Raw genomic sequence first — 55,441 nt, 5'->3', positions numbered from 1 at the left:
GGCGGCGGCCAGGCCGCCGCCTGCGATCACGAATGTCATGGGTCAGGCTCCTGTCGGGTTGGTGCCGAGTTCGACGCAGCAGGCGCCGGGCCGGGGCGCGAGGGTGGCGCACAGGCCGGTGGCGCCGAGGCCGTCGAGGAAACCGGCGAGGAAGGCGTGGTTGATCGCGCAGACCAGGTCGGGGTCCTTGGCGGCCAGTGGGTGGAAGGGGCAGTTGCGCAGCCGGACCAGGGTCGGGGTGACGCGCACGGGCTCGAAGCCGTGGCTTTCGAGCATCTGGCCGGCGCAGGTGAGGGCGCGCTCGGGGCCGAGGCGTCCGGGTCTCGTGCGGTCGTGCTCGGCGGCGCCGAGCTCGTGGCCCCGGGCTCTGGCCACGCGGAGCGCCGCGTCCAGCCCGCTCTCCTGCGGGCGCTGGGCGCGTAGGCCGTCGAGCAGGATGTCGGCGAGCAGGCCGTGCTCCCGGGGCGGGATGCTGATCTGGACGTCGAGGCCGGTGGGCCGGTAGACCTTGGGCGCGCGGCCCACCTGGCGCGGCCCGCCCGGCCGGCCGTAGCCGGCTGAGAGCAGCCCCACGTCGACCAGTTTGTCCAGGTGGAAGGCGGCGAGCTTGCGGGAGATCCCGACGCTCTCGGCGGCCTCGTCGCGGGTCACCGGACCGTCGGAGCGCCGGATGAAGTCGTACATGCGGCGCCGCAGGTCGTCACTGAGCGCCGCGACGGCCGCCCGGGTCGGGTCCTCCATGTTCACCTCATCAGATTAACACCTATCACCATTAGCTAAATAGCTACATCCTGCGCTACTGTCGCTATATAACTAATCTTGGTTGGTTAAATAGGAGGTGGACGCCATCCAGTCCGTCGTGACACACCGACACGCCCCAGCGCCGATCCGCTCCGCCGACGGAATCGACCTGGCCGAGGCCGAACGCGCGGCCGAGCGGTTCCTGTCCGCCCTCGGCATCGAAACCGACGTCGAGGGGCTGCGCGAGACGCCCCGGCGGATGGCCCGCGCCTACGCCGAGATGCTCAGCCCGCGGCCCTTCGAGCTGACCACCTTCCCCAACGACGAGGGCTACGACGAGCTGGTCCTGGTCCGTGACATCCCCCTCCGCTCGGTCTGCGAGCACCACCTGCTGCCTTTCGCGGGTGTCGCCCACGTCGGCTACCTACCCGGCGGGCGCATCGTGGGCCTGTCGAAGCTGGCCCGGATCGTCGAGCACTTCGCCTGCCGCCCCCAGGTGCAGGAGCGTCTCACCAGGCAGGTCGCCGACTGGCTCCAGGCCCGGCTCGATCCCCGGGGGGTCGGCGTGGTCATCGAAGCCGACCACACCTGCATGACCCTGCGCGGTGTCCAGGCCCCCGGATCCCGTACGGTCACCTCTACCCTGCTGGGGACCCTTCGAGACGACGCTCGCTCGCGCGGCGAGTTCTTCGCCCTCACCGGACGCCCGAACCCCTGAAGGACGCATGGAGATCTGGATCAACCCCGACTGTTCGAAGTGCCGGTCCGCGCTGTCGATCCTGGACGCCGAGCAGGCCGACTACACCGTCCGCCGCTACCTCGAAGACCCGCCCGCCGAGCACGAGCTGCGCGACGTGCTGGCCAGGCTGGGGCTCGAACCCTGGGACATCACCCGGCTCGGCGAGCCCGCCGCCGCCGAGCTCGGTTTGGCCGGCTGGTCCCGCACCCCGGCCGACCGTGACCGCTGGATCCGGGCGCTGGCCGCCCATCCGATCCTGATCCAGCGCCCCATCATCACCGCCGCCGACGGGCCGTCCGTCGTGGCGCGGACCGAGCAGGCCGTCCGCTCGGTCCTGTGACCGGCGGCTGCGTGACCAGCGCCGGGTGCTCGCCCGGCGGGCGCACCTCGTCGAGTCGCTCCACGCGGTCTCGCCGTCGCCGTACATCGTCGCCCCGGTGTGACTTGCTACGGAATCGTTGACACTCGTCACCATGATGTGGGACTTTCGGGCGGTGCAGGGTGACGTGAGTCACCGATGTGAGTCACCCCACCGCCTTTGCCGGGCAAGCACGCAGGTCACGGCATTCGCGCTGGGGGCGGTCGGGTGCCCGAGAAGGAGCAGAATCGGATGGACGTCCCCATGCCCAAGTCGTCACGCGCCCGCCGGCGAAGCAGCTCGATGGTCATCGCCGCCCTGCTCACGGGCCTCGCGACCGCCTGCGGCGGCTCCGCCATCTCCGGGGAACAACCCGCGTCCCAGGCGGCCGGCGGCCCGGCCACGATCGGGCTGGTCGTCCCGAAGTCCGGCGTCTACGCCCCGCTCGGAGCCGACATGGAGAACGGCTTCAAGCTCTACCTCGACCAGCACGGCGGCAAGCTCGGCGGCAAGGAGATCGACCTGAAGGTCTCCGACGAGGGCGAGGGCCCGCAGACCGGAGTGCCGGCCGCCACCAAGCTGGTCACCCAGGACAAGGCCGGCGCCGTCGTCGGCATCGTCAACTCCGCGACCGCGCTCGGCCTGCGCGACACCTTCATCGAGTCCAAGGTGCCGCTCATCATCGCCAACGCCGGCGCCGACGACGTCACCACGAGCGGCGGATCGCCGTACATCTGGCGGACCTCGTTCACCAACAACGCCGTCGGCGCCTCGCTCGGCGCCGAGGTGGCCAAGCAGGTCGGCGGCGAGCCGGTCTACCTCATCACCGCCGACTACGCGGCCGGCAAGGAGATGGTGGGCGGCTTCAAGAAGGCGTTCGAGGACGCCGGCGGCAAGGTGGCGGGCGAGGCCTACACGCCGTTCGGCACCACCAAGGACTTCCAGCCGTACCTGAGCAAGATCAAGGGCACCGGGGCGAAGGCGGTCTTCTGCTTCTATGCCGGCGCCGAGGCGGTCGGCTTCGTCAAGCAGTACGACCAGTTCGGGCTCTCCGGCGACCTCCCGCTGTTCGGCACCGGGTTCGTCACCGAGGGCGCCGTGCTCGACGCGCAGGGCGCGGCGGCCGTGGGCACGCAGACCTCCCTGCACTACAGCGACCTCATCGACTCCCCGAAGAACAAGGAGTTCGTCACCGCCTACCAGGCCGCCTTCAAGGAGGCGCCCACGGTCTACGCGGTGCAGGCCTACGACGCGGCGGCGGTGCTCGACGCGGCCCTGGCCAAGGCGGCCACGACCGATGGCGAGGCCATCTCCAAGGCGCTGGCCGAGATCGGCGCCGTCGACAGCCCGCGCGGCACGTGGACCTTCGACGCCGAGCACGACCCCGAGCAGCCCTACTACCTGCGCAAGGTCGAGGAGCGCTCGGGCGCCTACGTGAACGCGCTGGTCAGCGAACTGGCCAAGGGCTAGCTCGATGCAGTACGCCGTCACCGTCCTGAACGGCCTGGCGCTCGGCGCGATCCTCTTCCTGATCGCCGTGGGGCTCTCGCTGGTCTTCGGCATCATGGACGTGCTCAACCTCGCCCACGGCGCGGTCTACCTGGTCGGCGCCTACGTGGCCGTGGCCCTGATCGAGGGCCACGCCTCGGTGGCCGGGTTCGTGGCCGCCGTGCTCGTCGCCGCGCTGGTCGGAGGCTTGGCGGGCGCGGCGCTGGCGGGCATGTCGATCCCGGTACGCGGCCACCTCGACCAGGCCCTGCTGACCCTGGGTACAGCGTTGATCATCACCGAGCTGATCAGCGAGTTCTTCGGCAACGAGGTGCGCTCCGTCGCGCCGCCCCCCGGGCTCGACGCCTCGGTCGGCCTGTTCGGCCAGGCGTACCCGGCCTACCGGCTGGCCCTGGTCGTCGTCGGGGTCGTGGTGGCGGTCGGGCTGCACCTGCTGCTGGAGCGGACCCGGATCGGCGCGACGCTGCGGGCCACCGTGGCCGACCGCCAGATGGTCGAGGCGATGGGCATCCGCACCCGCCGGCTGGTCATCAGCGTCTTCGCCGCCGGAGCCGCGCTGGCCGCCGTCGGCGGCGTCCTCGCCGGCCCGGTCCTCGGCGCCCAGCCGGGACTGGACGACACGGTCCTGCTGCTGGCCCTGGTCGTGGTGGTGATCGGCGGCCTCGGCTCGGTCCGCGGCGCGCTGCTCGGTGCCGTGCTCGTCGGGCAGGTGCAGGCCCTCGGGGTGGCCCTGCTGCCCGACCAGGCGTCCTTCCTGCTGTTCGCCGCGATGGCCGCGGTGCTGCTGCTCCGGCCCGCGGGCCTCCTCCCGGCGCGAGGGCCGGCGCACGCATGAGCCCCGCCGACACGAACGCCGCCGACACGAACGCCGCCGACACGAACGCCGCCGATACGAACCGTGCCGACACGAACGCCGCCGATATGAAGGCTGCCTCCATGAGAACCGTCATGGCCGTCCCATCGGTCGTTCGCGGGCGGGCCGGGCGCCTGCTGGTCCCGCTGGCGGTGGTCGTCGTGCTCGCCGCCCTGCCGCTGGTCCTCGGCGCCTACCCGATCACACTGGCCTCCCGGGTGCTGGCCTTCGCGCTGCTGGTGGTGAGCGTCGACATCCTCACCGGGGTGACCGGCCTGCCCACCCTCGGCCAGGTGGCCTACTTCGGCGCCGGCGCCTACACCGCGGCCCTGGTCGGCATCCACTGGACGAGCAACGCGGCCGTGCAACTCCTGGCCGGCGTGCTCGTCGCCACCGCGCTGGCCCTGGCCACGGGCGCGATCGTGGTGCGGACCAAGGGCATCGTCTTCCTCATGGTGACGCTCGCGGTCGGGGAGCTCACCCACCAGGTCGCGGCCTCCTGGACGGCGGTCGGCGGGACCAACGGCCTGGCCGGGATCCCGCCGATCAGCGTGCTGCCGGGCGGGCCCGCCTTGACCCTGTCCGGATTCGTCTACTGGTGGGTGCTGGCCGTCTTCGTCGTGGTCTTCCTCCTGGTGGCGCGGGCGATGCGGGCGCCGTTCGGCCGCACGCTGCGCGGCATCCGCGACAACGAGCCGCGCCTGCGGGCGCTCGGCCAGCGCACCTACTCCGCCAAGCTCGCCGCGTACGGGCTGGCCGGAGCGGTGGCGGGGGCCGCGGGCACCCTGTGGACCGCCCAGGCCAGGTTCGTCTCGCCCACCGACCTCGGCTTCGACGTCGCCGCGTTCGCTCTGCTCAGCGTGGTCATCGGGGGAGCGGGCAGCCTCTGGGGGCCGTGCCTGGGGGCGGCGCTGGTGATCCTCGTCCGCGACGAGGTCTCCGACTACGTCGACGGGCGCGGCCCGCTGCTCCTCGGCATCGTGTTCGTCGCCGGGGTCTACCTGCTGCCACGCGTCCGGGCCGTACTCGGTCGCTTACGCGCCCGCGAGAAGGGATTCCCATGAGCGACATCCTCCGCCTGGACGCGGTGTCCCTGGCGTACGGGCGGCTGACGGCGGTGGACAAGGTCAGCCTGTCGGTGCCGAAAGGCGCCCGGCACGCCCTGATCGGTCCCAACGGCGCGGGCAAGTCGTCGCTGTTCTCGGTGGTCGCGGGCATCCGGCCTCCCACGTCCGGCCGGATCGAGTTCGACGGCGCGGACGTGACCGAGGTCAGCGAGGCCGGGCGGGCGGCCGGCGGGCTGGTCCGCACCTACCAGCACTCCAGCCTGTTCCTCGGCTGCACCGTGCTCGACAACGTGCGCCTGGCCGCCGAGCGCGTCCACGGCCGGCCGCTGCGCCCGTTCCGGCGCAGGCGACGCGACGCGGAAGTCACCGAACGGGCCCACGCCCACCTCGCCTCCGCCGGGCTTCCGGGCCGGCACGGCCACCTCGCGGGCTCGCTGTCGCACGGGGAACGTCGCCAGCTGGAGGTGGCCATGGTGCTGGCCTGCGAGCCGTCACTGGTCCTGTTCGACGAGCCGACCGCGGGCATGTCGGCCGCCGAGACCGACCGCTTCGCCGAGCTGGTCGAACGGCTGCCCGAAGAGCTGTCGATGGTGATCGTGGAGCACGACCTCGACGTCGTCTTCCGGCTGGCCCGGCAGGTCACCGTCCTGGCGGCCGGGAGCGTCATCGCCTCGGGCACCCCCGACGAGGTCCGCGCGGACGAGCACGTGCAGCGGGCCTACCTCGGCGCCGACTCGACCGACGAGTTGTTCACGGAGGCGTCATGACGGCCCTGCTCGAAGTCCGGGACCTGGTCGCGGGCTATGACGGCGGTCGCGTCCTCGACGGGGTCGGCCTGACGGTCGCCCCGGGCGAGGCCGTCACCCTGCTCGGCCGCAACGGCGTCGGCAAGACCACCCTGATCCATGCCGTCGCCGGATTCGTCCGCCCGAGCCAGGGCTCGGTCCGCGTGGGCGGGCGTGAGGTGAGCCGGCAGGCGCCCAACGTGGTGGCCCGGTCGGGCGTCGCGATCGTCCCGCAGGGCCGGCGGGTGTTCGCGACGCTCACCGTCGAGGAGCACCTCGCGATCGCCGCGCGCGGCCGCTCCTGGACCCGTGAGCGCGTGTACGAGACCATGCCGCGCCTCGCCGAACGGCGCGACCACCTGGCCTCGCACCTGTCGGGCGGCGAGCAGCAGATGCTGGCCATCGGCCGGGCCCTGCTGAGCGACCCGCGGCTGCTCCTGCTCGACGAGCCGTCCGACGGCCTGGCTCCCGTCATCGTGGACCGGGTCCAGGAGCTCCTGCTCGACCTGGTGGCCGGGGGCATGGCCGTCCTGCTGGTCGAGCAGAACCTCCGGATGGCCTTCGCCGTGGCCTCCCGGGTGCTGGTCATGTCGAAGGGCCGCGTCGTGCACGAGGGCTCGGTGACGGACTTTCGGGCCGACGCCGGCCGCGCCCGCGACCTCCTGGGGGTAGCCGGGTAGCCGGGTAGCCGATCGCGGGCTCTCAACGGTGGGCTCGTCAACGGCGCTCGTCAACGGCGCTCGTCAAGGGCGCTCGTCAGCCGCGTGCGGACAGCTCGGTCCAGTGCTCCTGTGACGGCGGGTGCCAGGCCTGGTGCAGGTCGTTGAAGACGTTGGCGGCGCGGACGCCGATCCAGTCGGGCGGCAGCAGCTCCTGGGGCAGCTGCGGGTCGAGCATGGGGAAGCGCCGCCAGGCGTGCACCAGGCGGATCTGCGTGAACAGCACCGGGTCGCCAGGGCTGGGCCGCAGCCCGGCGAACTCCTGGACGAAGGCGGTGTAGGCGGTGGCGAGGTCGCCGAGGTGCCAGGCCTGCTCCACCATGGCGCGTTCGGAGCCGACGCCGGCGTAGGGGCCGCTGAAGGAGAAGGCCGTGATGTCGAGGCCGAGGCTCTCGACCACCTGCTTGGCCTCGGCCTCGCGGGAGGCGTGGGGGCTCACCCACACGCCGGGGATCGGGCTGGCGAAGCCTGCCCAGGTGAGCCTCGTGCGCAGTTGGTGGCGCAGGTCGCGCTTGCTCTCCGGCACGGTGGCGAGGAGCACCAGCCAGCGGCCGTCCCAGGAGTCGCGGTCGCGGCCGAAGGTGTAGATGCGCTCGGCGCCCTCGGACAGCAGCTCACGGCCGTGGCCGGTCAGCGCCCAGCGCACCCGGCGCCCGCGCCGCTCGGCGACGATCCAGCCGTCGGCGGCCATGCGGGCCAGCGCCTGGCGGGTGGACTTCTCCTCCACGTCGAGGCCGCCCAGGACGTGCAGCAGGGTCGAGGTCCATACGGGCTCGGCCTGCGGCAGCACGTACTCGCCGAACACGGTGAGCATCAGGGACCTGGCGCTGCCCGATCCGGCCTGGCGGCGGCGGGTGTAGGTCGGCTTGGCCGCGGGCTCGGGTGCGACGCGGGGCATGGGATGTGCGCCCCTCCTTGTGGACTCGGGTGAACGCAGGATAACCCCGCGTAGGTCGGCTACCGACGATCACAGGACAAAATGCTACTGATTCTTGACGGTAGGCGAAAACCATGTGGAGTATTGAGGCAGTCGACACAGCAGCAGGAGGACGGCCTGATGACCACCCTGGCAAGTGAGCCGAGCGTGCCCGCGGACGCCCGGTCGGAGGGCGCGCAGGCGCGAGTGGAGTTCCGGACCCACCCGTCCCGCTACCGGCACTGGCGCCTCGCCTTCGACGGCCCGGTGGCCACGCTCACGATGGACGTCGACGAGCAGGGCGGGCTGGTGCCCGGCTACGAGCTCAAGCTCAACTCCTACGACCTCGGCGTCGACATCGAGCTCCACGACGCCGTGCAGCGGCTCCGGTTCGAGCATCCCGAGGTGCGCACGGTCGTGGTGACCAGCGGCAAGGAGAAGATCTTCTGCGCCGGCGCGAACATCCACATGCTGGCCGCCTCCTCACACGCGTGGAAGGTGAACTTCTGCAAGTTCACCAACGAGACCCGCAACGGCATCGAGGACGCCTCCGCCAACTCCGGGCAGACCTACGTCGCCGCGCTCAACGGCACCGCGTCGGGCGGCGGCTACGAGCTCGCCCTGGCCTGCGAGCACATCATGCTGGTCGACGACCGCTCGTCGGCGGTGTCGCTGCCCGAGCTGCCGCTCCTCGGTGTGCTGCCGGGCACCGGCGGCCTGACCCGCGTGTCCGACAAGCGCCACGTCCGCCGCGACCTGGCCGACTACTTCTCGACCAGGTCCGAGGGCGTGGGCGGCAAGAAGGCCGTGGGATGGCGGCTGGTGGACGAGGCGGTGCCCCGTTCCCGCTGGGACGAGACGGTGGCGCGGCGGGCGGCCGAGTTCGCCGCCCGTTCCACCCGTCCCGACGGGGCCACGGGGATCGAGCTCACCCCGCTGGCCAAGTCCCGCACCGCGGACGAGATCGCGTACCGGCACGTGACGGCGACCCTCGACCACGGGCGCGGCTGCGTGGAGATCACCGTGCGCGGCCCCGAGACCGGCCCGCCCGGCGACGCCGCCGGGATCCACGAGCAGGGCGCGGAGTTCTGGACGCTCGCCGTGACGCGGGAGCTCGACGACCTGATCCTCGACCTGCGCGCCAACGAGACCGAGCTGGGCACCTGGGTGTTCCGCACCCTGGGCGACGCGGAGCGGGTGCTGGCCTACGACGCACTGCTGCTGGAGCACCGCGACGACTGGCTGGCCGGCGAGATCGTGCTCTTCCTCAAGCGCACGCTCAAGCGGCTCGACGTCACCAGCCGCAGCCTGATCGCGCTGGCCGAGCCGGGCAGCTGCTTCGCCGGCTCGCTGCTGGAGCTCGCGCTGGCCGCCGACCGCTCCTTCCAGCTGTTCGGCGTGTTCGAGGACGTCGACTCCGACGCCGAGCCCGCCGCGATCACCGTCGGCCCGATGAACCGGGGCCCGCTGCCGATGGGCAACGGCCTGACCCGGCTCGGCACCCGCTTCCACGGCGACGACGACGCCCTGGCGGCGGCCGAGGCCCACGCGGGGCGGCCCCTGCAGGCGGAGGAGGCCGAGCGGTTCGGCCTGGTGACGTTCGCGCCGGACGACATCGACTGGGCCGACGAGGTGCGCATCGCGATCGAGGAACGCTCCAGTTTCAGCCCCGACGCGCTCACCGGCCTGGAGGCCAACTACCGCTTCGCCGGCCCCGAGACGATCGAGACCAAGATCTTCGGACGGCTCACCGCCTGGCAGAACTGGATCTTCTACCGTCCCAACGCCTCCGGGCCCGACGGCGCGCTGCGCAAGTTCGGCACCGGGCAGCGCGCCGACTTCGACAAGAAGCGAGTTTGACCATGACCAGCACCGCCGACTACTCGGAGAAGATCCCCAACAACGTCGACCTGCACGAGGACCGCCGGCTGCAGCGCGCCCTGGAGTCCTGGCAGCCCAACTTCCTCGACTGGTGGGAGTCCATGGGCCCCACCCTGCCCACGCGGGACGTCTACCTGCGCACCGCCGTCAACGTGGGGCGCGAGGGCTGGGCCCACTTCGGGCACGTCGCCATGAAGGACTACCGGTGGGGCATCTTCCTCGCCGAGCGCGACCGCGACCGGCGCATCGCCTTCGGCCAGCACAAGGGCGAGCCCGTCTGGCAGAAGGTGCCCGGCGAGTATCGCGCCGACCTGCGACGGCTGATCGTCATCCAGGGTGACACCGAGCCCGCCTCGGTCGAGCAGCAGCGCAACCTCGGCGCCACCTCGCCCAGCCTGTACGACCTGCGCAACCTGTTCCAGGTCAACGTCGAGGAGGGACGCCACCTGTGGGCCATGGTCTACCTGCTGCAGGCGTACTTCGGCCGTGAGGGGCGCGAGGAGGCCGAGGAACTGCTGCAGCGCAACTCCGGCAGCGAGGAGTCACCGCGCATCCTCGGGGCCTTCAACGAGGAGACGCCCGACTGGCTGTCGTTCTTCATGTTCACCTACTTCACCGACCGCGACGGGAAGTACCAGCTCGGCACGTTGAAGGAGAGCGCGTTCGACCCGCTGTCGCGCACCTGCGAGTTCATGCTCAAGGAAGAGTCGCACCACATGTTCGTGGGGACGACGGGCATCGACCGAGTCGTGCAGCGGACCGTGCAGTTGATGCGGGAGCACGACACCGACGACGTCGTCGGCCACGGCGGCATCCCGCTGGACGTGATCCAGAAATATCTGAACTTCCACTACTCGGTCTCGCTCGACCTGTTCGGCTCGGAGACCTCGACCAACGTGGCCAACTACTTCACCGCCGGCCTCAAGGGCCGCTGGTCGGAGGAGCGCCGCAGGGACGACCACCGGCTGACCGACGACTCGATCATGGTCGACTCGGTGAACGACGGCCGGATCGGCCAGACCGAGGTCGCGGCGCTGGTCGGCCTCAACACCGACCTGCGCGGCGAGTACATCGGCGACTGCCAGAACGGCGTCAACCGGTGGAACAAGATCCTCGAGGACGCCGGCATGCCGCAGCGGCTGTTCCTGCCGCACCGCGCGTTCAACCGCAGGGTCGGCGCGTTCGCCGGCATCGAGGTCACACCCCAGGGCGAGGTGATCACGGCCGAGGAGTGGGAGCGGCGCAAGGGCGCCTGGCTGCCCACCGACGTCGACAAGGCGCACGTCCGCTCGCTGATGCGGCCGGTGCACGAACGCGGCAAGATCGCAGCCTGGATCGCGCCCCCGCGCCAGGGCATCAACGGCAAGCCCTTCGACTACGACTACGTGCGCCTCGTCTAGAACCCGGACGGTTGACCTTGTCTGATCTGTTCAATGCAAGCGTGTACCTGCTGGACCGGCATGTCGACGGCGGGCGGGGGGCACGCCTGGCGCTGACCGGGGCGCACGGTGACCTCACCTACGCGCAGCTGCACGACCGGGTCCGGCGCACGGCGGCGGGGCTGCGCGCCGCCGGGCTCGAGCCCGAGCAGCGGCTGCTGATGTTCATGGCCGACTCGCCCGACTTCGTGACCGTGTTCCTCGCGGCCATGCGCATCGGCGCGGTGCCCGTGCCGGTCTCCACGATGCTGCGCGCCGACGGGCTGGCCGAGTTACTGCGCGACTCGCGGGCCAGGTTCCTCGGGGTGACCCGGGAGTTCGCCGAGGTCGCCGCGCGGGCGGCGGTGGACGCGCCCGAGCTGGCCGGCGTCCTGGCCGGCGACGGCGCGCGGGTCGCGGTGGGCCTCCCGGTCCACTCCCTGGCCGAGCTGGCGGCCACGGACCCGGGCGCGAACCGGGGCGCGGACCCGGGCGCGGACGGGGGCGCCGACCGGGGCGGCGACCCGGGCGGCGAGATCTACCCGACCGGCGCCGACTCACCGGCCTTCTGGCTCTACACGTCCGGCACCACCGGCACGCCGAAAGCCGCCATGCACCGGCACGGATCCATCCGCGTCGTCTGCGAGACGTACGGCGAGCGGGTGCTCGGCATCCGGCCCGACGACCTGTGCCTGTCGGCGGCCAAGGCGTTCTTCGCCTACGGCTTGGGCAACTCCGTGCTCTTCCCGCTGGCGGCCGGCGCCGCCACGGTCCTCGAACCCGCGCCGTCCAAACCCGACACACTGGCCGAGCGCGTCCAGGAGCACGGCGTGACCCTGTTCTTCGCCGGGCCCACGTTCTTCGCCGGCATGCTCCGCGCCGGCCTGCCCGAGAAGGCGCTGTCAGGAGTGCGGCTGGCCGCCTCCGCCGGCGAGCCGCTGCCCGCCGCGCTCTACCAGCGGTGGACCACACGGTTCGGCGTCGACATCCTCGACGGCATCGGCATGACCGAGATGCTGCACATCTTCCTGTCCAACCGGCCCGGCGCGGTCCGGCCGGGCACCACCGGCGTCGCGGTGCCCGGCTACGACCTGCGCATCCTCGACGACGACGGGCGCGAGGTGGCGCAGGGCACCCCCGGCACGCTGTTCGTACGGGGAGACTCCACCGCCACCGGCTACTGGTCGCGCTACGACGCCTCCCGCCAGGTGTTCCAGGGCGAGTGGCTGCGCACCGGCGACACCTACGTCCAGGACGAGGACGGCTACTACGTCTGCCTCGGCCGCACCGGCGACATGCTGAAGGCCAGCGGCATCTGGGTGTCGCCCGCGGAGGTCGAGAACCGGCTGCTCGCCCACGAGGCCGTCGCCCAGGCCGTGGTCGTCGCCGCGCCCGACCTCGACGGGCTGGAGAAGCCGGTCGCCTACGTCGTCCTGAACGACGGGAGCGCGGTGACCGAGGACGAGCTGGTCGAGTTCTGCCGGGCGGGGCTGCCGTCGGTCAAGCGGCCACGAAAGATCGTCTTCGTCGGTGGTTACCCGACCACGGCCACGGGCAAGATCCGCCGTGTCGAGCTGCGCGCCCAGGCGGCGACCGTGCTGCTCGACGCGGAGGCCACGCTGTCATGACCGTCATCGAACGCGACCGTCGTCCGATCTCAAGGAGAAACCGATGCTCGACGGCCGCCCATTAGTGGACGTCCACGTGCACGCCGCGCGGCTGCCCACCCTCAAGCCGGCCTGGCGGCGGTGGGCGCACGACTTCGGCGACGCGTCGCTGCTGGAACGGGTCTACGACGCCGAAGGCACCGTGGACCCGGCGCGGTTCGACGCCTACCTCGCCGAGGAGGGTGTCGACGTGGCGCTGGTGCTGTCGGAGTACAGCCCGAAGGCCACCGGCATCCAGCCGATCGAGGACCTGCTGCCCCTCACCGCCCACTCCGGCCGGGTGCTGCCGATCGCCAACATCAACCCGCACCTGCACTATCCCGTCGAGGAGGAGCTCCAGCGGCAGCTCGACCTCGGCGCGGTCGCCTGCAAGCTCCATCCGGTGCACGCCGGCGTCGCCGCCAACGACCGGGCGCTCTACCCCGCCTACGAGCTGTGCCAGTCGGCCGGCATCCCGCTCGTCGTGCACTGCGGCACCAGCACCTTCCCCGGCTCCTCCAACGCCTTCGCCGACCCGATCCTGCTCGACGACGTGCTGCGCGACTTCCGCCGGCTGAACATCGCGCTCGCGCACGGCGGTCGCGGCTGGTGGTACGACGCCGCGGCGTTCATGGCGCTGTCCAGCGAGCGGGTCTGGATCGAGCTGTCCGGGCTGCCTCCGTCGCGGCTGCGCGAGTACTACGCCCGGCACAACTGGAACCGGCTCACCAGACGGATGATCTTCGGTACGGACTGGCCCGGCGTGCCGGGCATCGCCGGGAACGCCCGCGCGGTGGCCGCGCTCTGCCCCGACGAGGAGACGGCCGGGCTCGTGCTGGCCGGCAACGCGGCCCGCGTCTACAACCTGAAATCGGTGACCTGATGCCCATCTACGCTCTGGGCGAGCTGACCCCGGACATCCACCCGGAAGCCTTCGTCCACCCCGACGCCGTCGTGATCGGCGCGGTCATGATTGGCGCCGGAGCCTCCGTCTGGCCGGCCGCCGTGCTGCGTGGCGACTACGGCCGGATCGAGGTCGGCGAGCTGACCTCGATCCAGGACGGCACCGTCGTGCACACCACCGCCCAGTGGCCCACCCTCGTGGGCGCCCGGTGCGTGGTCGGGCACAACGTGCACATCGAGGGCTGCGCGATCGGCGACGACTGCCTCATCGGCTCCGGCTCGGTCGTGCTGAACCGCGCCACCGTGGAGTCCGGAGCCGCCGTGGGAGCCGCCGCCCTGGTGCCGGAGGGCGCCGTCGTGCCGGCCGGGCACGTCGCGCTCGGCGTGCCGGCCCGGCCGCGGCCCGCCCCGGAGCTGGGCGCGTGGGTCGCCGAGGCCGTCGGCCTCTACCACGGCCTGGCCAAGCGCTACCGGACCGAGCTCCGACGCGTCGGCTGATTTGTTGAGGTTGATCCGTTGAAAGGGGAACGACATGGCCGAGGAGCGTCCCACGTGAGCATGGTCGTCGCGGTGGTCGGTGCGGGCACCATGGGCTCGGGCATCGCCCAGACGGCGGCGGTGGCCGGGCACCCCGTGCTGCTGTTCGACGCGGCGCCAGGTGCCGCCGCCCGGGCCGTGGCCGGCGTCCGGGAGCGGGTCGGGGCACTGGCGGACAAGGGCAGGATCGACGTCCGGCCGGACGACCTCATGCTCACCGCCGTCGGCACGCCGGCCGAGCTGGCCCCGGCTGGCCTGGTCGTCGAGGCCGTCGTCGAGGACCTCGAGGTGAAGCGGCGGCTCTTCGCCGACCTGGAGGAGCATGTGGCCGCCGACTGCGTGCTGGCGACCAACACCTCCTCGCTGTCGCCCACCGCGATCGCCGCCGCAGCCCGGCACCCCTCGCGGATCGTCGGCCTGCACTTCTTCAACCCGGCCCCCGTGATGCGCCTGGTCGAGGTGGTGCCGGGGCTGGAGACGTCCGAAGAGGTCATCGCCATGGCCGGGGAGCTCGTGGCGGCGTGGGGCAAGACCGTGGTGCGCTCGGCCGCGACGCCGGGCTTCATCGTCAACCGGATCGCCCGGCCGTTCTACGCCGAGGCGTGGCGGCTCCTGGAGGAGCGGGCCGCCGAGCCCGCCGTCGTCGACGCCGTGCTGACCGGCGCCGGCGGCTTCCGCATGGGGCCGTTCGCCCTCATGGACCTGATCGGGCACGACGTCAACGAGGCGGTCACCCGTACGGTGTGGACCGCCTTCGGCCACGACCCCCGCTTCGCCCCGTCCCTCGCCCAGCGTGCGCTGGTCGAGGGCGGCCGCCTCGGCCGCAAGACCGGCCACGGCGTCTACGCGCACCCGTCCAGCGCGGGACGGAGAGCCGGTTCCCGGCGCGACGCCGGAGGCACGGCGCACGACGGGGTCCGCCACGATGCCGAAGGCGCGGCGCCGGTGGCGGTCCGCCACGACGCCGGAGGCACGGCGCCGGTGGCGGTTCCGGCTGAGGCGCGGAAGGCGCCACTCGAAGTCGTGGCCCACGGCGCGGCCGACCTCGACGTGCTGCTGCGCCGGTCCGGTGTCGCCGTCCTGGAAGGCGAGGACGATCACGGCACGGTCGAGCTGCCCAGCGGGGCGTTGCTCGTGCGGTGCTCCGGCACCTCCGCCACGGAGCTGGCCGCCGGGCACGGCGTGCCGGTGGTCGTGGTCGACCGGACTCTCGACGACGCGACGGCGACGGCGATCGCGGTGGCGGTGTCCGACGGGTGCCCCGAGCGCGCCCGCGACGAGGCGGCGGGGCTGCTCCAGGCCGCCGGGCTGGACGTGCACGTGATCGACGACGTGCCCGGCCTGGTCGTCGCCCGTACGGTCGCGATGCTGGTCAACCTGGCGGTCGACGCGCTGCACCAGGGAGTCGCGAGCGGCGCGGACATCGACACCGCGATGCGGCTCGGCACCCACTACCCCGTCGGCCCGCTCGCGTGGGACGACCGCTGGGGCGCCGCGACGGTCCACGCGATCCTGGTCGCGCTGCAGGATGGGTACGGCGATCCCCGCTATCGCCCGAGCCCGCTGCTGCGCCGCCGCGCACTGACCGGAGAGGCCCTGACATGAGCCGAGCATTCGTCGTCGACGGCATCCGCACCCCCATCGGCCGCTACGCGGGGGCGCTGTCCCCGGTCCGGCCCGACGACCTGGCCGCACACGTCCTGCGCGACCTGGTGGCGCGCAACTCCGCGGTCGACTGGGCCGAGGTCGACGACGTGGTGCTCGGCTGCGCCAACCAGGCGGGCGAGGACAACCGCAACGTCGCGCGGATGGCGCTGCTGCTCGCCGGGCTGCCCGAGACGGTGTCCGGCACGACCGTCAACCGGCTGTGCGGCTCGGGCGCCGACGCCGTCGCCATCGCGGCGCGCGCCGTACGGGCCGGCCAGGCCGACCTCGTGATCGCGGGCGGTGTGGAGAGCATGAGCCGCGCCCCGTTCGTCATGCCGAAGGCAGAGTCGGCGTTCGCGCGCTCGGCCACGATCTACGACACGACCATCGGCTGGCGCTTCGTGAACAAGGCCCTCGACGCCGTCTACGGCACCGACTCGATGGGCGAGACCGCCGAGAACGTCGCCGCCGAGCACGGCGTCTCCCGCGAGGACCAGGACCTGTTCGCGCTCCGGTCGCAGCAGCGGGCGGCCAAGGCTCAGGCCGACGGCCGGTTCGACGAGGAGATCACGCCCGTTCCGGTGCCGCGGCGGCGCGGCGAGCCGGTGCTGGTGGAGCGCGACGAGCACCCGCGCGAGACCGACCTGGAGGCGCTGGCCCGGCTGAGGCCGGCCTTCCGGGAGGGCGGCTCGGTCACCGCCGGCAACGCCTCCGGCGTCAACGACGGCGCGGCCGCCCTGCTGATCGCCTCCGAGCGGGCGGTCGAACGTCACGGGCTGACCCCGCTCGCCGAGGTCGTGTCGGCGGCCACGGCCGGTGTCTCGCCCCGGGTGATGGGGCTGGGGCCGGTCCCGGCCACCCGCAGGCTGCTCGACCGCGCCGGGCTCGGCGTCGCCGACATCGACCTCGTCGAGCTGAACGAGGCGTTCGCCGCGCAGGCGCTGGCCGTGCTGCGTGACCTCGGTCTGCCCGACGACGCCGAGCACGTCAACCCCAACGGCGGCGCGATCGCCCTCGGCCACCCGCTCGGCATGAGCGGGGCCCGGCTGGTGCTCACCGCGACCCGCCAGCTGCACCGCGCCGACGCGCGCCGGGCCGTCGCCACCATGTGCATCGGCGTCGGCCAGGGCATCTCCGTGCTGCTGGAGCGCGTCCGATGAACCCTCCCGCGAGCCTTCCCGTGAGTCGTCCTGCGAGCCCTCGATGAGCCCTTCGACGAGTCACGTACGCGTCCGCCGGGAGGAGCACCTCTGGTGGGTGGGCCTCGACCGCCCCGCCAAGCACAACGCGCTCGACCAGGCGATGGTCGACGAGCTCGACGAGGTGCTGGCCGAAGCCCGCCGCGAGCCGAGCATCCTGGTCGTCCACTCCACCACGCCGGGCGTCTTCGCGGCCGGGGCCGACATCGCCGAGCTGCGTGAGCGGGGCGCCGACTCGGCGCTGCTGGCGATCAACGCGGGGCTGTTCGAACGGCTCGAAGCGCACCGGTGGCCCACGATGGCGCTGATCGACGGCCCCGCCCTCGGCGGCGGCTGCGAGCTGGCGCTGGCCTGCGACTTCCGGCTGGCCTCGCCCAACGCGGTGTTCGCCCAGCCGGAGCTCTCCCTCGGCATCCTCGCCGGAGCGGGCGCCAACTGGCGGCTGCCGCAGCTCGTCGGCATCGGCACCGCCCGCCGGATGCTCTACACCGGCGCACGCCTCACCGCCGCCGAGGCGCTGGCCGCCGGGCTGGTCGAGGAGGTCACCGACGACCTGGAGGCGCGCGGCCGGGCCCTGGCCGGCGTCATAGCCAAACGCTCGTGGCGGGCGCTGGAGCTCACCAAGCTCGCGCTGCGCAGCCAGCGGCCGGCGACCACCACCTTCGACATCACCGCGCAAGCGCTGCTGTTCGACGGCGAGGACAAACACACCCGCATGACGGCGTTCCTGGAGCGGAGATCCCGATGACCCGACCACTGCAGAGCTACACCGAGGGCGCCTGGCACGACGGCGACGGCGAGTCCCGGCCGCTGCTCGACGCGGCCACCGGCGAGACCGTGGCCACGATCCCGGCCAGGGGGCCCGATCCCGCGCGGATGCTCGCCCACGCCCGCGAGGTCGGCGGCCCGGCGCTGCGCGCGCTGACGTTCCAGCAGCGGGCGGCCATCCTCAAGGCGCTCGCCAGGCACCTGTCCGGCCACCTCGACGAGTTCGCCGAGCTGAGCACCCGCACCGGCGCGACCCGCCGCGACACCGCCGTGGACGTCGACGGCGGCATCGCCACGCTGGCCGTCTACGCGAGCCGGGCCGCCCGCGAGCTGCCCGACGCGACCACCCTGCCCGACGGCGGCCTCGAACCCCTCGGCAAGGGCGGCACGTTCGCCGGCCGCCACCTCTTCACCGCCAAGCCGGGCGCCGCCGTGCAGGTCAACGCCTTCAACTTCCCGGTGTGGGGCATGCTGGAGAAGTTCGCGCCCGCGTTCCTCGCCGGGATGCCGTCGGTGGTCAAACCGGCGAGCCAGACGTCCTACCTGACCGAGCTGGTGGTGCGGCGCGTCGTCGAGTCCGGCCTGCTGCCCGAGGGCACGCTGTCGCTGCTCTGCGCCGGGCCCGCCGGGCTGCTCGACGGCCTCGGCTCCCAGGACACTCTCGGTTTCACCGGGTCGGCGGCCACCGCCTTCGCGCTCCGCACGCATCCGGTCGTCGCGGGCCGCTCGGTCGCGTTCAACGCCGAGGCCGACTCGCTCAACTGCTCCGTCCTCGGTCCGGACGTGTCGATCGGCGACCCCGAGTTCGAGCTGTACGTCGAGCAGCTCGTCACCGAGATGACCGTCAAGGCCGGGCAGAAGTGCACCGCGATCCGGCGCGCCTTCGTCCCCGCCCCGCTCGCCGACGCCGTCGCGGACGCGGTCTCGGCGCGGCTCTCCCGGGTCACCGTCGGCCACCCCGGTGAGGCGGGCACGGACATGGGCCCGCTGGCCGCCCTCGCCCAGCGCGAGGAGGTACGGGCCGCGATCGGCAGGCTCTCCGCCGGAGCGAAGCTCGTCTTCGGCGACCCCGGCCGGGTGGAGGTGGCGGGGGCCGACCCCGAACGCGGCGCCTTCCTGTCGCCGGTGCTGCTCCGCTGCGACGACCCGCGTGCCGGCGCGGTCCACGAGGTCGAGGCGTTCGGTCCGGTCAGCACGCTGCTGCCCTACACCGGCCTGGAGGAGGTCATCGGCGCGGCGGCGCTCGGCGACGGCAGCCTGACCGGCTCGATCGTCACGCATGACCGGGAGGTCGCGGCCCGCCTGGTGGCCGGGCTCGCCCCCTGGCACGGCCGGCTGCTCGTCCTCGACCGAGACGACGCGGCCGAGTCCACCGGCCACGGCGTGGCCATGCCGCAGATGCTGCACGGCGGCCCGGGACGCGCGGGCGGGGGAGAGGAGCTCGGCGGGCTGCGCGCGCTGACGCACTACATGCAGCGCACCGCCGTACAGGGACACCCCGACTTCCTGCGGCTGCTCGCGGAATAGGCCCATGCGCGCCTTCGTCATCACCGCGCCCGGCGAGGCCGGCGTGCGGGAGGTCGAGCCGCCCGAGCCGCGCCCCGGCGAGGTGATCGTCGCCGTCGAGCGGGTCGGGGTGTGCGGCACCGACATGGAGCTCTTCAGCGGCACGATGTCCTACCTGCACACCGGCCAGGCCGCCTACCCCCTCCGGATCGGGCACGAGTGGGCCGGCGCCGTGTGCGCGACCGGCGACGGAGTCGACCCGTCCTGGCTCGGCCGCCGCGTCACCGGCGACACCATGCTCGGCTGCGGTCGCTGCGCCCGGTGCGCCGCCGGACGGGGGCACGTGTGCGCCGACCGGTACGAGATCGGCATCCGCGGCGGCCGGCCCGGCGCCCTGGCCGGGCGGCTGCCCGTGCCCGTGACGGCGCTGCACCCGCTGCCGGAGCCCGTCGGCCCGGCACTCGGCGCGCTCGTCGAGCCGGGCGGCAACGCGATGCGCGCCGTGCGGAGCGCGGAGCTGTCGGCCGGCGAGCGGCTGCTGGTGCTCGGCCCCGGCACGATCGGGCTGCTCGTGGCCCAGATCGCCGCCGCCCGCGGCGTCGAGGTGCACCTGCTCGGCCTGACCGCGAGCTCTCTGGCCTTCGCCCGGTCCATCGGCTTCGAGCACGTGTGGACCCGGGAGACGCTGCCCGGCCTGCGCTACGACGCCGTCGTGGACGCCTCCAACGCGCCCGGCCTGCCCGCGCTCGCCGTCGACCTGGTCGAGCCGGGCCGCCGGGTGGTCTTCGTGGGGCTGGCCGGCACGCCGAGTCTGGTCGACTCCCGCGCCGTCGCCCTCAAGGACGTCACCGTGGTCGGCGTGCTCGGCGCCTCCGCCGGCCTGGCCGAGACCGTCGAGCTCTACGCTTCGGGCGCGGTCGATCCGCGCCCGCTCGTCGCCGCGACGGTCGCGCTGGACGAGGTGGCCGCCGTCCTGGCCGGCCGGCGCCGGCCCGACTGGGGTGACGCTCCCAAGATCCATGTGGACCCGCGCCGCTGACGCCCGTTCGCGGTCATCTGTCGCCGGCCGTCCACACCCCGTCGGCGAACGGGGCGAGCGCGGGATGTCCGCGGTCCGTCTCCGGTTCCGCTTTGATGGACTGTCCTCGGTGGAAGGAGTGTGCCCCCGGGCCCGGGTCGTCGTCCCAGATCGAGAGCGAATCCACGTACGGCCGCAGCAGCGCGGTGAGCTCCGCGTCGCCCCGGCCGTTGAGCTCGTCCGACGCGATCTTCCGCGCCGCGCCGGCCAGCAGGTCGGCCACCTGGACTCGCGGATCCCAGCGCGAGTGGACGAGCGTCAGACTCGTCAGCCGGCCTCCAGGCGAACGGGCGTGGAACAGCTCCTTGAGCTGGACGACGCGCTCTTCCGTCAGCAGGGTCTGCCTGTCGTGCACGACCGCGACGGGCCTGCTGCCCTCACCCCAGTAGGCGACCGCCCGGACGATGGCCGGGATCAGGGTGTCGAGGGCCGGGATCATCCCCGGGTTGGCGAGCACGTGCGCCCGGAAGGCGTCCACGCGGGGCCTGGCCCGCCAGAGCAGCTCCGCCGTCTCGCCGGCCGGGCTCCGCGCGCCGGACCGGCGCAGGTCGTCGACCAGGTCGAAGAACGAGTCGCCGGACACCGGCGCGCCCCGGTTGTTGCGGGCCCGCATCAGGTCGTTGAACGCCCCCAGCAGGGTGTTCCACTGCTCGGCCCCGAACGCGAGCGGACCCTCGTGATAGAGGCGGACGGTCATGGCCCTGGCCGCTGGATCCTGGCGCAGGCCGATGTCCGGCGTGTAGGGGATTTCCCCGACGACCAGGTCGGCGAGCCTGCCGACGACGTAGAACGTCTTGTCGGTCAGGTGCACGTGCGCGTGGCCGAGCAGCGGCCCTCGCGGTCCGAGCAGCCACGTGAGCGTCTCCCGGTGCTTGGAGCGCTGGATGATGCCGGACTTGTACTCCACGGTCGGCGAAGGCGCCCGGTCGCGCGTCTCCTGGATGCACCGGGCCGCGAGCTCGGTGCTCAGGGACACGCTGGCATGGGCGAAGACGTCGGTGTTGCCCCCGATGAGCTTCTGCCCCTCGGAGCCCGACTCGTCGCAGGCGATCTCGAGGACTCGGTCCGCCTGCGTGAGGTCTTCGCGATTACCCGTCAATGCCCTGTCTTTCGGCGGGGAACACTCGTCGGGAGCCACCTCTCCCGGTGATCCGCTTGTTCAGCATCATCGTCCCTTTCGTACGGATCCTCCACGGGTTTTCCGTTGTCTGCCCGGTGTCGGAGTCTGAACCTTCCCGCGCCATGCCGCGTATCCCCCAGTAATCACCAGCCCTTGCCGGCCAGAGAGGGGCGATCATGCGGTGGAGCGCGCGGCGGCTGCCGGAGATCCTGTGGACTGTGGTGGCCGTGGCGCTGTGCGTCCCGGTCCTGGCCGCCTGCGCGCCCGCCGGCGGGGAGCCCGTCGCCGCCGCCGGTGTCGCGGCCGAGGTGAACCCCGACGTCCAGTTCTCCCAGGAGATGATCCCTCATCACCGGCAGACCATCCGGATCGCCGAGCTGGTGGCCGACCGGACCACCAACGCGTACGTGCGGAAGCTCGGCGAGAAGCTGATCATCGACGAGCGCGCCGACATCGAGCTGATGGAGTCGTGGCTGCGGTCCTGGCAGGCCCAGGTGCCGCCGGAGGACGCGGACTACGGGCACGCCATGCCCGGCATGATCTCCGCGGCGCAGATCTCGGTGCTGGAGGGGCAGTCCGGCGCGGAGTTCGACCGTACGTGGCTGACCCTGCTGGCCAGGCACCTCGACAGCGGCGTCGAGATGGCCCAGGCCGTGCAGACCATGGGCACGCACAAGCCGACCGCCGACCTCGCGGGCAAGCTGATCACCGAGCAGAAGGCGACGATCGCCGAAATCGTCAAGCGGCTGGCCTGACCTGACCCGCCTCCGGCGTCGTACGGTGGACGCTGTCGAAGGAGGCCGGCTTGACCACACCATCTGACGGATTCCACCGCGCCCTGCACCAGGTGAAGCGCACATCGCTGTCCGGTGACACGGCGCAGACCGGCGGCATGCGGCGGCTGGAGGCGCTGTCCGGCCGGACCGTCGGCTCGGAGCGCCTGTGGATGGGGGAGACCCGCGTCGCCCCGGCCACCACCTCCGCCAACCACCACCACGGCAGGTCGGAGACCGGCATCTACGTGGTCAGCGGCCACCCTCGGTTCGTCTTCCTCGACGAGACCGACGAGACCGACGAGACCGACGAGACCGACGAGACCGGCGAGGGCGGCGAGGGCGGGCCGCGTGAGATCGTGCTGCGCACCGGCCCCGGCGACTACGTCTACGTTCCGCCGTGGGTGCCGCACCGCGAGGAGAACCCCGATCCCGACGAGGAGGCCGTGGTCGTCATCGCGCGTACGACCCAGGAGGCGATCGTCGTCAACCTGCCGGATCTGCGCTGGGTCGGCCCGGTGGGGACGACCTCCCCGGAGGCGTACGACGAGGGCGAGGGGCGGAGCTCCTGAGTCACGCCGAGGGCGGACCAGCCCCGGCCCGTAGGGCGGGGTGTCGTCCTCAGGCGAACGGCAGGGCCATCTGGTCGAGGAACTCGTCCATGACCTCGTTCAGGGGGCGTGCCTGCTGCTCCTCGATCCAGAGGTGGGTGGAGACACGCAGCGTGACCAGGAAGGCGGCGGCCATGAGGCGGGGCTGGATCCCGCCGGTGTCGCCTGTCCCCGCGCGTGCGGTGACGACCTCGGCGAGCTCGCGTTCGAGCGCCGCGTGGTTGGCTAGTTGCCTGGCCAGGAGCGAGGGGTGTTTCCGGGCCAGCCGGGTGCGCGCGGCCCACCCCTGGTCGGGAGTGCCCACCTCGCGGTAGACGTCGTGGATGGCGCCGCGCATGGCCTGCCAGGGACGTTCGGAGGCGGGCCGGGCGCGGACCCGTTCGACCAGGACCCGGATGAGCTCCTCCTCGCCGTAGAGCACCGCGTCCTCTTTGCCGGCGAAGTAGTTGGAGAAGGTGCGCCGGGAGATGTTGGCCGCGTCGGCGATGGCTTCTACGGTGACGGCGTCGAAGCCGTGCTCGACCGTCAGCCGCAGCGCCGCCTCGTGCACGGCCTGCCGGGTCTCGGCCTTCTTGCGTTCGCGCAGCCCCACCTGGATGTCCATGATCGTATTAGTCTACCGGCATGTAGCGATTTATGCCCAATGCGCAAAGTTTCCCAATGGGCAGATATGCTGACCCCTTGTCGTTCAGGTAGATCACCAGGGGGAGTACACGCGTGAGCGCACCCACGGCCACGGCCGCGCATTCTGAGCCGATGACCCATCGGCAAGTGCTCGAAGCTCTCAGCGGCCTGTTGCTCGTGCTGTTCGTGGCGATGATCAGCGCCACGATCGTCTCGGTCGCGTTGCCGCAGATCATCGGCGCGCTCGACGGCACACAGTCGCAATACACGTGGGTGGTCACCGCCTCGCTGCTCGCCTCGACGGCCTCCACGCCGATCTGGGGCAAGCTGGCCGACCTGTTCAGCAAGAAGCTGCTGCTCCAGGTGTCCATCGTGATCTTCATGGTCAGCTCGGTGGCCTGCGGGTTCGCGCAGGACACCGGCCAGCTGATCGCCTTCCGGGCGCTGCAGGGGCTGGGGATGGGGGCCCTGCAGGTGCTCGTGCAGGTCATCATCGCGGCGATGATCAGCCCCAGGGAGCGCGGTCGCTACAACGGCTATCTCGGGGGCGTCATGGCCGTGGCCACGGTGGGCGGGCCGCTGCTCGGCGGGCTGATCGCCGACACCTCATGGCTGGGCTGGCGCTGGTGCTTCTTCATCTCGGTGCCGTTCACCGTGATCGCCTTCGCGCTGCTGCAGAAGACGCTGCACGTGGTCACCGTGCGCCGCCCCGAGGTCAAGATCGACTACGTCGGCGCCACCCTGATCGCCCTGGGCGTCAGCGTCCTGCTCATCTGGGTGACCTTCGTGGGCAACTCCTTCGACTGGCTGTCCTGGCAGACCGCGGCCATGGCCGGCGGCGGCGCGCTGATCCTGGTGCTGGCCACCTGGGTGGAGACGCGGGTCGCCGAGCCGGTCGTGCCGCTGCACGTCATCCGCCGCCGCACCCCCGCCCTGGCCATCCTGGCCAGTCTCGCGGTCGGCATGGCCATGTTCGGCGGCGCGGTCTTCCTCGGCCAGTACTTCCAGATCGGCCGCGGCTACAGCCCGACCGAGGCCGGGCTCCTCACCATGCCCATGATGATCGGCGTGCTGTTCTCCTCGACGATCTCCGGCCGCATGATCTCCAAGAGTGGCAACGTCAAGCCCTACATCGTCACCGGCGCCGTCGTGCTCACCATCGGCTTCCTCGGGCTGTCCACGCTGGACCACGAGACGCCGCTGCTCTTCGTCGCCGCCGCGATGCTGCTGGTCGGCACCGGAGTCGGCATGTCCATGCAGAACCTCGTGCTGGCCATCCAGAACACCGTCCCGCTGCGCGAGCTCGGCGCGGCCAGCGGCGCGATCACGTTCTTCCGCTCGCTCGGCGGCACCATCGGCGTCTCGGTGCTCGGCGCGATCCTGGCCAACCAGGTCGCGGCCGGCATCGCCGAAGGACTGGCCAAGGCCGGCGTCAAGCCGTCGGCCTCGGGGGGAAGCGGCACCCTGAACCTCGCGGAGATGTCCGAGCCGGTCAGGGCCGTCGTGCGCGCCGCCTACGGCGACGCCACCGGGCACATCTTCCTCGTCTCCACCGGCATCGCCGCCCTCGGCGTCATCGCCACCCTCTTCCTCAAGCCGACCCGGCTTCGCGACAGCGTCGACCTGGAGCCGGCCCCCGAGCCCGGAGAGCCGGTCTCCACCTAGGTCTTCCGCCCTCGGCCGGAGATCGGCCCCCGAGCTCGGAGAGCCGGTCTCCACCTGGCTTTCCGCCGCCGGAAGCCGGAGCTCGTGACCCCCGGCGTGCCCGGCGTGCCCGTCAGTGCGATATCCGCATGACGACCGCCTTGGGCTCGGTGAAGAACTCCCGGCTGAAGTCACCGCCCTCGCGGCCGATGCCCGAGTCGCCGACGCCGCCGAAGGGAGCGCGCAGGTCTCGGATGAAGAAGCAGTTCAGCCAGACCGTGCCGGCCTTGAGCGCGGCCGAGACGCGGTGCGCCCGGTTGACGTTCTCGGTGAAGAGCATGGCGTTGAGGCCGTAAGGGGTGCCGTTGGCCAGGGCCACGGCCTCGTCCTCGGTGTCGAAGGGCTGTACGACGACGACCGGCCCGAAGATCTCCTCCCGGCAGTGCCGGGCGGACGGCGGCAGGCCCACGATCACGGTGGGCCTGACCGCCCAGCCTTCGCCGAGCCCCCCGGTCAGGATCGTGCCCTCGCCGACGTCCGTCACGTACGAGCTGACCTTGGCGAAGTGCGTCTCGCCGGCCAGCGGGCCGAGCTCGGTGGCCGGATCGGACGGGTCGCCGCAGACCAGTGCCTCGGCCTTCTTGACGAAGCGGTCGAGGAACTCGTCGTAGACGGCGCGCTGCACGAACAGCCGGCTGCCGGCCAGGCACACCTGCCCGGCGTTGCGGAAGATGGCCTCGATCGACCAGTGCACGGCGTTGTCCAGGTCGGCGTCGGCGAAGACGATGTTCGCCCCCTTGCCGCCGAGCTCCAGGCTGACCGGGGTGAGGTTGGCCGCCGCGGCCCCGGCGATGGCCCGGCCGGTCGCCGACTCGCCGGTGAAGGTGATGCGGTCGACCCGGGGGTCCTCGGTGAGCGCCTGACCCACGGACTCCGGACCGAACCCGTGCACCACGTTGAGCACGCCGGGCGGCATGCCGGCCTCCAGGGCGAGCCGTCCCAGCAGCGTCGCCGAGACCGGAGTGTCCTCCGCCGGTTTGAGGACGACGGTGTTGCCCCAGGCCAGAGCGGGAGCGACCTTCCAGCTCTCCAGCATCAGCGGGAAGTTCCAGGGCGCGATCGCCGCCGTCACCCCCGACGGCTCGAAACGCGTGTAGGCGTGGTGCCCGGAGTCCATCGGGAGGAGCCGGCCGGTCGAGAGGCGGGCGTGGTCGGCGAAGAACCGGAAGTTGGCGGCGGCCCGCTGCACGTCGTGGCCGCTCTGGGTGACCGGCTTGCCCATGTCACGCGTGTCGGCCCGCCTGATCTCGGCCTGGCGTTCCTCCAGCAGGTCGGCGATCCGGTGCAGGATCCTGCCGCGTTCGGCGAACCCCATCCGGGGCCACGGCCCCTCGTCGAAGGCCCGCCGGGCCGCGGCCACCGCCACGGCGGCGTCGGCCGGATCGCCCAGGGCCGCCTCCGCCCAGGGCTCGCGGGTCCAGGGATCGACGCTCGCGAACCGCCGGCCGTCGAGCGAATCCACTTCACGGCCGTCGATGACGTGCCCGTAGTAATCGGTCATTCCGCTGCCGACCTTTCCGCGATCGTGACGTCACCGGCGGCCCAGTGGGTGGCCGGAACCTCCCGTACGACGACGCGCACGCTCTCCTTGGGCGCGCCGATGGAGCTGACCACCGCCTCGGTGAGGCTGGAGATCAGCGCGCGGATGCCCTCCGCCGTCCGGCCCTGGGTGAGTGTGACTTCAACGAGAGGCATGCGCACCGCCTGAGACGAATACCGGACCGAGACGCGTGAAGTGGCACGCGATGGACGCGCCGGGCGGGGCGAACACCGCGTCGGTCATCCCGCCGGTCAGCACGATCCACCCGGGCTCGATCGCGAGCCCGCGAGCCCCGAGCTCGTTCGCCGCGAGGGCGAGCGCGCTCGCGGGATGCCCCTGCACCGCGGCCCCGGTGGCGGAGTCGACCACCTGGCCGTCGACCTCCACCAGCACCGCCTCCAGGCTCAGGTCCAGCTCCCGGGGGTCCATCGCGACCGATCCGGTCACGTAGGCCGCCGACGAGGCGTTGTCGGCGATCACGTCGGGGAGCCGGAACCGGAAGTCGCGGAAGCGGCTGTCGATGACCTCGGCCCCGCCCATGACCGACTCCACGGCGGCCAGTGCGGTCGCGGTGGTCACACCGGGCCCGGCGAGCCGCCTGCCCATCACGAACACGATCTCCGGCTCCACGCGCGGATGGATCAGCCTGTCCTGAGGGACGGGATCTCCGGGGGGCAGCTCCATGGCGTCGGTCAGCCAGGCCACCAGGGGCGACGAGATCCCCATCCGCTCCTGCTTGGCCCGGCTCGTCAGCCCCAGCTTGATGCCGACCAGGTTTTCCCCGCGTTCGAGGCGGAGTCTCAGCGTCGCGTCCTGGACGGCGTACGCGGTCGCGACGTCGAGCTTCGGCCACTCGTCGGTGATCGGCTCTCGGTCGGTCCGCTCGTCCTCGCACCTGAGCAGCTCGATGGCCGCCCGCTCGACGGTCCAGGCGCTCATCGCGGCACCCCGCCCTCTCCCGCGCCGAACCGCGCGCTGACCGACCCCAGGCCGGCGAACCTCACGCTGACGACGTCGGACGCCGCCACGGGGATGGCGGCGGTGACGGACCCGGGGAGGATGACGTGACCGGCTTCGAGGGTGACGCCGAGGGCCCCGACGGTGTTCGCCAGCCAGACCAGGCTGTTCAGCGGCGAGCCGAGCACCGCCCCGCCGGCCCCGGTCGCGGCCAGCCGGGAGTTGACGTGCACCGTGCAGCCGCTCAGCCGCAGGTCCACCTCGCTCAGAGGGGTGGGGTTCCGGCCCAGGACGACGCCGCCCGAGGAGGCGTTGTCCGCGATCGTGTCGAGGAGGCCGATCCGCCAGTCGCGGATCCGGCTGTCGATCAGCTCGATGGCCGGCAGCACGAAGTCGACGGCGGCGGCGGCCTGGGCGGTCGTGACCCCGGGACCCCGCAACGGGCTCCTGAGGACGAACGCGATCTCGGGCTCCACGCGCGGCTGCAGGTAGGCGCCGATCGGGATGGGCTCGTACTCGGAGTGGAACATGTCGTCGAGCAGGTGGCCGTAGTCGGGCTGGTCGACCCCCATCTGGCGCTGCATCGCCACGCTGGTCAGGCCGACCTTGTGTCCCTTGATCGTGGCGCCGCCGTCGAGCCGGCTCCGGATCTGGAGTAGCTGGATCGCGTACGCGTCCTCGAGCGTCAGGTCCTGGAAGGTCTCGGATAACGGCTCGATCGGCTTGCCGGAGGCGTACGCGTCCAGCAGGAGACCCGCGGCGGACGCGCGTCGTCCAGGGTCCACATTCCCTCCACCTGTTCGTGCGATGAGCGCGGCCCGGAAAGCCATGCAGTATGACTATCCCGGACCAAGATATTTATGGGCAGATACTAGTTCGGGCGTGGCGAGGACATCAAGGTGCCATCACCCCGGGCCAGTCCGAAGAGGCCGGCGGCGGTGCCCGAGAGGATGGCGCGCTCCGCCTCGGGGTCGAGGCCCGCGTCCAGCACGGCCGTCCCGGCGGGGCGCTCGGCGATGGGGAAGGGATAGTCGGTGCCCACCATGACGCGATCGGCCCCGACGGTCTCGACGAGCGCGCGCAGCGTGGCCGGGTCGTAGACCAGGGAGTCGTACCAGAAACGGCGCAGGTAGTCGCGCACCGGCCGATTCGGGGGCCGCACCCCGGGCAGCGTCTCGACGCAGCGTTCGAGGCGCGGCAGCAGGGGCAGCAGCGCGCCGCCCCCGTGGGACAGGACGATCCGCAGGCCGGGATGCCGGTCGAGGACCCCGCCCAGGATGAGGGTGGCCGCCGCCGCGGCGGTCTCGGCCGGCATGCCGACCGCGTACAGCAGCCCGTGCTCCCTGAGCCGGTCACCGCCCAGCACCTGCCAGGGGTGCAGGAGCAGTACCGCGCCGTGCTCGGCGCAGGCGGAGTAGAACTCGTCCAGCGAGGGGTCGTCGAGCGGGCCGCCGTTGACGTTGGTGCCGATCTCGACGCCGGCCAGGCGCAGGTCGGCCACGCACTCGGCGACCATCGCGGCGGCGACGTCCGGCGCCTGGAGCGGGACGGTCCCGAGCCCGGCGAAGCGTGCGGGTGCCGTGTCGACGAGCGCCGCGATCCAGGCGTTCTGCACGCGCGCCAGCTCGGCCGCGCCCCGGGCCGGCAGCCCGTAGCCGAAAGTCACCGGAATCGGCGACACGACCTGGGCGGACACGCCGTCCGCGTCCATCTCCTCCAGCCGCCGCGCGGTGTCCCAGCACCGGTCGTCGATCGCCCGGAAGAAGGTGTCGCCGAGCCGGAGGTCGGCCGTGCGCGGCCCGGTGGGCAGGATGTTCGGCCAGGCTCCCGGGTATCTCGCGGCCAGGTCGGGTAACTCCTTCGGGATCCCGTGCGCGTGCACGTCGATCCGGCCGGCGCCGCTCACGTCGACACCACCTGTCCCTTGTCGACCCGGGCGGTCTCGATGGAGTCGCGCAGTTTCGCCAGGAGCGCGGTGAGCGTGCGGCGGTCCTCGCCGTCCAGGCGCCAGATGAGCGCCTCGAGATAGCGCCAGTGCGACGGCAGGAACTCCGCCAGGAACCGCTCACCCGTCTCGGTGTTGGCGATGAGGTACGAGCGGCGGTCGTCGGGGTTGATCCGCCGCTCCACGAAGGACCGCTGCACCAGCCCGTCGATGACGCTCGTCAGGTTGGCCGGCCGGATGGAGATCGCCAGTGCCAGCTCGCCCATGTTCAGCGGCCGGTCCGCCCGGTGCAGCACGTTGAGGATGTTGAACTGGCTGACCGACAGCCCGTGCACGGCGAGCTCGGCCGCTCCCGCCCGGTCGAACGCCGACATGGCGCGGTAGAAGGTGAGGGTCAGCGTCAGCAGGTCGGGGTCGAAGTCGGGCCCGTGCTCGGCCTGGGTCCGGGCGACCTGCCACTCGACCGTCGACTCCTCGGGATCGGTGTCGTGGGACACGCCCGCCTCCAGCTCGTTTGTCGGTTCCATCGGCGACCCGGCCAGTTACTTGGATCCAAGATATTTATGGTTGACGATAATACAGGACCACATCTATTTTGAGGCTCCGCGTCGGCGACGGCGTCGACGGCGCAGCGTCTGCAGCGAAGGAAGCGGTCATGGCAGAAGTACTGGGCGTCGGCCTGTCTCACTATCCCCTGTTCGGCGGGCTGGACGAGAACATGGCCGGCCTGTTACAGCGGACCCTCACCGACCCGGGCATCCCCGCCGAGGAGAAGGACGTGGCCAACTGGCCCGAGCTCGCCCGCCGCGAATGGGCGGACGACGAGGGCCGGGCGGCGGCCAAGGAGCACCGCGCCGCCCTGGTCAGGGGATTCGAGCAGGTCCGCGCGGCCATCGACGACTTCAACCCCGACGCGCTGGTCATCTGGGGCGACGACCAGTACGAGAACTTCAGAGAGGACATCATCCCGCCCTACGCCGTGCTGGCGTACCCGACCATGGACCTCAAGCCCTGGGCGCACGCCGACCGCTCGTCGGACATGCGCGACCGGCCCAACATCTGGGGCGAGGACCACAGCACCACCTTCCGGGTCCACGGCCGCCCGGACATCGGGAAGTACCTCGCCTCCGGCCTGCTGGAGCGGGAGATCGACGTCGCCTACGCCTACAAGCCCGCGCATCACCCCGGCCTGCCGCACGCGTTCCTCAACGCCGTCCTCTACCTCGACTACCACCGCACCGGCTTCGACTACCCCGTGGTGCCCTTCCCCATCAACTGCTACGGCAGGCGGGTCGTCAGCTACCGGGGGTTCATGAGCGAGGTCGACGACGTGCGCGAGCTCGACCCGCCGTCCCCCACGCCGCGGCGGCTCATGCGGGTGGGCGCGGAGGTGGCCCGGCTGTGCGCCGAATCGCCGTGGCGGATCGCCCTGGTCGCCTCGTCGAGCTGGTCGCACGCGTTCCTCTGCGACCGCACCTGGCGGCTGCGCCCCGACACCCCGAGCGACGTACGGCTCTACCAGGCCCTGGCCGGGGGCGACCTGGAGACGTGGCGCGAAACCCCGCTGCGGGAGATCGAGGAGGCCGGCCAGCAGGAGCTCCTCAACTGGTTTCCGCTGGTGGCCGCCATGGAAGAGCTCGGACACCCGGCGCCCGTGTGGTCGGAGTTCGTGGAGACCGCGGTGTTCAACTCCAACAAGGTGTTCGCGATCTACGGCCCCACCGCCACGGCGAAGTAGCCGGACGCCTACCTCTGAAAGCTCGAAAGCCAGATCAGAACCCCTGACCTGGCTTTCGTCGTTCCGGGCGGGTGGTGCTGCTCGCGTTGAGGAGCTCGGAGGCGAGGACCTCCGGAGTGTGCGGGTATCACTCTTTGTTGCGGGCATCGCCCGTCGGATAGGGTCGCTGCACGTGAACGGCCCCTCGCTTGCCCTCCGCCAGCGCTCGCTCGGCGACCCCTCGACCGAGTTCCCGCTGTTCCCGCCGCTGACCCGAGGCTGCCCCAAGACCAGCACCGACGAGATCGCCTACCCGCTGGACGTCGTCTACGACTACGGCCGGGTGGACCAAGGCCTGTTCGAGCAGGAGCCAGGGGCCGACATCGCGCGGTGGTCGCCGCTGCTGCCGCCGCTGGCGGCGCCCACGCTGGGAGAGGGCGGGACGCCGCTGGTCGAGTTCGACGGCGTGTACGTCAAGGACGAGTCGCAGAACCCGACCTGGTCGCACAAGGACCGCCTCAACCGGGTCACCGTCTCCGCCGCGATCGCCTCCGGCGCGCCCGGCGTGGTCGTGGCCTCCTCCGGCAACCACGGCGCGTCGGCCGCCGCCTACGCCGCGCGGGCCGGGCTGCCGGCCATCGTGTTGTCCTCGGCGCAGTCGCCGCCCGCCGTGCAGGACTTCGTGCGCGCGTACGGGGCCAAGGTCTTCTCCGTGCCGACCGAGGCGCGCTGGCCGTTGCTCAGGGAGGTCGTGGACCGGCTCGGCTATCACCCGGTCAGCAACCAGACCGTGACGCACACCGGGCACCCGTTCGGGCCCGAAGGGTATAAGACGATCGCGTACGAGCTGTTCCTGCAGCTCGGCACGGTGCCCGCGGCCGTCTTCTCGCCCACCGGCTACGCCGAGCTGCTCTACGGGATCTGGAAGGGCTTCACCGAGCTGCGCACGCTGGGGCTGGCCGGTTCCGTGCCGCGGATGTTCTCCTGCGAGGCGGCCGCCGGCGGGCCGCACGCCCGGGCGCTGGCCACGGGCGCGCCCGCCGCGATCGTCACAGTCGGGGCCAGCGACGCCCACGGGATCGCCGGAGGGGTCGGCGGGCACCGGGGGGTGCTGGCCGTGCGGGACAGCGGCGGCGAGGCGGTGGTCGTGACCGACGACGAGATGCGGCTGGCGCGTCAAGACCTGGCCCTGCGGGGGATGTGGCAGGAGCTGTCGGGCGCGGCCGGGCTGGCCGGGTACCGCAGGCTGGGGCGCTCCTTCGACGGGCCCGTGGTGTGTGTCGCGACGTCCGCTGGGTTCAAGGACGTGGGAGTCGGGGCCGAGCCGCACCCCGTGCTGGCGAACCCGACGCTGGACGACCTCATGTCCTGAGCCACACGCGGAGCGGGGCCCGTGGGGGGTGACCCGTTCATGTCCTCCAGCGCCCGGCACCGGCCTCGTGCTCCCCACGCCCGTGGGGTGGCCCGGCTCAGCCGGACGGACTGTTCTATATCCGTCACGATCTGGATACTCTACGCATTCAGCCTGTGTACTGGACGGCCTGGGCGGCAGGAACAGGCCGCCAGGGCGGACGGATGACCTGCGCGCGGATCCGCACACCTCGCCCTCCATCCGTACGCCGCCGACCCATCACGAATGTCACCGGCGGTGGAACGAGGTGACAGCAGCGGCGATCACGTGACCATGCCGTAGCACTCAATGAGCTACGGCTGCTGTAGCAGATCACGCGACGGCGCACGTGAGAATGGCTTGATCGTCGGCAAACAGAGGAGATTCGATGAACCACAGGACCGCCGTCGCGTCGCTGGCCGCCGCCTTATTGGTGACCGGTTGCTCGATAACGACCCCCGAACCAGACCAGAAAGGCATCGTCTACGACGCGGGGATGTTCTCCGACACCACCTTCCAGAACTGCGTCGAGCCCGGTGTGCGCGATGTGTCCGGCTGGGGCGACAAGGGCTACGTCTACCCGGCCGGCCAGCGCACCTTCGAGTTCGCGGCCGACCCCAACGACCCGTCGGGGGTCCAGACGAAGCCGGCGGCCGAGGCCGGGCCGCTCACGATGTGGACCAAGGACCCGCTGGAGATGCGCGTGTCGGGCGTCGCCACGTTCTCCCTCACCGCCGACTGCAAGACGTTGCGCCTCTTCCACGAGCAGATCGGGCTTAAGTACCAGGCCTACACCGACGCCGGCTGGAACAAGCTGCTCAGCGTCTACATCGGCCAGCCGCTCGACCGGGCCCTGGACGCGGCCAGCAAGGAGTTCGCCTGGCGCGACCTGACCTACCTCGACCCGCAGGCCAAGCAGCAGTGGGAGGCGAAGGTCGCCGAGTACATGGGGCTGTTCCTGCGCGAGCAGGGCGGTGCCGAGTTCTTCGACAAGTTCTCGGTCACGCTCCAGCAGCCGCAGCCGCCGCTGAAGGTGCGTGAGGCGATGGCGGCCGTCCAGCAGGCCCAGGAGGAGAACACCGCGCAGAAGGCGAAGAACGAGAAGGCCCGCACCGAGCTGGAGGCCATCAAGGCGCTGAGGGACGTGCTCGGCGCGCAGGGCGCGGTCATGTGGCAGGCCGTCAAGGACGGCCGCGTCCAGATCATCGTCTCCGACACCGGCCAGATCAACATCACGCCCAACAAGAACGGCGGCAACTGAGTCGGACCCGCGATCGGTCACGACGCGGGCGGCGCCGACGGCCGGAGGCCGGCCGCTCAAGAGCTTCATCGACTGCCCCGGCCCGCCCACCGGCCGCGGGGGCCCGCCTCTCCCCGGTGCGGTAAGGCACGCTCGCCCGTCGCGTCACGGGCATGGCCCATCCTTCCGTACTGATCGCGGTGACGATCCGCCTGGCCGGCTTCGTTGTCGAGACGATCTGGTGACCGGTACGGGACGAGACCGAGGACCGAGGACCGTTGCCACGCCACCTGGTCACAGCGATCTGCAACAGATCGCAGGGTGCCGGACATGTACCAAGATGTCCGGCACCTTCGGCTAGGAGACCCTGTGACAGAGCGAGATCGCTTCGAAGCGGTCTATGACGCGTACTACCCGGCGATATATCAGTACGCCGCCCGCCGTACCGCTTCCCCCGACGACACCGCCGACGTCATCTCGGAAACGTTCCTCGCCGCGTGGCGGCGCATCGGCGACGTCCCCGAGGGGGAACGCGCGCTGCTGTGGCTCTACGGCGTGGCCCGCCGCGTGCTGGCCAACCAGCAGCGCGGCGCCTCGCGCCGGGCCGTGCTCGCCGAACGGCTTCGTGACGAGCTGGCCACCGAGCGGCCGACGACGCCGGTCGAGCTGCGGCATGTGCGCGCGGCCTTCGACGCGTTGCCCGAGCGGGATCGCGAGGTGCTGGCACTGGCCTGCTGGGAGGGATTGACCGGCGACCAGATCGCCAACGTCGTGGGATGCACGGCTGTCGCCGCCCGCACCCGCCTGCACCGGGCCCGCAAACGCCTGGCGGCGTCGCTACAGCAACAGTCCTTCCCGGCGCCCGTGATGGGAGAAGCATGAACGACATCGACAACCTGGTAAGGGCCATCGATCCCGCACCGCGGGCGCCGGATCACAGCCCTGGCGCGCGCGAGCTTCGGGCCGCGATCCTGGCCGAGGATCGCGGCGCCCCCATCGCCGCAACGCGTCACGCCGGCCGGTCCGGCCCCCGGAGGCTGCTCCTCGGACTGACGGCCGCGGCCGTGCTCGCCACGGGGATCGTGGTCGGCCCGAGCCTGCTGGAGGACGGCTCCGGCGTGACACCCTCGTACGCCGTCACCAAGGACTCCAACGGGATCGTGTACGTCACGGTCCGCGACTTCAGCGACGCCGCCGGGCTGCGGAGGCAGTTGCGGGACCTGGGCGTCCCGGCCATCGTCGACCACGCCCCCCACGGTCAGAAGTGCCAGGAGCCGCGCGGGACGTACGTGGAACAGATCCCCGCCGGTCTCTACTCCGTGCCCGAGAACATTCCAGGGGAGGCGCGGGGGCCCGGGTGGCGGATGCGGATCGACACCAAGCTTTTCCGGCCCGGCCAGACCTTCGTCTGGACCATCACCGACAGCCCAGGCGGCAGCAGCACCAGCACCATCCTCATGACCGGGCCGGTGGCGCCTTGCGTCCTCGTCCCCGACGACACCAGGGGGAAGGTCGAAACGAACCCGCCCTACCGCGTGGCGACCCTCAAGGACCGCACACTCGCCGGACTCCGGGTGGACGAGAAGACCGTGGGCGAGGTACTGCCGGAGCTCGAGAAGCGCGGACTGAAGGTCAAATTCCTGATCATGGGAATCGCGCCCGGGAACCCGGGCGGCTACGGCGAACTACGCACGCAGGACACCCCCGTCGGGGATGACTGGATCGTCTGGGAAGCGGAGGAATCCACCCGAGAGGACGGAGTGATCCGCCTGCTCGTCACCGACAAGCGCTACGACAGGAACCCCGTCTACGGCGGCCCTCGCGACGACATCATCAAGGAATGACCACGGACCCTCCCGTGCGGAGGGTCCAGAAGTTCACGGTCGGTGCGAACCGGCCGGCCCGACCTCCGCCCGCGGCCTCCCGGCGGGAACCTCGGCCGCCCCTCCGGATCCGTGCTCCCCGCCGATTGAGAGCTCGGTGGGGGCCAGGATCACGACCGGTCTGCCGCCGACGGGGGTGGGGTTGAGTCTCCAGTAAGGGGAGGCGCGAGGGTGAGGGTATGGACGGCGGCACGCTCTACTCGATCGGTGATCTGGCCCGGCGGACCGGGCTGACGGTCAAGACCATCCGGTTCTACTCCGACCGCGGGATCGTGCCGCCGGCCGACCGAAGCCCGGCCGGCCACCGCCTCTACGGCATCGACGCCGTCGCGCGCTTGGACCTCGTGCGGACACTGCGCGACCTGGGCCTGGACCTTCCCACGATCCGGAAGGTCCTGGATCAGGAGATCTCGCTCACCGAGGTCGCCGCGGCGCACGCCGAAGCACTGGCAGTGCAGATCCGAATGCTGCGCCTGCGGCGTGCGGTGCTGACGACGGTGGCCAGACGCGGGTCCACCCCTGAGGAGATGGATCTCATGCACAAGCTGGCCAAGCTCTCCGAGGACGCACGTCGGCGTCTGATCGGCGATTTCCTCGACACCGCTTTCGGTGACCTGGGCGACAACCCCGAGTTCGTGGGAGTCATGCGCTCGATGACGCCCGAGCTGCCTGACAATCCCGAGGCCGAGCAGGTCGAGGCGTGGGTGGAGTTGGCCGAACTGTCTCAGGACCCCGATTTCCGCGCCGGCGTGCGGCGCATGGCTGAGCACCATGCGGCCGAGCGTGCCCTGGGCGACACCGCGGCCCTGCGCCGAGACTCTGTCGCAATGGTTCGTGACCAGGTCGGGCCAGCCCTGACGGCCGGCGTCGATCCGGCCTCGGCCGAGGCCGATCCGGTCGTCGCGGCGGTCACGGCTCAATACGCGCATGTCTATGCCTGTCCCGACGACGCCGGCCTTCGGCGCCGGCTGCTGGCCCGGCTGGAGAGCGCGAACGACCCTCGCAGGGAGCGGTACCTTCAGCTGCTCGCGGTGATCAACGGATGGTCGGCCCCGGAGAATCTGACACCGGTGCTCGACTGGTTCATCCAGGCCCTGCGCGTCCGGATACCGGCGTAGCGGGCCGTCGCCACGTGGGCAGCGCCGGATCGGTCTCGCCTGGGGGACCGACCGGGGCCGGTGTGGCGCGGGTAGTTCCTACTCGGCCACGGACGGGGCGACCGTGCTCAACGGAAAAGGCGATCCGCGTCAGATCATGCGGGGGAGTTCCAGCAGAACTATCTGTGGAACACTCGTGAATATCTGGACCTGATCGAGTGGATGCGCGCAGGCGACCTTCCATGACGACTGAGGACCAGGTCGGATCCATCCCCAACCTGGGCCTCGAACATGAGATTTCCGGTTCGTCGCCAGGCCTCGTCGGAAAGGCCGTGGGGCGCACTCGACCTGCCGTCGCGACCGGTGCCGGCACGGGCGATGGCAGACGGTCAATGGTCATCCACCACGGCGAGCACCGATTCCGCACCATGCCGGCACATGAGTGAAGAGCTCCGCGCCCACGGTGGACGCCGATCAGCCCGCCGGGTAGATTCGCTTGTGGCGCCGTCCTGCGCCCAACTCCCGGTTCCGGTGCTCACGCCACCGGCTGTGCGGGGGCAAAAGGGGTTCGAGCCCTTGGGACGCCGGTCAGCGTACGCCCTTTCCGGCGGGGTCGCGCGAGCGTGAGTCGCGGATCGCCGCCGTGGATGGGAGCAGACGGTGACTGTGCGACGGTCGTTCAAACAGCTCGTCCGGACACGGATGACCAAGACGGGCGAAAGCTACACCGCGGCGCGCGCCGCGCTGCTGGCGGCTCGCCCGCCGGACGGTCTCGAAGCCGGCGCGGCCCCCGCATTGGCGACCTCCGACGAAGCGATCCGGCAGCGGACCGGGCGTGGCTGGGAGGAGTGGTTCGACCTGCTCGACGCGGCCGGGATGGCGCGGCGACCACATCGAGACATCGCCCGATGGGTCGCCGAGTCGCAGGGTGTCGTTCCATTGGCGTGGACCGCGCAGGCGGTGACCGTGAGCTACGAGCGGGTCCGCGGCGGACGTGCCGTCGGCCAGCGATCGGACGGGTTCGCGATCAGCGTGTCGCGGACCGTGGGTGCTCCCGTCGACCGGCTCTTCACCGCCTTCGTCGACGAGGCCGAGCGCCGCCTGTGGCTGCCCGACGCGCGGCTGCGGCAGCGCACGGCCACCAGGCCCCGGTCGGCGCGTTTCGACTGGGGTGAGGACGGAACCCGGGTCAACGTGACGTTCGTAGCGAAAGGTGACGGCCGCAGCACCGTAACGGTCGAGCATGTACGACTCGCGGACGCCGACGAGGCCGAGAAGGCGAGGCAGTGGTGGCGTCAGCGGATGGCCATGCTGACGTCGGCATTGGAGAGCGAGGGCGTCGATGCCTGAGTCCACGTTCCTCCTCGTTCCGATTGCGACCGTCGTGACGTTCGCGGTGGGCGCGCTCTACTACGGCATCCTGAGTGGGAGGTTGGCGGCAGCGCGTGCGGAGGTTGCCGCCCCAGCGGACGCTTCACCGGCCAAGCCATCATCGTGGACGCTCGCGGTCGAGGTCGTCCGCTGCCTCGTGCTGGCCGGCGTGGTGACCGGCCTCGCCGTGCAGGCCCGGATCGACACCTGGATCGGTGGCCTGGTGCTGGGGCTGCTCCTGTGGATCGGCTTTCCGGCCGTGCTGTGGGCCGGCGCCATCGTCCATGAGCAGACCCCCTGGCGCCTCGCGGCGATCCACGCCGGAGACTGGCTGGTGAAACTGCTGCTGCTCGGCACGATCGTCGGCGTCTGGCGGTAGCCCGATTGGACCTGCGAGCCGCCTCGTCCTCCGGGTCTAACGGTGAATGCTCTCGGCGACGTAGATCCATACGAACATGCGCTCGCTGCGGTAGCCACAGGAGTCTTCCCACGCACGATGGCTGCCGGCCGTCGATCGAGGACCATCGGCTCATGCAGTCTCTCAAGAGGCGCCCGCAGCTGCTGCTGGCCACGCCGTTGCTCGTTGCGGGCCTGCTGGGCATGCGCCAGACCGCCAGACCGCCGGGCACCTGGCCGTCGCGACCATGAGAAACGATCAAGGCCCGGATCGGGATTCACATCCTGACCCGGGCCTTCAGTCGTGCTGTCTTAGCCAGGCTCCGAACGTTTTCCAGGATCGTTCGGAGCCGTTCTCCGCCGCCCGGACCGGCAGGAGTTCGGGCACTGCCGACGCGACTCCCGCTGCGGCGAAGTCTCCCGTCAAAACGCTCTAGCAGTCGCAGATGAAGCCGTAGTTGCCCCAGGACCCCTTCATGACCAGCTGGTACTTGTTGCCGTACAGTCCGTAGATCCCGTGACGGAATTGTTTGTCCGGCGACACCCGTCCTGATCCGACGCGAGCCCCCGTCTCCCTGTCCCACACCTCCCAGTCCACGATGCTGGTGCTGTCGATCCCGATCCATACTCGATTAAGGGTGTGGTTCGCGGGCGTGTAGCCACTGGCGCACTTGTTCGTCCAGTAGTCGGGGCGGCAGGTGTTGTAGACCTGAGCGTTGACCGGCTGGGTCGTCGCGATCGTAGCGGCGGTCGCAGCGATCAGCGCGAGTAAAGTCATGGCGGCTCGGCGCACGATTCCTCCAGGGGGTGACGCCACCTTCGTAAACCGGGTAAGTCTCGCATCAGCCGCCCCATAAGTACAAACGTTTTAAAACAGGCAAAGCGGGTAACGGGAATCGAACCCGCGCCGTCAGCTTGGGAACTGCAGCGATCACCAGGAGTGGACCTCGGGTTGCCTGGTAGTGAGGTTGCCGGTGCGGTCTTTCGAGCATCCCGGAGACAGAGCGCTCTCCATGAAGGGTCCTGCCTCCGGTCACCTACGCCCTGGCTGTGTCGGAGGGTGACTTCAACCGGTCAGAGAGTGACACGCGCTCTGACCGCTGGATCCGGCACCCCACGACCGCGAGCGTCCTGCTCGTCGCCGAAGCCGCCGTCGCCTCTTCCCGGCACAGGACAAGCTCACGTTGGTGCATGGCGAGGGCCCGTTGGCCGTCGCGCTCATCCTCAGGGAGTGATCAGAACCGGAGTCCCCAGAGGGAGTCCTGCCAGCACCTTGAGCGCGCGAGCAGGCACCCTGATGCAGCCGTGCGTGACCGCCTTGCCGAACACCTTCCGGTCCGGCCAGCCGTGGAAGGCGACCGTGCCGGGACCGCCGCCGAAGGTGTCGAGCGTCGCCGAGTGCGTGCCGAGCGGCAGGATCAGCGGGCTGTAGGTCTTCTTCTTCGGCGACATCAGGGCCAGCAGGAAGGTCCTGCCCACCGGGGTGGGCGTCTCAGGGCCGCCGACTGCCACCGTCCAGGTGCCGAGCTTCTTGCTCCCGTTCATCACGGTCAGCTGCCTGGTGCCCAGTTTCACGACGGCGCGGTAGCGGCTGCGCGCCTTCGTCAGGCCCTTGGCCTTGATCCAGCCGGTCACGTGGTTGGGCTTGCTGGGCAGGAGCACGCGGTACCAGCCCTTGCGCGCCTCCACCACCGGCACCCAGGTCTGGCTGCCGAGCTGCTTCGCCGGGAGGGTGGCCGCGGGCTTGCCGCCAGGCAGGGCGTAGACGGCCACCGTGCGTGCGGGGTGAACCACGATGCCGCTCAGCTTGCCGTACGCGTCAGTGTCCTGCGGGAGGCCGCTCAACTCCGTGAACGTGGTGGCCTTGGGGAGTGCGCTCGCCGTGGCCGAGGCGCCGGCGGCGAGGGTGACGGGCGACGCGGCGACGCCGGCGGGGGTCGAGGCGACGAGGCTCATGGCGACGAGCGCGGCACCGATGAGTCGGCAGGGGGCATCGAGCGGCACGATCGGCTCCTGATGTTCTATGGCACATACGACACGAGTGTGTAACCATCTGGCCCCGCTAGATAACGGTTTGGAACGTTCGAAGACCCTTGGCCAGCGGATGTGCCATTTTTACACAGATGAGCCTGGTGAGGCTCAAGCTCTCTCATACATCCCGAGGTGCGGTCGTGACACCCCCCAGACTCTCTTCAGTCCGTCGCTGGGCAACAGCGGCATTCATGCTCGTCGTGGCAGCGTTCGCGGTGCTGGCCATCTCCAATACGGCCTCAGCTGGAGCCTTCCAGGGGAAGCCGCCCGGCGACAATGGCGACGTCAAGATCCACAAGTGGACGACGCCGGAGGACGACCAGCGCAACGAGCCGCGCGTCTGCGTGTTCTATCTGGTCGGGTTCAACTTCGACGCGGCCGAGCAGGTGAGCTGGGAGATCAAGTCCTGGCCGCCCACGGGCGACACGACCACCGTGAAGAGCGGCGCTCTCGTGCTCGATGGGGACGGGCATGGCCGTACCGTCGACATGACCCTGCCGAACGGGCACTACAAGCTGTTCTGGACCTTCGCGGGGAAGAACGGCGCGGCCAAGCAGAAGGTGTTCTGGGTCGAGTGTGAGCCCACGCCCACCCCGACGCCCACTCCGACTTCCACGCCCACGGTGACCCCCACGCCCACGGTGACGCCCACTCCCACGCAGACGCCCACCGCGACGCCGACGCCGAGCAACACGCCGACTTCCACGCCCACGGTGACCTCCACTCCCACGCGGACGCCCACCTCGACGCCGACGCCGAGCAACACGCCGACCCCCACCCACCCTGGTAAGGGTGATCACGGCACGGTGACCCACGACTGGCTTGAGTGGGACGAGAACGTCACGCTGACGCAGGAGGAGCGCAAGCCCGCGCCCACCCCGACGCCGGTGAAGACCAACATCCCGGTCACCGGCTGACAGGCGACACCGAACGACGGAGGGCCCGGATCAACGCGATCCGGGCCCTCCGTCGTCTTCTCAGCTCCAAACGAGCATGCGCAGCGGATCCGTGAGCAAGTCGGAGCGGGCAGGCGATGATGACGAGGACGACCCACCCGGCCTGGTCCCCGCCGAGTGATCCCCATCGCCAGGCGAAGACGGGTGGCGCACCATGAACACGTCCACCTCGTCCTCGGTTTCGACCATGAACCCGTCCCGCTCGTCCAGCCGGCGAGCCGGACTGCCCTGCAGCACGTTCAATCGAACCACGGCGTCTTCGCGGTCGCACCATTCCAGCAACCTGCTCAGCACGGCAGAACCGATGCCCCTGCCCCATTCGACGCGGACAGGATAGACCTCCTCGCTGCCGATCCAGGGCTGCGTAGGTGGCGAAACCACGTTCTCCGAACGGGTGCTTAGGCCTGTTCGCTCTATTCATGGAGCGGATGATAGATAGCCGCCGCAGCTTCGAGCCGAGCAGTAGCTGCCACAACCTCGGCCCATTCGATCGGCAAAAAAGTTGGCGTCCTGAAGCAACCTCCTGGCGCACCTGCGCATGGAGTGAGCATGCAGAGTGAGATCAGAAACGTGATGGAGGACCCTCCACCGGAGTTCCCCGCAGTGGAGCCTCCTGCGGATGTCACCGTCGCCGAGTTATTCACGGCACACCGTCTCAGCCTCGTCCGATTCGCCTTTCTTCTGGTGGGAGACCAGGAGACGGCCGAGGACATCGTTCAGGACGCCTTTGCTGCCGTGCACCGCCGATGGAGACGTTTGGCCGATCACGATCAGCTACTGCCCTATCTCCGTACCGCGGTGCTCAACGGCTGTCGCGCGGTTCACCGTCGGAGAGCTATCGCCCGGCGATTCGGGGTCGAACGGGAGGCGCCGTTCTGGTCCGCTGAAGTCCAGGCTTTGCTGGGGGAGACCCGGCGTGAGGTGTTCTCGGCAGTTCGTGATCTCTCGCGTCGCCAGCGGGAGGCTGTGGTGTTGCGCTACTACCTCGACCTCTCTGAGGCGGAGACGGCTGCGGTGATGGGAGTCAGCCGCGGAACAGCGAAGTCCACCGTGTCCCGCGCGCTCAGAGCGCTCGCTGTGAAACTTGAGGAGGGCCGATGACCGAGCGGATCGAACAGCAACTCCGGGATGCCTTCGCCGCTGGCGCAGAACTCGTGCGCGTTGAAGCGCTGCGTCCGGCTGACGGTGCCTTGCGGCCAGAAGCCCGCGCGCGTCCCCGTAAGTTCCTCGTGCTGGTTCCGGTGGTGGCCGCTCTAGCCGTAGTGGTGGTGAGCTTCGCCGTCGTGGCCGGGTTCGGTGCTCCGCCTCCGGCACGTACGGGGGAGGCCGGCTCGACGTCCGCTCCGCGCTATCTGCTGGTCGCGGGGAAGGACGGCCTGGCGATCCATGACGCGCGCGACGGAAAGATCACCGAGCGGGTCGCAATGCCTTCGACTCCCAAGGGAATCACCCGTGGCGTTCCTGGTGGATATCTGCTGGCGGGAACCGGAAGGGGGACGACGTTCTATGTGGCTGAGAGCGTGAAGTCGTACACGACGATGGTGAGCACCACGTGGTTCTACCGGCTCCGGGTGGACGACCGGGGGCAGGTCGCCGAAGTGGCGCGGGATGTCATCGCTCCCGTGATCGGAGATGCCGTCAGCTCCATCGCAGTGACGAATGACGGCACCCGGTTGGCCTACAGCCTTGACGGCAAGGTGTGTGGCAAGGACAGGACACTGCGCTTCTGTCCGGGCGCGCGGCTCGTGGTCGTAGATCTGCCCAGCAGGACGACGCGCTCCTGGACGACGAACGCCTTCGGAAACATCTGGGACCTGTCATGGGCAGCCGACGGCCGCACGCTCGGATTTGGGGTCCATTCGGAGGTTCGCGTCCTCGACACGGCCGCCGCTGGTGAGACACTCAAGAACAGTCACACCGTGGTGCGCGACATGCTGACTCCAACGGGGATGGCGATCAGCCCGGACGGCCGCATGATCCTTATCGGCGATGCCTCTTCGCCCAGTGGCGAGCGATCGGGACGCTACTCGATCGAGGAGTACTCCGTCACGGACGGTAGGAGGATTCGCACGGTGTTCGGCGCGGACCACTCCGGAAGCACCGCAGCCCAGTGGACTCTCATCCGTTACGACGCCACTGGACGACATCTGCTGATCAAGGGCAATGTTCATCCGCTGAGCAGATTGGACGGCGGCCGTACCACCGTCCTCATCCATGCGGATTCACCCAATGCGTCACAACAGGAGATGCTCGCGGCCTGGTGACGCAGACCTCCCCGGGGGGTCGCACGGATGTTACGAGGACTCCGATCACCGTTCAGCGACTCGACGATCAGGAGCCCTCGCGATCACCGGCTCGTACGCCTCAGCCGTCACGTTGCCACCTCCGGCTGAAAGGTCCCAGCCACTGATCAACTGGACGCATGCGTACGCCTTCGAGCGTAGTCGCTTGCCCGCCCTCGATCTTGTGAAGTGTGGCCGCCCTGTCGCCACACGCCACACGGCGGCGTCAGGGCGCGGCTTGAGGTGCTGTCGCAGCCATGGTTCACGCTGGCCCTCGAACGGCGTACGGCTGGACAGCGAGTACTAGTGGACGAGTGTGGATGTGAGCGGCTGTGTCGGACGCAACCGGGCTTCCGCTGACGGTTCTTGCCGTCAGTCGTGCTTGCGTGCTGTGAGGAGGAGGTATTCCCATTCCATCACCGCTTTTTCCTCACCTTGTAGATGGCCGCGGGCCAGTTCGGTGAGAGCGTGGTCCAGAGCGGCGACCCGGTCGGGGTCCCCGGCTATCCCTCGGTAGGCGGCGATGGTCGGGCCGTAGTTGGCCTTGAAGTAGTCAAGGAACGCGCTGGGGTGAGCGAACCGGTCGATCGTGACCGTCTGCCGGCGCGCGATGACATCGGTGACCGCGTCCCCGAGCAGTGCACGGACGTGACCCTCGCTGCCCCATAGCGGAGGGGGTTGCGCGCCGGGCGGAGGTGGGGGCGCATACGGTTTCATCGTCGCGAACATCTGACCGATGAACCCCTCCGGCGTCCAGTTGAGCAGGCCGATCGTGCCGCCCGGGCGGCAGACCCGGATCAGCTCGTTGGCGCCGGCCTGGTGGTTGGGCGAGAACATGACCCCGACACAGGACAAGACCGTGTCGAACTCGCCGTCGGCGTACGGCAGGGCCTCTGCGTCGGCCTGCCGCCACTCGACCTCTGCGCCGCGCTGCGCGGCCAAGGCCCGTCCGGCCTCCAGCAGTTCCGGGGTCAGGTCGCCGGCCACCACGCTCGCCCCGGCCAGCGCTGCGGGAATGGCGGCATTCCCGGACCCGGCGGCCACGTCTAACACCCGGTCCCCGCGCCCCACCCCACAGGCCTCGACCAGGATCGCGCCCAGATCGGGGATGATCTCGGCGGCGACTGCGGGATAGTCACCCAGCGCCCACATGTCGCGATGCTTGGCCTTCAGGGCGCGGTCGGCCTCTAGCGGGTCGCTCTGAAAGGTCATCGTACTGCTCCCTTATCGTGATCTGCGGTGGACTGCAATCGACGGTAAGGAAGGACGGATTCGCTATCTAGTACAAGATCTGTACCGGCATCCGGCCGAGACCGCTGGCGTTTATGGCGGCTGAATCTAGACTGCGGGGCATGGGGTCCTCGTATCACCAGTTTTGTCCGGTCGCCAAGGCCGTTGAACTACTCGACGAACGCTGGACGCTGCTCGTCATCCGGGAACTGGTGTGTGGGACCGAGCGTTTCAACGAGCTGCGTCGCGGTCTGCCGCGCATGTCCCCCACGCTGCTGTCCCGACGGCTGCACCAGCTCACACATGCCGGCATCGTGGAGAGGCACGTCAAGGACAACGACGTGCGATACGTTCTGACCCAGGCCGGCCACGAGCTGCGACCAGTGGTCGAGGCACTCGCCGCCTGGGGCATCCGCTGGATCGGCGAGCTGGGCGACGAGGACCTGGACCCGAAGCTGCTGCTGTGGGATATGCACCGCAACGTCGACCAGACCGCCGTTCCGGACGGGCGGACGGTCATCGAGTTCCGGTTCCCGGACGCGCCCCCCAACAGTCGCCGCTGGTGGCTCGTGATCACATGTGACGAGGTCGACGTCTGCGACACAGACCCTGGCCACGCCGTGACCGTGACGGTGACCGCCGGTGTGCGCAGCATGGTCGAGGTCTGGCGCGGCAACCTGAGCTGGTCGGATGCGTTGCGCCTCCACGCGGTCGAGGTGCAGGGTCCCGAAGCGATACGCCGCGCCGTGCCCCGGTGGTTCACCCTCCCTGAATGGGCCTCCGTGCCCCGGCCTGCCTAGCACGCGGGCGTCCGCCCTGTCAGGCCGCTTTCCTATCGTTAGCTTCTGCCCGTTCGATGCTCGGCGTGCTCACGCACAAGCACGGATCCTGAAGGCAGCCACTGCGGCCGACTCGCCCGAAGCACCGTTCATGTCGTCCAGAGTGGTGAGCCGCGCTCAACCCGGGCAGCCGAATAGGGTGCGGCTCCTCTTGAGGGACCGGGCTGATCAAGCGGCGCACCAAGCGGATCCTCAAGGACGTCCTGCGGCCGAGGCCCGGGTCGTTCCGGTCACTCCGACGATTCCGGCGACGCCACGCCCGGGGAGGCCGTGGTCGACTCGGCACCGGCCTGCCCAGGCTGACCCGACAATGGAATGTGGCCAAGCTTTCTGAAGAAATCCGTTCCAGCCTGCGTTTCTTCGCTTTCTACCTTGCCAACGGCACTCTGGACATGGAGTTACTTGAAGACATCGACTACCGACCGGCCTTGATGGATTTCGGTTCCACGCTGGAGATGGTCTTCACCATCTACACCAACGTCCTGGAGATCGATGAAAACGGCCAGGTGAACGACGGATACGCCCAGTACCGGGCAGCCCAATGGATCCGCCGATACTGCGACCCCACCTACGTGATCGATCCCCCGTTCGAAGAGTGGGAGACGCGGTTGATCGGTCCTTAACGCGGGCACTGGCGGCTACCCGGTCCCGGGTTCCTGTCGATGTCGCCCCTGTCCAGAAGGGGTGATCAGGCGGCGAGGTGGTGCTCGTCTTGGTGGCGGGCGTGGTGAACGCGGTAGTGCTCTTGATCAATATGGAATCGCCAGTAGGCGGGAAAGTCGGTGTTGGCGATGAGGGCGCGAAGCTTCAAGATGGACTCGGCTCCGGCCAGACCCCACCGAGCGCCGGTGATGTCGAGCCGGTCGCCGATCAGGTGGCGGCAGGCGCCTTCGATGACGCCGGTGGCGATCGCCCGCGAGCGCGCGCTTTTGGGCGAGGCGGCCCGGTTGCACCCGCCGCCCGCACTCATCGACGGCGATCAGAGCATGACCACCGCCGTATTAAGGCACTTCGTAGCGAACCAGAACTTTGGCGAACGGCTCTCCGGTGGCTCGTGCGTATGCCATCCGCGCGCGTGCTTCGCCGAGTGTGCGCGGGCGGTAGCCGGGGCCGCCGCAACAACTCTTGTGGAAGCGGACACCCGCGTGCAGCAGCAGCGAGAGCATTCGCCAGGCTGCGGTGTCCCGCCGACGCGGGGCCGCGAAGGCGGAACCAACATGAATCAGCGGCTCGGCGCAGCGCGGGCACAACCGGTCGTTGTGCTCGCGGGTCGGGTAAGGCTGCTTGTACGAGGCGCGGCAGGGCAGGCAGACGAATGACGTCTTCGCATGAGCCATGCGCTCAGGCTAGGCCCGTCACCGGCCTCGATCGACAGAATTTCCGGCCTGGCTGACAAGATCCGAGGGACATGCCCTAATGGCACGCAGAGATCAACGACCCTAAACAAGATCAAAGCCCAGGTACCGAATCCATCGGTCTACCTGGGTTTTCGCTTTGAGAGCGGGTGCCAGGAATCGAGCCCGCGCTGTCAGCTTGGGAACTGCATCGATCACGGCCCGCTGGGGCACTGAGCTGGACAGAAGGTCGGTCCTGAGTGGCCGTGGTTCACCCCTCGTTACCTCTCTTAATGGCCCGCTAATGGCCCGGCTGGTGTTCTCGCGTGACGAAGGCACCAAGCCCGCGAGAGGAGTTCGCACGATCGCCATCTTGGAACCAAAACCAGTAACCCTCGCTCGCAAGGAGACCGCTCAGCTCTCGCCGGTGCGCAACTGACCAGCGGCGGTCCTCCAACGCCAGCAAAGCGGCCGCGACGCCTCGGGAGGATGAGAGGTAGGATAGAGGGCATGAGCGAGCCTACTGGCAAGTATTCGATCACCATGCCGCGTGACATCGCCGAGGCCGCCCGGTCCCGGAGCGGCCCTTCCGGCCTGTCCGCCTACGTCGCCGCCGCCGTCGCCCGCCAGATCGAGCGCGACAACCTCAGTGAACTCATCCAGGTCGCCGAGGCCGAGCACGGCCCCATCACCGACGACGAGGTCCAGGCACTGCGCGACCAGCTCCACCAGGCCCGGCGGGGACAGGCCAATGGTGGGGCGGCCGCGTGACCCGTGCTTCTGCCACTCCCGGCGGCACCCTTGTCCTCGACAGCGAGGGACTGGCCAAGGCCGTCCTGCGCGACCGCACGGTCACTGCATGGCTCGCTCTCGCGCGTGCCGACGACCTCCGTGTCATCACCTCTGCCGCCACCCTCGTCGAGGTGGTCCACCCCCGCGTCAACCGGCCGGCCCTGGAGTGGACGCTGTCCCGCCTTGTCGTCGAGCCGGTCACCGAGCCAATCGCCCGCCACGCCGCCACGCTCTTGTCCGACGCCGGCCTGCACGGGCACAAGTACGCCATCGATGCCATGCTCAGCGCCACCGCCCTCGCTGCCCCAGGTCCCGTCACGGTCCTTACCTCCGACCCCGAGGACCTCGCTGCTCTGTGCGGCGGACGCGTCACCGTCATCAAGGTCTGAGTCATGCTCCCTGGCCTGCTGGTTCTGGCAGGCCGACCATCCGACCTAATGGCACGCAGGGATCAACGATCCTGGACAACATCAAGGCCCAGGTACCGAATCCATCGGCCTACCTGGGTTTTCACAATGAGAGCGGGTTACGGGGCTCGAACCAGCGCTGTCAGCTTGGGAACTCTTTCAAGGCATGGCTTCTGAGCTGGAGAAGGGCTGACCTGGGCAGATGTCGGCCGAGTAACCGTGAGTCCCCGTGTCTGCTGTCGATCGCTCTACGGACGGGCATGCAACGGGCACATCTGTAACTAACTGCCGTGGTTTTGGTTGACGGGGTCCTCGTTGTGAAACCCACTCGGCTTGGTTCCCGCCGGATGATCGCCGCGAATCCGGGTCCAGGTAGAAGCGCTCCATCCGGTAGGCGTCCTTCGCCGGCGGCAGCGCCACGCAGCCGGCAAGAGCGCTATCCACCTCGATCATCCACGTGTGCGCCGGCGTGAACCCGTCCCGCAACCACTGCCGCACACGCTGTTCGTCGTATCGCCCGAGCCGCTCGAGATCCGGCCTCAGCACCACGGCCCGCAACTCGGCCACCACCTCGACGTCTGCCACCAAAGCCGGACGAAGCTCCCAGTCCGCCATGACCGGCATGTCATCGCCCCGAGCACCGGCCGACCCTCGGAGTCTCTTACCAGGCGAACCGTCCTTGACCGGTTCCGCCTGCCCCGGACAATCGGGCGTCGGGTGGGAGTACGGCGAGAAACCGTCGCCGATGTCGTGCTCCCCGCCCGGGTGGATTCCGCGGGGTCGTTCGACAGCGTCACGGCGCTCGTCGAAGCCCTGATCGCACTTGCTTCGCCGAGATCGGCACGGTCAGCTGCGCACGGCCGCGGCCACGCTCTCCATGCGTCTCGGGCGGAGGCCCTGCGCCAGCCCGATCAGTCCGGCGGCCATCAGTACGCTCACCACGAGTTTGGGCGCCAGGCCGCTGGAGACCAAGTCGAGCACATTGCCGACGGTGAGTACGAGTGGCACCCACAAGGACACGAGGCCGGCTCGCCACGCACCGAAGGCCAGGACCAGGAGCCCGATCATCCAGCCCAGGATCCAGACCACGAACGATGCCACCACCAGCGGGTCCTTGTCGAGGGCGTCGACGACCGGCCGGACCGCATCCACCTTCACGCCCCCTCCGGCGAGGGCCCCGAAGAAGGCGTTGTAGTACCACAGGTGGATCGCCGAGAAGTAAAGAGCGGGAACGACGAAGGCTCCGCCGATGGTGGCGACCAGGCGCTTGCGGCGGCCGACCGCCACGATCAGACCCGCCATCGCCGGCAGGAGCAGCAGGTGTGTCAGCGTGAAGAGGATCGTCTCGACTCGCCAGGCGCCGAGGTCAGAAGCGGCCACGTCCACGTTCGCCGCGGTCTCGGACACTTCGTCCGGGAACATCGCCCAGTAGAAGGCGTTGGTGGCGCTGTAGAGAACGCCGCCGCCCGCCATCGCGATCGCCGCGAAACGCAGGCCGTACGGCCTGGTGGTCTGGTCATCCATCGACATCTCCCGTCATGATTCGTCTAACGACGCAGAGGCTAGGAGCGTCGTACCGCTCAGGTCGTCGGCCGGGATGTTGATCGACGGGTTGATGCCGCAGGACGCCGCTCCACCCGTGGGTGGATGCCAGGCGGCGGGCGGTTCGAATACGCTCCCTGCCATGGGATGGCTCCGGGGCGTTGGGCGGCGCCGGCGTGACCTCGGGCCTGTCGCAGCAGGCCTCGCGCTGTTCGGGTTCGGCTTGGCCGAGATCTACGTGCCACTCGCCCCGTACGTCGAGGGCGACGGTCCCGACCTCACTGAGTTGTCCGACGGCTGGATGGCCGTGCTGACCGTGCTGCTCGCCGGCTATTGCCTCGCGGTCGCGGCCTGTGGCGCGTACCCACGGGTCGCAGTGGTCCTGGCCGGCGTCTGCTTCATCGCGCAGAGCTTCACGCCGCTCCTTCCCGAATCGCCGGCCACGCCGCTCACGGCGTTGATCGTCGTCTGCTTCGCATGCGTCGCCATGGGCGGCCGCCACGGGCCGGCGATCGCCGCTGTCTCCTACTTCGTCTCGGCCGGCATCGAGACCACGATCGCGGACGAGCCCGACTGGGCCTTCATCGCCTTCGTCGCGCTCGCCGTCATGGGACCGGCCTACGCCGTACGCATGCGGCGTGCCCAGGTGGAACGTCTGGTCGCGCTGGCCGCCGAACGGGAGACCGCCGCGCGCACCGACGAGCGGCTCCGGGTGGCCCGCGAACTGCACGACATCGTCTCGCACGGCGTCGCCGTGATGGTGCTGCAGGCCGGAGCCGCCCAGGTCATGCTCGGCTCCGACGCCCGGCAGGCCCATGAGTCGCTGGACGCGGTGCAGGAAGTCGGTCGTGACGTCGTCACCGAGTTGCGTCGCCTGCTCGTCGTCCTCCGCGGTGAGGGGAGTCTGGAGCGGCTGCCCTCGCTACGGCACCTCGAGCCGCTCCTGACCGGAGTTCGGGCCGCCGGTGTACGGGTCGACGTCACCGCCAACGGCGACCTCGGCAGGGTTCCCGCGGCCGTCGACGTCAGTGGCTATCGGGTGCTGCAGGAGGCCCTGACCAACGTGGTCAAACACGCCCCGGGGGTAACAGTCTCGGTCGCGATCGATGTCGGACACACCGATCTGAGGATTCACGTCGTCAACGACGGCCCGCGGATCGTCCGCCGGAGCGACGGCAGTGGCCTCGGGTTGACGGGGATCAGCGAGCGTGTGGAGCTCTTCGGGGGCACGGCTACCACCGGTCCGGGGAAAGGCGGTGGGTTCGAGGTGCGGGTGGAGCTGCCCTTGAGCGGAAATTCCGCGGCCCCCATGCCGTCGAGTACGGGAGCGTCGGTGTGACGCGCATCCTCATCGCAGACGACGAGGTGCTCGTACGCACCGGACTCCGGATGATCCTCGCTGCTCAGCCCGGCATCGAGGTGGTCGCAGAGGCCACGGACGGCGAGGAGGCGCTGAGGCTGACCGCCCGGCACGAGCCGGACGTCGTGCTGATGGACATCCACATGCCGAGGCTTGACGGTGTGGCCGCGACGGAGAGAATCCTCGCGGGCCGCCCCGACCGCCGCGTCGTCATGCTGACCACGTTCGACCTCGACGAGTACGTCTACCGGTCGTTGCGCGCAGGTGCCTGCGGATTCCTGCTCAAGACCACTCCGCCGAAGGAACTGGCGGGTGCGCTGCACGCCGTCGTCCGTGGAGACACGCTGCTCTCACCGGAGATCACCCGCCGTCTGATCGACCACTACACCTCCTTGGCGCCACCGGTCAGCGCTCCTGGGCTGACCGACCTGACCGCCCGGGAGGCCGAGGTGCTGCGGTTGCTGGCTCGGGGGCTGTCCAACCGCGAGATCTCCGGGAAACTGCATCTCGGCGAGGCGACCGTGAAGACGCACATCAACCGCATCTTCGCCAAGCTCGGTGTGCGGGACCGCGTGCAGGCGGTGGTGCTCGCGTACGAGGCCGGCATGGTGCTGCCCCGGCGCGCGGCGCGCGACTGGTGAAGGGACGGTTTCCGAGAGTCAAGGTGGCGGCTGCCTCCTGTTTCAGATCGGCGGCGATCTTCGTCGGGCAGGCTCGGCCACGTGATGAGGACCCGGTTCGGTCGAGGCCGGTCGTGAGTGACAGTGGTTGCCCCCTCGTCGACCTGTCCAGTTGCACGCTCATTGCACGACGATCCGCAGGCAGTGCTCTCCTGTAAGCAGAGCGCTTCGCTCTTGCTGGTGAGCAACTCACCCAGCGGCGGATCCCGACGCGAGCAAGGCGACTGGAGCGCGCGTACATCCGCCGTACGCTGCGCAAGGACGGAGCGGTTCACGAGACGTAAACATGGTCATCCGCGAAGCGGAGCGGGTATTGAACGCCCTGCTGCTCGGCCAGGCCCGAAGCCGACACGTGTAGCGGCAACCGCGCCCTGAGATGAGAAGCCGATCGGTGAGGGTGGCACGCGGGGGGCTCGGGGGGTCGTCCGCCCGAGCAGGACAAGAGCCCCGCGAAGCCGACCCAGTAGGTCGGCGAGCAGGGCTCGTCGAGAGCGGGTGACGGGAATCGAACCCGCGCTGTCAGCTTGGGAATCATCTATTGATCTTGCTTCCCTGAGCTGGGAAAACAGGGGCGCAGGTCAGGGTGGGTCGGGTGACCTTGAATCCCCGTGAGTGAGCGCGATTCCCCGCACGTTTTGGCACGCATCTGGCAAGCCGCCACCCATTGTGGCACCGATGGTTTGGGCGAGATCCGGTGTCACTGGGTAGGGGCGCTCAGTCGGGAACAGGTCGGTCGCGCCCCGGCCTGCATGGAGGGCGCTTACCGTGGAGGTGATGTCGGTGATCGCGAGGATCCACTCCTCGACGTAACGGTCCACCGCCTGGCCGGACAGGCCGATCTGGATGGACCGGTGCGGCAGCGCGTTCAGGTGCAGGTCGCGTTCGGGGTCCCACTGGATCCGGACCGGGCTGCTGCGAAGCCGCTGCGCCCACGCTGTAGGGTCACCGCCGCGGTCGGGATGGCTGGGGCAGGAGTTGGCCAGTGCCCATTCGAAGCCGTCGCGGGTGATGTCGATGGCCAGGACGCGGGTCTGGCCGGGCTTGGTGGCCCAGCCGCAGCGGTACATCATCCAGCAGAACGACGGCTTGATCCAGGTCATCCGCTCGCGCTTGAACGGCGGGACGAACCGCTGCGCCGCGACGGCGGGGCTGGCAATGGCCGCGTCGTAGGCCTGGTAGACGGTGATGGACTGCGCGTTATAGGCGCCACGGATCTGCCGGTAGGGCACGTTCATGTCGTCCAGAGTGGTGAGCCGTGCTCAACCCGGGCAACCGAATAACAGGATGAGACGTGGGCTGGTGGCTTCTATCCTGTCGATCATGACGGTGGGTTTCCTGTTCTGCGCCGATCCGCTCCGGCCGCGGCGGGTCGATCCGCATTTCGAGCAGCAGGCGCAGGCCGTACGGAATCTGGACGGACGGCTGGCGCTGATCGACCATGACGCGGTCGTGGCCGGCCGGATCCCCGAGGCGGTGGCGCGGGTTCCAAGCGGGTTCGGCCCGGCGTGGTATCGGGGCTGGATGCTGCGGGCCGAGCAGTACCGGGCGATGGAGGAGGTGCTGCGCGCCCGCGGCTGCCAACTGCTCGTCAGCGCGCGGGACTATCGGGCGGGGCATGAGTTGCCCGGCTGGATCGACTGTTTCCGGCACCTGACGCCGCAGACCGTCGTGCTGCCGATGGCGCAAGGCACCCCTACTCCGGGTGTGGAACGGTTGGCTCAGGCGGTGGCCGGGTGGAGCGATGGCGGTTTCGTGATCAAGGACTATGTCAAGTCACGCAAGCACGAGTGGTTGGACGCCTGTTACGCGCTGGACCTGGCCCGGCTACCGAATGTGGTGGCCAGGTTCGTCGAGCTTCAGGGTGAGGACCTGGTCGGCGGGTTGGTCATCCGCCGGTTCGAGGACTTCGATTACCGCGAGCTGCGAGTTTGGTGGGTCGATGGTGAGCCGGTGTTCGCCGGCGCGCACCCCGACAACCCCGAAGCCGACCTCGAAGCGCCCGGGGACCTGAGCGATGTGCGTGCCGCGGTGCGCCGGCTCGGGTGCCGTTTCGTCACCACTGACCTTGTACGGCGGGTCGACGGCGTCAGGCGGGTGATCGAGGTCGGCGACGGCCAGGTAAGCGACTGGCCGCCCGGCGCTGACCCGGCCTTGCTCTACGCCGCGCTGCGCGAAGCCGTGGCTACTCCAGGATGATCTGGCGCTGGGGCGCCAAGAGCTCTTGATACTCGAGCGGCGACTACCCGGGGCGGGATCATGGTCCTGACCTGGGCCTTCATAGTCAGAGCGGGTGACGGGAATCGAACCCGCGCTGTCAGCTTGGGAAGTCTCTAACGAGCTTGGGTGCTGAGCTGGGCAATGCTGACCTGCGGTGGAGCATGCTGGCTGCCCGTGATACCCCGCGCGTCCCCCTTGATCACTCTTCTGACGGGCACGCAACGGGCACGCGCAGACATCGACTTGGAAGATCATCGATCTTGCTGTTGTGGGAAGCTGTTGTGATGGATCGGCTGGTGCTTGCGGAACTCCTGGTGTATCAGGGGGAAGCAGACCCCGCATGTCGCCTTGCGGTCCTTGCCGGGGGCGACTTCCGCATCTGGGAAGGCGGCGTTCGCGTCGATCACCTTGTGCACATCTATCGTCGTCGCGAACGCCTAACCCGCCAGCGGGCCACCCCATCTCTGGGGTTCTCCGAGGCGGTTTCACGCCTTCAATCGTGTGGATTGGATGAAGTCCTTCTCGGCTACGCCAAGAGCGCCGAACCCCGCTATCACTTCCAACTGTTCCTCACCATGGACGTCTCTATGGTTGTGGCCTGCCTCGGAGTGGGTCAGGAGTCCAAGAGCAGCGAGTAAGTCAGTACGACGCGGCCGCGCGCACTTTCACTTTCAGTCTGGGAACCCCGATCATCCTGGAGTCAGAGGCCCCGGCCAGATCCCGACGTGACAGGCACGAATGGTTCGAGAAAGAGGCGTGATGTGTACACGATCACAGATTTAGATACCCACACCATTACGGTCCGCGAATTCTATGCATCTCTCCATGCACTCATCGGCCGCGTCATAGAACTGGCTATCCAAAGCGAAGAGTAAGTCTCGATCTCTGTCCGAAAGTGAATCCACCTGATCCTCTCTTTCGGTATCCGTCATCGATGACGGATCAATCCTCGCCACTGCCAGCGCTTGCTCGACCAGAGTTAGGACTGAGCTTCCCCTCATAGCGTGGAGATCGAACCGGGAGAGGTTTGGTCGTGGCTGGAAGCACGAGGCGTCGCTTTGATCCGGAGTTCCGGGCTGGGGCGGTGCGGATCGTCAAGGAGACCGGCAAGCCCGTCGCGCGCGTTGCGCGGG

At 70.0% G+C, this 55,441-nt stretch carries 58 protein-coding genes and 1 pseudogene (1 of these 59 cut by a window edge); 40 read left to right on the top strand and 19 right to left on the bottom strand.

The genetic code is table 11. The annotated features are described in order from the left end of the window. A protein-coding gene (locus AB0C16_RS00295) for an FAD-dependent oxidoreductase (protein WP_357677215.1) crosses the window boundary here: on the bottom strand, window positions 1-39 show its 5' end (the start). It extends 1,182 nt beyond the left edge of the window; the window shows 39 of its 1,221 coding nt (coding positions 1-39); it begins with the start codon at window positions 37-39; the stop codon falls past the left edge of the window. 3 nt (window positions 40-42) lie between these two features. Beyond that, window positions 43-741, bottom strand: a complete 699-nt coding sequence (locus tag AB0C16_RS00290) for a helix-turn-helix domain-containing protein (protein WP_357677213.1) — start codon at window positions 739-741, stop codon at window positions 43-45. A gap of 106 nt (window positions 742-847) precedes the next feature. Here AB0C16_RS00290 and folE point away from each other — a divergent pair, with 106 nt between their 5' ends. From folE to AB0C16_RS00255, 7 genes are all read left to right on the top strand, one after another. Further along, window positions 848-1,459: a GTP cyclohydrolase I FolE gene (folE, locus tag AB0C16_RS00285; RefSeq protein WP_357677703.1), complete on the top strand. Its 612-nt coding sequence runs from the start codon at window positions 848-850 to the stop codon at window positions 1,457-1,459. Between the two features lie 7 nt (window positions 1,460-1,466). Further along, window positions 1,467-1,820: an ArsC/Spx/MgsR family protein gene (locus tag AB0C16_RS00280; protein WP_357677211.1), complete on the top strand. Its 354-nt coding sequence runs from the start codon at window positions 1,467-1,469 to the stop codon at window positions 1,818-1,820. Between the two features lie 270 nt (window positions 1,821-2,090). Then, a complete protein-coding gene (locus AB0C16_RS00275) occupies window positions 2,091-3,308 on the top strand; it encodes an ABC transporter substrate-binding protein (protein ID WP_357677209.1) in 1,218 nt (405 codons plus the stop codon). Between the two features lie 4 nt (window positions 3,309-3,312). Beyond that, the gene (locus AB0C16_RS00270; protein WP_357677207.1) at window positions 3,313-4,182 is read left to right on the top strand and encodes a branched-chain amino acid ABC transporter permease; all 870 of its coding nucleotides are present in this window, start codon (window positions 3,313-3,315) and stop codon (window positions 4,180-4,182) included. A 101-nt stretch (window positions 4,183-4,283) separates the two neighbouring features. After that, window positions 4,284-5,264 (top strand): branched-chain amino acid ABC transporter permease, encoded by a 981-nt coding sequence (locus AB0C16_RS00265; protein WP_357677205.1) that lies wholly within the window; start codon window positions 4,284-4,286, stop codon window positions 5,262-5,264. Next, the gene (locus AB0C16_RS00260; protein WP_357677203.1) at window positions 5,261-6,034 is read left to right on the top strand and encodes an ABC transporter ATP-binding protein; all 774 of its coding nucleotides are present in this window, start codon (window positions 5,261-5,263) and stop codon (window positions 6,032-6,034) included. Before AB0C16_RS00265 ends, AB0C16_RS00260 begins: the two co-directional genes overlap by 4 nt. Next, window positions 6,031-6,732 carry an ABC transporter ATP-binding protein gene (locus AB0C16_RS00255; protein ID WP_357677201.1) on the top strand — a complete coding sequence of 234 codons (702 nt, stop codon included), beginning with the start codon at window positions 6,031-6,033 and terminating at the stop codon, window positions 6,730-6,732. Before AB0C16_RS00260 ends, AB0C16_RS00255 begins: the two co-directional genes overlap by 4 nt. 76 nt (window positions 6,733-6,808) lie before the next feature. Here AB0C16_RS00255 and AB0C16_RS00250 read toward each other — a convergent pair whose 3' ends face one another. Further along, window positions 6,809-7,669, bottom strand: coding sequence for a PaaX family transcriptional regulator C-terminal domain-containing protein (locus AB0C16_RS00250; RefSeq protein WP_357677199.1), 861 nt, complete (start codon window positions 7,667-7,669; stop codon window positions 6,809-6,811). A 159-nt stretch (window positions 7,670-7,828) separates the two neighbouring features. Between AB0C16_RS00250 and boxC the strand changes: the two genes are divergently transcribed. Genes boxC through AB0C16_RS00200 form a run of 10 tightly spaced genes read left to right on the top strand, consistent with a single transcriptional unit; the run spans window position 7,829 to window position 20,231 of the window. Further along, window positions 7,829-9,547 carry a 2,3-epoxybenzoyl-CoA dihydrolase gene (gene boxC / locus AB0C16_RS00245; protein ID WP_357677197.1) on the top strand — a complete coding sequence of 573 codons (1,719 nt, stop codon included), beginning with the start codon at window positions 7,829-7,831 and terminating at the stop codon, window positions 9,545-9,547. A 2-nt stretch (window positions 9,548-9,549) separates the two neighbouring features. Beyond that, a complete protein-coding gene (gene boxB, locus AB0C16_RS00240) occupies window positions 9,550-10,968 on the top strand; it encodes a benzoyl-CoA 2,3-epoxidase subunit BoxB (protein ID WP_357677195.1) in 1,419 nt (472 codons plus the stop codon). A gap of 41 nt (window positions 10,969-11,009) precedes the next feature. Beyond that, window positions 11,010-12,614 (top strand): benzoate-CoA ligase family protein, encoded by a 1,605-nt coding sequence (locus tag AB0C16_RS00235; protein ID WP_357677193.1) that lies wholly within the window; start codon window positions 11,010-11,012, stop codon window positions 12,612-12,614. A 43-nt stretch (window positions 12,615-12,657) separates the two neighbouring features. Continuing rightward, entirely contained in the window at window positions 12,658-13,515 is an 858-nt protein-coding gene (locus tag AB0C16_RS00230) for an amidohydrolase family protein (protein WP_357677191.1), read from the top strand. Beyond that, window positions 13,515-14,033: a gamma carbonic anhydrase family protein gene (locus AB0C16_RS00225; RefSeq protein ID WP_357677190.1), complete on the top strand. Its 519-nt coding sequence runs from the start codon at window positions 13,515-13,517 to the stop codon at window positions 14,031-14,033. The genes AB0C16_RS00230 and AB0C16_RS00225 overlap by 1 nt, the downstream gene beginning before the upstream one ends. A 60-nt stretch (window positions 14,034-14,093) precedes the next feature. Then, complete coding sequence (locus tag AB0C16_RS00220; RefSeq protein WP_357677701.1) at window positions 14,094-15,677, top strand: 3-hydroxyacyl-CoA dehydrogenase; 1,584 nt, start codon at window positions 14,094-14,096, stop codon at window positions 15,675-15,677. Next, window positions 15,674-16,879, top strand: a complete 1,206-nt coding sequence (gene pcaF, locus AB0C16_RS00215) for a 3-oxoadipyl-CoA thiolase (RefSeq protein ID WP_357677188.1) — start codon at window positions 15,674-15,676, stop codon at window positions 16,877-16,879. Before AB0C16_RS00220 ends, pcaF begins: the two co-directional genes overlap by 4 nt. A 43-nt stretch (window positions 16,880-16,922) precedes the next feature. Beyond that, entirely contained in the window at window positions 16,923-17,666 is a 744-nt protein-coding gene (locus tag AB0C16_RS00210; protein WP_357677186.1) for an enoyl-CoA hydratase/isomerase family protein, read from the top strand. After that, window positions 17,663-19,213 (top strand): phenylacetic acid degradation bifunctional protein PaaZ, encoded by a 1,551-nt coding sequence (gene paaZ, locus AB0C16_RS00205; protein WP_357677185.1) that lies wholly within the window; start codon window positions 17,663-17,665, stop codon window positions 19,211-19,213. The genes AB0C16_RS00210 and paaZ overlap by 4 nt, the downstream gene beginning before the upstream one ends. Before the next feature lie 4 nt (window positions 19,214-19,217). Then, window positions 19,218-20,231 carry an alcohol dehydrogenase catalytic domain-containing protein gene (locus tag AB0C16_RS00200; RefSeq protein ID WP_357677183.1) on the top strand — a complete coding sequence of 338 codons (1,014 nt, stop codon included), beginning with the start codon at window positions 19,218-19,220 and terminating at the stop codon, window positions 20,229-20,231. 13 nt (window positions 20,232-20,244) lie between these two features. On the opposite strand, the gene AB0C16_RS00195 is transcribed toward AB0C16_RS00200, so the two are convergent. Continuing rightward, entirely contained in the window at window positions 20,245-21,369 is a 1,125-nt protein-coding gene (locus tag AB0C16_RS00195) for a hypothetical protein (protein WP_357677181.1), read from the bottom strand. Window positions 21,370-21,566: 197 nt separating this feature from the next. Between AB0C16_RS00195 and AB0C16_RS00190 the strand changes: the two genes are divergently transcribed. Beyond that, window positions 21,567-22,145 (top strand): DUF305 domain-containing protein, encoded by a 579-nt coding sequence (locus AB0C16_RS00190; RefSeq protein WP_357677179.1) that lies wholly within the window; start codon window positions 21,567-21,569, stop codon window positions 22,143-22,145. A 50-nt stretch (window positions 22,146-22,195) separates the two neighbouring features. After that, window positions 22,196-22,735 carry a cupin gene (locus AB0C16_RS00185; RefSeq protein ID WP_357677177.1) on the top strand — a complete coding sequence of 180 codons (540 nt, stop codon included), beginning with the start codon at window positions 22,196-22,198 and terminating at the stop codon, window positions 22,733-22,735. Between the two features lie 49 nt (window positions 22,736-22,784). On the opposite strand, the gene AB0C16_RS00180 is transcribed toward AB0C16_RS00185, so the two are convergent. After that, entirely contained in the window at window positions 22,785-23,378 is a 594-nt protein-coding gene (locus AB0C16_RS00180) for a TetR family transcriptional regulator (protein WP_357677175.1), read from the bottom strand. A gap of 152 nt (window positions 23,379-23,530) precedes the next feature. Here AB0C16_RS00180 and AB0C16_RS00175 point away from each other — a divergent pair, with 152 nt between their 5' ends. Continuing rightward, complete coding sequence (locus tag AB0C16_RS00175) at window positions 23,531-25,063, top strand: MDR family MFS transporter (protein WP_357677173.1); 1,533 nt, start codon at window positions 23,531-23,533, stop codon at window positions 25,061-25,063. Window positions 25,064-25,175: 112 nt separating this feature from the next. On the opposite strand, the gene AB0C16_RS00170 is transcribed toward AB0C16_RS00175, so the two are convergent. The 6 genes from AB0C16_RS00170 to AB0C16_RS00145 form a co-directional block, all read right to left on the bottom strand. After that, a complete protein-coding gene (locus AB0C16_RS00170; protein ID WP_357677171.1) occupies window positions 25,176-26,603 on the bottom strand; it encodes an aldehyde dehydrogenase in 1,428 nt (475 codons plus the stop codon). Further along, entirely contained in the window at window positions 26,600-26,797 is a 198-nt protein-coding gene (locus tag AB0C16_RS00165; protein ID WP_357677169.1) for a tautomerase family protein, read from the bottom strand. The genes AB0C16_RS00170 and AB0C16_RS00165 overlap by 4 nt, the downstream gene beginning before the upstream one ends. Continuing rightward, entirely contained in the window at window positions 26,784-27,581 is a 798-nt protein-coding gene (locus AB0C16_RS00160) for a fumarylacetoacetate hydrolase family protein (RefSeq protein WP_357677167.1), read from the bottom strand. The genes AB0C16_RS00165 and AB0C16_RS00160 overlap by 14 nt, the downstream gene beginning before the upstream one ends. After that, window positions 27,578-28,384, bottom strand: coding sequence for a fumarylacetoacetate hydrolase family protein (locus AB0C16_RS00155; protein ID WP_357677165.1), 807 nt, complete (start codon window positions 28,382-28,384; stop codon window positions 27,578-27,580). Before AB0C16_RS00155 ends, AB0C16_RS00160 begins: the two co-directional genes overlap by 4 nt. An 86-nt stretch (window positions 28,385-28,470) precedes the next feature. Further along, on the bottom strand, window positions 28,471-29,505 hold the full coding sequence (locus AB0C16_RS00150; protein ID WP_357677163.1) for an amidohydrolase family protein: 1,035 nt from the start codon (window positions 29,503-29,505) through the stop codon (window positions 28,471-28,473). Continuing rightward, on the bottom strand, window positions 29,502-30,071 hold the full coding sequence (locus AB0C16_RS00145; RefSeq protein WP_357677161.1) for a MarR family transcriptional regulator: 570 nt from the start codon (window positions 30,069-30,071) through the stop codon (window positions 29,502-29,504). Before AB0C16_RS00145 ends, AB0C16_RS00150 begins: the two co-directional genes overlap by 4 nt. A gap of 128 nt (window positions 30,072-30,199) precedes the next feature. Between AB0C16_RS00145 and AB0C16_RS00140 the strand changes: the two genes are divergently transcribed. From AB0C16_RS00140 to AB0C16_RS00105, 8 genes are all read left to right on the top strand, one after another. After that, the gene (locus tag AB0C16_RS00140; RefSeq protein ID WP_357677159.1) at window positions 30,200-31,282 is read left to right on the top strand and encodes a hypothetical protein; all 1,083 of its coding nucleotides are present in this window, start codon (window positions 30,200-30,202) and stop codon (window positions 31,280-31,282) included. Window positions 31,283-31,454: 172 nt separating this feature from the next. Further along, the gene (locus AB0C16_RS00135) at window positions 31,455-32,633 is read left to right on the top strand and encodes a pyridoxal-phosphate dependent enzyme (protein ID WP_357677157.1); all 1,179 of its coding nucleotides are present in this window, start codon (window positions 31,455-31,457) and stop codon (window positions 32,631-32,633) included. A 406-nt stretch (window positions 32,634-33,039) separates the two neighbouring features. Next, window positions 33,040-33,912: an SPFH domain-containing protein gene (locus tag AB0C16_RS00130; RefSeq protein WP_357677155.1), complete on the top strand. Its 873-nt coding sequence runs from the start codon at window positions 33,040-33,042 to the stop codon at window positions 33,910-33,912. A 348-nt stretch (window positions 33,913-34,260) separates the two neighbouring features. Next, window positions 34,261-34,773 carry an RNA polymerase sigma factor gene (locus AB0C16_RS00125; protein WP_357677153.1) on the top strand — a complete coding sequence of 171 codons (513 nt, stop codon included), beginning with the start codon at window positions 34,261-34,263 and terminating at the stop codon, window positions 34,771-34,773. Further along, window positions 34,770-35,735, top strand: coding sequence for a hypothetical protein (locus AB0C16_RS00120; protein WP_357677151.1), 966 nt, complete (start codon window positions 34,770-34,772; stop codon window positions 35,733-35,735). Before AB0C16_RS00125 ends, AB0C16_RS00120 begins: the two co-directional genes overlap by 4 nt. A 218-nt stretch (window positions 35,736-35,953) precedes the next feature. Continuing rightward, the gene (locus AB0C16_RS00115; protein WP_357677149.1) at window positions 35,954-36,892 is read left to right on the top strand and encodes a MerR family transcriptional regulator; all 939 of its coding nucleotides are present in this window, start codon (window positions 35,954-35,956) and stop codon (window positions 36,890-36,892) included. 639 nt (window positions 36,893-37,531) lie between these two features. Next, complete coding sequence (locus AB0C16_RS00110; protein WP_357677147.1) at window positions 37,532-38,221, top strand: hypothetical protein; 690 nt, start codon at window positions 37,532-37,534, stop codon at window positions 38,219-38,221. Then, window positions 38,214-38,621: a DUF1761 domain-containing protein gene (locus tag AB0C16_RS00105; RefSeq protein WP_357677145.1), complete on the top strand. Its 408-nt coding sequence runs from the start codon at window positions 38,214-38,216 to the stop codon at window positions 38,619-38,621. The genes AB0C16_RS00110 and AB0C16_RS00105 overlap by 8 nt, the downstream gene beginning before the upstream one ends. Window positions 38,622-39,071: 450 nt before the next feature. On the opposite strand, the gene AB0C16_RS00100 is transcribed toward AB0C16_RS00105, so the two are convergent. Together AB0C16_RS00100 and AB0C16_RS00095 are read right to left on the bottom strand one after the other, a co-directional pair. After that, on the bottom strand, window positions 39,072-39,431 hold the full coding sequence (locus AB0C16_RS00100) for a hypothetical protein (protein WP_357677143.1): 360 nt from the start codon (window positions 39,429-39,431) through the stop codon (window positions 39,072-39,074). A gap of 431 nt (window positions 39,432-39,862) precedes the next feature. Beyond that, complete coding sequence (locus AB0C16_RS00095; RefSeq protein WP_357677141.1) at window positions 39,863-40,642, bottom strand: L,D-transpeptidase; 780 nt, start codon at window positions 40,640-40,642, stop codon at window positions 39,863-39,865. Window positions 40,643-40,860: 218 nt separating this feature from the next. On the opposite strand from AB0C16_RS00095, the gene AB0C16_RS00090 reads away from it, so the two are divergent. From AB0C16_RS00090 to AB0C16_RS00080, 3 genes are all read left to right on the top strand, one after another. Then, window positions 40,861-41,586, top strand: a complete 726-nt coding sequence (locus AB0C16_RS00090; protein WP_357677139.1) for a hypothetical protein — start codon at window positions 40,861-40,863, stop codon at window positions 41,584-41,586. Between the two features lie 588 nt (window positions 41,587-42,174). Continuing rightward, a complete protein-coding gene (locus AB0C16_RS00085) occupies window positions 42,175-42,726 on the top strand; it encodes a SigE family RNA polymerase sigma factor (protein WP_357677137.1) in 552 nt (183 codons plus the stop codon). After that, window positions 42,723-43,889, top strand: coding sequence for a hypothetical protein (locus AB0C16_RS00080; RefSeq protein ID WP_357677135.1), 1,167 nt, complete (start codon window positions 42,723-42,725; stop codon window positions 43,887-43,889). The genes AB0C16_RS00085 and AB0C16_RS00080 overlap by 4 nt, the downstream gene beginning before the upstream one ends. A 390-nt stretch (window positions 43,890-44,279) precedes the next feature. Here AB0C16_RS00080 and AB0C16_RS00075 read toward each other — a convergent pair whose 3' ends face one another. Further along, entirely contained in the window at window positions 44,280-45,119 is an 840-nt protein-coding gene (locus AB0C16_RS00075; protein WP_357677133.1) for a class I SAM-dependent methyltransferase, read from the bottom strand. A gap of 140 nt (window positions 45,120-45,259) precedes the next feature. On the opposite strand from AB0C16_RS00075, the gene AB0C16_RS00070 reads away from it, so the two are divergent. Further along, entirely contained in the window at window positions 45,260-45,937 is a 678-nt protein-coding gene (locus AB0C16_RS00070) for a helix-turn-helix domain-containing protein (RefSeq protein WP_357677131.1), read from the top strand. A 356-nt stretch (window positions 45,938-46,293) separates the two neighbouring features. Next, entirely contained in the window at window positions 46,294-46,599 is a 306-nt protein-coding gene (locus tag AB0C16_RS00065; RefSeq protein WP_357677129.1) for a hypothetical protein, read from the top strand. Window positions 46,600-46,664: 65 nt separating this feature from the next. Here the strand turns inward: AB0C16_RS00065 and AB0C16_RS00060 are convergent. Together AB0C16_RS00060 and AB0C16_RS00055 are read right to left on the bottom strand one after the other, a co-directional pair. After that, a pseudogene (locus AB0C16_RS00060) lies at window positions 46,665-46,886 on the bottom strand (ISKra4 family transposase); the annotation flags it as partial. A 91-nt stretch (window positions 46,887-46,977) separates the two neighbouring features. Next, a complete protein-coding gene (locus AB0C16_RS00055; protein ID WP_357677127.1) occupies window positions 46,978-47,313 on the bottom strand; it encodes a hypothetical protein in 336 nt (111 codons plus the stop codon). 507 nt (window positions 47,314-47,820) lie between these two features. Between AB0C16_RS00055 and AB0C16_RS00050 the strand changes: the two genes are divergently transcribed. Both AB0C16_RS00050 and AB0C16_RS00045 read left to right on the top strand, forming a co-directional pair. Continuing rightward, window positions 47,821-48,081, top strand: a complete 261-nt coding sequence (locus AB0C16_RS00050) for a CopG family transcriptional regulator (protein ID WP_148433379.1) — start codon at window positions 47,821-47,823, stop codon at window positions 48,079-48,081. After that, the gene (locus tag AB0C16_RS00045; protein WP_357677125.1) at window positions 48,078-48,491 is read left to right on the top strand and encodes a PIN domain-containing protein; all 414 of its coding nucleotides are present in this window, start codon (window positions 48,078-48,080) and stop codon (window positions 48,489-48,491) included. The genes AB0C16_RS00050 and AB0C16_RS00045 overlap by 4 nt, the downstream gene beginning before the upstream one ends. A gap of 177 nt (window positions 48,492-48,668) precedes the next feature. Here AB0C16_RS00045 and AB0C16_RS00040 read toward each other — a convergent pair whose 3' ends face one another. Both AB0C16_RS00040 and AB0C16_RS00035 read right to left on the bottom strand, forming a co-directional pair. Next, the gene (locus AB0C16_RS00040) at window positions 48,669-49,124 is read right to left on the bottom strand and encodes a hypothetical protein (RefSeq protein WP_357677123.1); all 456 of its coding nucleotides are present in this window, start codon (window positions 49,122-49,124) and stop codon (window positions 48,669-48,671) included. A 231-nt stretch (window positions 49,125-49,355) separates the two neighbouring features. After that, entirely contained in the window at window positions 49,356-50,033 is a 678-nt protein-coding gene (locus AB0C16_RS00035) for a hypothetical protein (protein WP_357677121.1), read from the bottom strand. A gap of 160 nt (window positions 50,034-50,193) precedes the next feature. On the opposite strand from AB0C16_RS00035, the gene AB0C16_RS00030 reads away from it, so the two are divergent. Beyond that, window positions 50,194-51,390, top strand: a complete 1,197-nt coding sequence (locus AB0C16_RS00030) for a sensor histidine kinase (RefSeq protein ID WP_357677119.1) — start codon at window positions 50,194-50,196, stop codon at window positions 51,388-51,390. Further along, a complete protein-coding gene (locus tag AB0C16_RS00025; RefSeq protein ID WP_357677117.1) occupies window positions 51,387-52,052 on the top strand; it encodes a response regulator transcription factor in 666 nt (221 codons plus the stop codon). The genes AB0C16_RS00030 and AB0C16_RS00025 overlap by 4 nt, the downstream gene beginning before the upstream one ends. Before the next feature lie 617 nt (window positions 52,053-52,669). Here AB0C16_RS00025 and AB0C16_RS00020 read toward each other — a convergent pair. Beyond that, window positions 52,670-53,326: a DUF4291 domain-containing protein gene (locus tag AB0C16_RS00020; protein WP_357677115.1), complete on the bottom strand. Its 657-nt coding sequence runs from the start codon at window positions 53,324-53,326 to the stop codon at window positions 52,670-52,672. An 85-nt stretch (window positions 53,327-53,411) separates the two neighbouring features. On the opposite strand from AB0C16_RS00020, the gene AB0C16_RS00015 reads away from it, so the two are divergent. The 3 genes from AB0C16_RS00015 to AB0C16_RS00005 all read left to right on the top strand — a co-directional run. Beyond that, entirely contained in the window at window positions 53,412-54,287 is an 876-nt protein-coding gene (locus AB0C16_RS00015; protein ID WP_357677113.1) for an ATP-grasp domain-containing protein, read from the top strand. A gap of 305 nt (window positions 54,288-54,592) precedes the next feature. Continuing rightward, the gene (locus AB0C16_RS00010) at window positions 54,593-54,946 is read left to right on the top strand and encodes a hypothetical protein (protein WP_357677111.1); all 354 of its coding nucleotides are present in this window, start codon (window positions 54,593-54,595) and stop codon (window positions 54,944-54,946) included. 395 nt (window positions 54,947-55,341) lie between these two features. Next, window positions 55,342-55,441 (top strand): transposase (locus tag AB0C16_RS00005; RefSeq protein ID WP_357677698.1); only part of this gene is annotated, 100 nt, incomplete at its 3' end.

This window comes from Nonomuraea sp. NPDC048916, from assembly GCF_040649575.1.
Classification (GTDB): Bacteria; Actinomycetota; Actinomycetes; order Streptosporangiales; family Streptosporangiaceae; genus Nonomuraea.
This window is presented reverse-complemented; position numbering and strand designations above follow the sequence as displayed.

Bases quoted from the DNA above. Each gene is read 5' to 3' on its own strand.
- AB0C16_RS00200 (WP_357677183.1), top strand. From the start codon at position 19,218: ATGCGCGCCTTCGTCATCACCGCGCCCGGCGAGGCCGGCGTGCGGGAG.
- AB0C16_RS00260 (WP_357677203.1), top strand. From the start codon at position 5,261: ATGAGCGACATCCTCCGCCTGGACGCGGTGTCCCTGGCGTACGGGCGG.
- AB0C16_RS00050 (WP_148433379.1), top strand. From the start codon at position 47,821: ATGAGCGAGCCTACTGGCAAGTATTCGATCACCATGCCGCGTGACATC.
- boxC (WP_357677197.1), top strand. From the start codon at position 7,829: ATGACCACCCTGGCAAGTGAGCCGAGCGTGCCCGCGGACGCCCGGTCG.
- AB0C16_RS00180 (WP_357677175.1), bottom strand. From the start codon at position 23,378: ATGGACATCCAGGTGGGGCTGCGCGAACGCAAGAAGGCCGAGACCCGG.
- AB0C16_RS00275 (WP_357677209.1), top strand. From the start codon at position 2,091: ATGGACGTCCCCATGCCCAAGTCGTCACGCGCCCGCCGGCGAAGCAGC.
- AB0C16_RS00040 (WP_357677123.1), bottom strand. From the start codon at position 49,124: ATGGCGGACTGGGAGCTTCGTCCGGCTTTGGTGGCAGACGTCGAGGTG.
- AB0C16_RS00075 (WP_357677133.1), bottom strand. From the start codon at position 45,119: ATGACCTTTCAGAGCGACCCGCTAGAGGCCGACCGCGCCCTGAAGGCC.
- pcaF (WP_357677188.1), top strand. From the start codon at position 15,674: ATGAGCCGAGCATTCGTCGTCGACGGCATCCGCACCCCCATCGGCCGC.
- AB0C16_RS00070 (WP_357677131.1), top strand. From the start codon at position 45,260: ATGGGGTCCTCGTATCACCAGTTTTGTCCGGTCGCCAAGGCCGTTGAA.
- AB0C16_RS00010 (WP_357677111.1), top strand. From the start codon at position 54,593: ATGGATCGGCTGGTGCTTGCGGAACTCCTGGTGTATCAGGGGGAAGCA.
- AB0C16_RS00190 (WP_357677179.1), top strand. From the start codon at position 21,567: ATGCGGTGGAGCGCGCGGCGGCTGCCGGAGATCCTGTGGACTGTGGTG.
- AB0C16_RS00015 (WP_357677113.1), top strand. From the start codon at position 53,412: ATGACGGTGGGTTTCCTGTTCTGCGCCGATCCGCTCCGGCCGCGGCGG.
- AB0C16_RS00085 (WP_357677137.1), top strand. From the start codon at position 42,175: ATGCAGAGTGAGATCAGAAACGTGATGGAGGACCCTCCACCGGAGTTC.
- AB0C16_RS00105 (WP_357677145.1), top strand. From the start codon at position 38,214: ATGCCTGAGTCCACGTTCCTCCTCGTTCCGATTGCGACCGTCGTGACG.
- AB0C16_RS00020 (WP_357677115.1), bottom strand. From the start codon at position 53,326: ATGAACGTGCCCTACCGGCAGATCCGTGGCGCCTATAACGCGCAGTCC.
- AB0C16_RS00130 (WP_357677155.1), top strand. From the start codon at position 33,040: ATGAACCACAGGACCGCCGTCGCGTCGCTGGCCGCCGCCTTATTGGTG.
- AB0C16_RS00090 (WP_357677139.1), top strand. From the start codon at position 40,861: ATGCTCGTCGTGGCAGCGTTCGCGGTGCTGGCCATCTCCAATACGGCC.
- AB0C16_RS00120 (WP_357677151.1), top strand. From the start codon at position 34,770: ATGAACGACATCGACAACCTGGTAAGGGCCATCGATCCCGCACCGCGG.
- AB0C16_RS00145 (WP_357677161.1), bottom strand. From the start codon at position 30,071: ATGGAACCGACAAACGAGCTGGAGGCGGGCGTGTCCCACGACACCGAT.
- AB0C16_RS00030 (WP_357677119.1), top strand. From the start codon at position 50,194: ATGGGATGGCTCCGGGGCGTTGGGCGGCGCCGGCGTGACCTCGGGCCT.
- boxB (WP_357677195.1), top strand. From the start codon at position 9,550: ATGACCAGCACCGCCGACTACTCGGAGAAGATCCCCAACAACGTCGAC.
- AB0C16_RS00270 (WP_357677207.1), top strand. From the start codon at position 3,313: ATGCAGTACGCCGTCACCGTCCTGAACGGCCTGGCGCTCGGCGCGATC.
- AB0C16_RS00055 (WP_357677127.1), bottom strand. From the start codon at position 47,313: ATGGCTCATGCGAAGACGTCATTCGTCTGCCTGCCCTGCCGCGCCTCG.
- AB0C16_RS00170 (WP_357677171.1), bottom strand. From the start codon at position 26,603: ATGACCGATTACTACGGGCACGTCATCGACGGCCGTGAAGTGGATTCG.
- AB0C16_RS00210 (WP_357677186.1), top strand. From the start codon at position 16,923: ATGAGCCCTTCGACGAGTCACGTACGCGTCCGCCGGGAGGAGCACCTC.
- AB0C16_RS00290 (WP_357677213.1), bottom strand. From the start codon at position 741: ATGGAGGACCCGACCCGGGCGGCCGTCGCGGCGCTCAGTGACGACCTG.
- AB0C16_RS00160 (WP_357677167.1), bottom strand. From the start codon at position 27,581: ATGAGCGCCTGGACCGTCGAGCGGGCGGCCATCGAGCTGCTCAGGTGC.
- AB0C16_RS00035 (WP_357677121.1), bottom strand. From the start codon at position 50,033: ATGGATGACCAGACCACCAGGCCGTACGGCCTGCGTTTCGCGGCGATC.
- AB0C16_RS00280 (WP_357677211.1), top strand. From the start codon at position 1,467: ATGGAGATCTGGATCAACCCCGACTGTTCGAAGTGCCGGTCCGCGCTG.
- AB0C16_RS00115 (WP_357677149.1), top strand. From the start codon at position 35,954: ATGGACGGCGGCACGCTCTACTCGATCGGTGATCTGGCCCGGCGGACC.
- AB0C16_RS00080 (WP_357677135.1), top strand. From the start codon at position 42,723: ATGACCGAGCGGATCGAACAGCAACTCCGGGATGCCTTCGCCGCTGGC.
- AB0C16_RS00265 (WP_357677205.1), top strand. From the start codon at position 4,284: ATGAGAACCGTCATGGCCGTCCCATCGGTCGTTCGCGGGCGGGCCGGG.
- AB0C16_RS00220 (WP_357677701.1), top strand. From the start codon at position 14,094: ATGGTCGTCGCGGTGGTCGGTGCGGGCACCATGGGCTCGGGCATCGCC.
- AB0C16_RS00175 (WP_357677173.1), top strand. From the start codon at position 23,531: ATGACCCATCGGCAAGTGCTCGAAGCTCTCAGCGGCCTGTTGCTCGTG.
- AB0C16_RS00165 (WP_357677169.1), bottom strand. From the start codon at position 26,797: ATGCCTCTCGTTGAAGTCACACTCACCCAGGGCCGGACGGCGGAGGGC.
- AB0C16_RS00230 (WP_357677191.1), top strand. From the start codon at position 12,658: ATGCTCGACGGCCGCCCATTAGTGGACGTCCACGTGCACGCCGCGCGG.
- paaZ (WP_357677185.1), top strand. From the start codon at position 17,663: ATGACCCGACCACTGCAGAGCTACACCGAGGGCGCCTGGCACGACGGC.
- AB0C16_RS00250 (WP_357677199.1), bottom strand. From the start codon at position 7,669: ATGCCCCGCGTCGCACCCGAGCCCGCGGCCAAGCCGACCTACACCCGC.
- AB0C16_RS00255 (WP_357677201.1), top strand. From the start codon at position 6,031: ATGACGGCCCTGCTCGAAGTCCGGGACCTGGTCGCGGGCTATGACGGC.
- AB0C16_RS00140 (WP_357677159.1), top strand. From the start codon at position 30,200: ATGGCAGAAGTACTGGGCGTCGGCCTGTCTCACTATCCCCTGTTCGGC.
- AB0C16_RS00225 (WP_357677190.1), top strand. From the start codon at position 13,515: ATGCCCATCTACGCTCTGGGCGAGCTGACCCCGGACATCCACCCGGAA.